Source organism: Pseudomonas sp. 21, assembly GCF_000955805.1.
GTDB lineage: Bacteria > Pseudomonadota > Gammaproteobacteria > Pseudomonadales > Pseudomonadaceae > Pseudomonas.
In genome coordinates, this window is the sequence record NZ_JYOA01000011.1 from 91,527 (window position 1) to 147,154 (window position 55,628).

Below are 55,628 nucleotides of genomic sequence, written 5' to 3' on the forward strand. Positions count from 1 at the left end.
GCATGGCGCGCTCCTACAAGGTGTTCATGCGGAGCAAGCGTTACAGCGTCTGCGCCTTGAAGGTATCGCACTTGCCCGGCGCGCCGCTTTCGAAGCCGATCTTGAACCAGCGCACGCGTTGTGCGGACGAGCCGTGGGTGAAGGAGTCGGGCATTACCGTGCCGCGTGCCTGGCGCTGCAGGTGGTCGTCGCCGATGGCGTTGGCGGCATTCAGCGCCTCTTCCACGTCGCCTGGCTCCAGCCAGTTCAGGCGCTGCTGGGCGTGGTTGGCCCAGACGCCGGCGAAGCAGTCGGCCTGCAATTCCTGGCGCACCGAAAGGCCGTTGGCGCCCTCCATGCGCGCGCCGCGCTGGCGGGCGGCGTTGATCTTGGCGGAGATGCCCAGCAGGTTCTGCACATGGTGGCCGACTTCGTGGGCGATCACGTAGGCCTGGGCGAAGTCCCCGGCGGCGGAGAACTTCTGTTCCATCTCGCGGAAGAATCCGAGGTCGAGGTACACACGGTGGTCGCCCGGGCAGTAGAACGGGCCGACCGCCGAGGAGGCGAAGCCGCACGCGGAATTCACCCCGCCGTTGAACAGGATCAGCTTGGGCTGTTCGTACTGCTGGTTGCTGCGGGCGAAGATCTCGCCCCAGGTGTCCTCGGTGTCGCCGAGGATCGACTGGACGAACTCCACTTGCGGATCGTTGCCGGTGGCCGGCTTGCCTTGCGTCGGCCGGCTGGGCGCCTGCTGCGAAACATCCATCTGGCCGAGCAGCGAGCCGAGGATGGTCATCGGGTCCTGCCCGGAGAGCAGGCCGATCACCACCACGATGGCCACGCCGCCCAGGCTCAGGCCGCGGCCGCCGATGCGCATGCCTCCGCCGCCGCCCGCCCCGCCGGAGTCATCGCGGGCATCCACTACGTTGTCGCTGCGTCGTCCTTTGCGCCATTGCATGGCGGCATCTCCATCTGACAGGTGGATTCAGTGTTGTCGCGGGTGGGGCTGACCGCCAGCCCGGTCGTCAGGCGAAACGGTGCAGCAGTTCGGCGCGGGCGAGCAGTTGTACGTCGCCGCCAACGCGGACCTCATCGTCCTGGCCGACTTGCACGTCCAGCCGACTGGGGCGGCCGACGAAGCGGCCCTGGGCCAATTGGAACAGCTCGCCGCGGCGTGCCTTGCCCAGTTCCACCAGGTAGGCGGCAACGGGGCCGGCGGCGCTGCCGGTGGCAACGTCCTCGATGATCCCGGCGCTGTCCCAGGTGCGGCCCTCGCGATTATCCACATCCAGAACGAAAACGAAGGCGGCGTTGAGTTTGGCCAGCTCGGCTGCCAGATCCGTGCGCTGGCGCACGCGGCCCAGAGCCTCGCTGCGTACCGGCAGCAGCAGGTAGGGAAGGCCGGTGCTGACCACGGCGGCGGGGTAGTCGGCCAGATCGCTGGCGCTCAGCGAAAAGGCTTCGGCGAACCAGCGGCGCGCATCATCGTCGAGCACGCTGCCGAAGTCGGCGGCGCCCTGGTTCATCTCCGCGTGGAAGCCGGTGCCGCGCCGGCGGGTGGCGACTTTCACCGCCTTGGCCGGCAGCTCCAGCGTCCAGTATTCCTCTTCGCCGCGCTGGTGCAGGTGGTGCAGTAGCGCCGCCGCGCCCAGCACCGGGTGACCGGCGAAGGGCAGTTCCTCGTCGACGGTGAAGATGCGCGCCGAGTAGGTGTCCAGCGTGGCGGACGGGAACAGGAAGATCGACTCGAACTGGCGCAGCTCCTGGGTCAGCGCCAGCAGGGTCTGGGCGGGGATGCCGCGGGCGTCGGGAAATACCGCCAGGCCATTGCCGGTGAGCGGTTGGTCGGCGAAGACGTCGAGCTGCCAGTACTGTTGCGCGGACATGGGCCTCCAGATGCCGCCCTTGAGCGGCGCAAAGAAAAACTCGACAGCCAGCCTAGCGAGCTATATGTTCGCCGACAAGAAAGCGCCGGTCACAGCACCGTGCTTTCCAGGCCACCGCAGTGGCCGGCGTCGCTCGGACGGTTCCGGGCGCCTACGTTCATCAGAGGACACCATGACTGAACCCCGTTCAGCTCGTCGCTTTGCGCGCATCGATCGCCTGCCCCCCTACGTTTTCAACATCACTGCCGAGCTGAAGATGGCCGCCCGCCGCCGTGGCGAGGACATCATCGACCTGTCCATGGGCAACCCGGACGGGGCCACGCCGCCGCACATCGTCGAGAAACTCTGCCAGGTCGCCCAGCGCGAAGACACCCACGGCTACTCCACCTCCCGTGGCATTCCGCGCCTGCGCCGCGCCATCTCGCACTGGTACCGCGACCGCTACGCGGTCGAGATCGACCCGGAATCCGAGGCCATCGTGACCATCGGTTCCAAGGAAGGCCTGGCGCACCTGATGCTGGCCACCCTGGACCACGGCGACACCATCCTGGTGCCCAATCCCAGCTACCCGATCCACATCTATGGCGCGGTGATCGCCGGCGCGCAGGTGCGCTCGGTGCCGCTGGTGCCGGGGATCGATTTCTTCAACGAGCTGGAGCGGGCGATTCGCGAGTCGATTCCCAAGCCGAAGATGATGATCCTCGGCTTCCCCTCCAACCCGACCGCGCAGTGCGTGGAGCTGGACTTCTTCGAGCGCGTGGTGGACCTCGCCAAGCGCTATGACGTGCTGGTGGTGCACGACCTGGCCTACGCGGACATCACCTTCGACGGCTGGAAAGCCCCGTCGATCATGCAGGTGCCCGGCGCCAAGGACATCGCGGTGGAGTTCTTCACCCTGTCCAAGAGCTACAACATGGCCGGCTGGCGCATCGGCTTCATGGTCGGCAACCCGGAGCTGGTCTCGGCCCTGGCGCGGATCAAGAGCTATCACGACTACGGCACCTTCACCCCGCTGCAGGTAGCGGCCATCGCCGCGCTGGAAGGCGACCAGCAGTGCGTGCGCGACATCGCCGAGCAGTACCAGAAGCGCCGCGACGTGCTGGTGAAGGGCCTGCACGAGGCGGGCTGGATGGTGGAGAACCCCAAGGCCTCCATGTACATCTGGGCGAAGATTCCCGAGCCCTATGCTCACCTGGGCTCGCTGGAGTTCGCCAAGAAGCTGCTCCAGGACGCCAAGGTCTCGGTGTCGCCGGGCATCGGCTTCGGCGACTACGGCGACGACCACGTGCGCTTCGCCCTGATCGAGAACCGCGACCGCCTGCGCCAGGCTGTGCGCGGGATCAAGGCGATGTTCCGCGCCGACGGCCTGTTGCCGGCCAAGGCCGAATAAAAGCCGCCGGCATGAAAAGGGCGACCCGATGGTCGCCCTTTTCGTGTGGAGTCCCTCACCCCATCCGGCTCGCGGAGCATTGCCGCGCGGGAACCTGGAGAGTGCCCCGCGCGTCGGAAGCCCCATCCCACCTCCACCAGCGTTCAGGGGTGAGGGAGTGCCTCGGTGCAAGGTCAGTGCGCGGGGTAGTCCGCCAGCACTTCACGCTGGCCGGTCTTGCTCAGGCCGACTACCTGGTAGGCATCGTGCCGGTCGCCCATTTCCATGCCCGGCGAGCCCATCGGCATGCCCGGTACGGCGGCGCCGACCAGATCGGCACGCTCGCGCAGCTTGAGGACGTCGGCCGCCGGCACGTGGCCTTCGACGAACTTGCCGTCGATCACGCCGGTGTGGCACGAGCCCATGCTGTAAGGCACGCCAAGTTTGGTCTTCACTGCACTCATGTCCGCCTCGACGTGGTCGTTGACGGTGAAACCGTTGCTTTCCAGGTGCTTGATCCAGTCCTTGCAGCAGCCGCAGTTGGCATCGCGGTGCACGTCGATGGTCAGCGGCTCGGCGGCCTGGGCGGCGCCGGCGACAAGGGCGGTGAGCAGAAGCAGGGTGCGCATGGTTGGAACCTCGAAATACGAACGCGACCGAGCATACTCCCGAGCGTCTTCAGCCCCCACCCGGTGTTTGTTTCCCCATATGACGCGCTTGCCCGAACTTGCCGCGCCGTGCGGGGTCTTTAGCTGATCGGTGGTGCGTCCGCGACTCCCGGTCGCAGGTCAGGACGCTCGGCAATGGCTGCATGGCCAAGGAGAAATCGGATGCTCTTCGCCCGTCTCGTCCTGCTGGTCCAGGCTCTGGTCTGGGGTGGCCTGGGACTGCTCTACTGGATCCGCCCCTATGAGATGGCCAACCTCAGCGGCATGCTGCTGATGGAGCCGTCGTCGGTGAGCGACGCTCGCGTCTTCTATGGCGGCCACCAGTTCGCCCTCGCGCTGTTCCTCGTCTTTGCCCTGCGTCGTCGCCTGCTGGTGCGGCCGGCGCTGATCCTGGTGATCCTGGTGCAGCTGACCCTGACGCTGTCGCGCCTGCTGATTGCCTGGACCGAAGGCGGCATGGAGTGGGACGCGCAACTGGCCGGCGTGGTCTACCGCGGGGTGATCTCGGCGCTGGCGATCTTCGCCCTCTACTGGCTGGAGCGGCAGTCGCGCAATCGCGCGGTGGTGGTGCGCGAACCGGAGGAGCCGGAGGAGCGCAAGGCAGACTTCGAAGGGTTGTGAGCTTCGGATAGGCGGCGCGGCCTGCCGGCGGCAGCGCTGCCGGGTTACCCCCGCTCCGTGCTATCGTATTGATTTCGCGGTAGAAGCAAGGCGGAGCCAGCATGAAGTTCGTACATCAACGTGAGCACCTCAACGAAGGCGACCTGGTCGTCATCGAATGCTCCATGACCTGCAACATCCGCCTGATGACCGATGCCGCCTTCCGCAGCTTCAAGAATGGCGGCCGCCACGTCTACCACGGCGGCGCGTTCGACCGGTTCCCGGCCAAGATCAAGGTGCCCAGCACCGGCAACTGGAACATCACCATCGACACTGTCACCCGCCGCGCCATCAGCGTCACGCGCAAGGCCGACTTCAAGTACAGCATCAAGTTCGTGCGCAAGTCGCCGTCGAACTACAGCTGATCCTCATTGCCCCGCATGGGCGGGGAAATCCTTCAGCAGGCGGGCGATGCCTTCGTCCACGGCCTGCTGGGTGATCTTCGGATCGTGCAGCTGGCGCGCCACCTGCGCCTGATAGAGCACCTGTCCGCTCGCCTCGTCGAGAATCTGCAGCGCCAGGCGCGCCTGTTCCTGGTCGGTGATCTGCGTCTGGGTCATCACGCCCGCGCCGGTCACCACCGGGCGCTGCACGATGCCGGTCTGGCTATCCAGGCCGACGGCATAGATCACCCGTAGCTCCCCTGACTTTTCCTGATAGCGGTAGCCCTTGGCTTCCAGCGCGCGGCGCACGGCGAGATCGAAGCGATCTTCCAGGTCCTCGCGGTGGCCCTGTGCGCGTACCGCCTGGATGAAGAAGGTGCTTTGCCGGCCGTTGGCGGCGGGGGAGACGCTGATGCTGGCGGGGTCGGTGCCGGCGCAGGCGGCCAGCAGCAGGCAGAGCAGGGGAAGGATCAGGCGGGACATGGACGTGCCTCTTGTCATTGTCCCGCAAGCGTAGCCGCCTCGCGGTGGCGCGCCGCCCAACCCTTGGTTGGGCGGCATGCGGTTGAGCGACCGGGCCTCAGCGGCGGGTCAGCAGCACGCCGGCTTCCATGTGGTGCGTGTAGGGGAACTGGTCGAACAGGGCGCAGCGGCTGACCTGGTGGGTCTCGTGCAGCTGGGCGATGTTCTGTGCCAGGGTCTCCGGGTTGCAGGAGATGTACAGGATGTTGTCGAAGCGCCGGGTCAGCTCGCAGGTGTCCGGGTCCATGCCGGCGCGCGGCGGGTCGACGAAGACGCTGCCGAACGCGTAGGACTTCAGGTCGACATCGGCCAGGCGGCGGAACGGGCGCACCTCATTCAGCGCCTGGGTCAGCTCCTCGGCGGAGAGGCGCACCAGGGTGACATTGTCCACGGCGTTGTCGGAAAGGTTGGCCAGGGCGGCGTTCACCGAGGTCTTGCTGATCTCGGTGGCCAGCACCTGGCGCACGCGGGTGGCCAGCGGCAGGGTGAAGTTGCCGTTGCCGCAGTACAGCTCCAGCAGGTCGTCCTCGCGCTGGCCCAGGGCTTCGTACGCCCAGTTGAGCATCTTCTGGCAGACCTCGCCGTTGGGCTGGGTGAAGGCGCCCTCCGGCTGGCGGTAGCGGAAGGTACGGCCGGCAACGGTCAGCTCCTCGCTGACGTAGTCACGGCCCACCACCAGGCGCTTGCCGCGCGAGCGACCGACGATGCTCACGCCCAGCTCGGCGGCCAGCTTCTCGGCGGCGGCCTGCCAGGCCGCGTCGACCGGGCGGTGGTAGCACAGGGTGATCAGCGCATCGCCCGCCAGGGTGGTGAGGAATTCCACCTGGAACAGCTTGTGGCCCAGCGTCGGCTCGGCCCAGGCGGCCTTCAGGCGTGGCATCAGTTCATTGATGCGCTGGCTGGCGATAGGGAATTCCTCGATCAGGATCGGCGTGTGCTTGTCGCCCTGCTCGAACATCGCGTAGTGACGTGCCTCGCCCTCGCGCCACAGACGGAACTCGGCGCGCAGGCGGTAATGCTCACGGGGCGAGTCGAACACCTCCGGCTCTGGCGCGGCGAAGGGCGCCAGCAGCTCGCGCAGGCGCGCGGCCTTGTCGGCCAGTTGGCTGTCGTAGTGGGACGGATCGAAACGCGGACTGCTCATGGGGCGGGTAACTCGTGTGGAGGCGGCGGCGTGAAGGGGCATCGCCGAGGATGCCCCTGCCGCGGGAAAACGATCAGGCGTTGAACCAGCCCAGCTTGATCACGAAAAGAATCGACAGGATGACCAGTGCCGGGTTCAGCTCGCGGAAGCGGCCGGACAGCAGCTTGCAGGCGGTCCAGGTGATGAAGCCGAAGGCGATGCCGTTGGCGATGGAGAAGGTCAGCGGCATGGCCAGGGCGGTCACGACCACGGGGGCGGCGACGGTCAGGTCGTCCCAGTCGATCTCGGCCAGGCCCGAGGCCATCAGCACGGCGACGAAGAACAGCGCGGGCGCGGTGGCGAAGGCCGGCACGTTGCCCGCCAGCGGGGCGAAGAACAGCGCCAGCAGGAACAGCACGGCGACCACGATGGCGGTCAGACCGGTGCGGCCACCGGCGGAAACGCCCGCCGCCGACTCGATGTAGCTGGTGGTGGTAGAGGTGCCCAGCAGCGAGCCGACCATGGCGGCGGAGCTGTCGGCGATCAGCGCGCGGCCCATCTTCGGCATGTGCCCGTCCTTGCCCATCAGGCCGGCGCGCTTGGCTACGCCGATCAGGGTGCCGGAGTTGTCGAACAGGTCGACGAAGAGGAAGGCGAAGATCACGCTGAACAGGCCGATGTCCAGCGCGCCCTTGATATCCAGCTGCAGGAAGGTCGGCGCCAGCGACGGCGGCATCGATACCACGCCGCCGAACTGGGAGACGCCGATGGCGATGGAGATGAAGGTTACCACCAGGATGCCGATCATCACCGCGCCGGTCACGCGGCGGGCCTCCAGGGCGACGATCAGGATGAAGCCGAGGATCGCCAGCAGCGGCGCCGGCTTGGCCAGGTCACCCATGCCTACCAGGGTGGCCTGGTTGGCGACGACGATGCCCGATTCCTTCAGCGCGATCAGTGCGAGGAACAGGCCGATGCCGGCGGCAATGGCCGAGCGTAGCGCCAGCGGGATGCTGTTGATGATCCATTCGCGGATGCGGAAGATCGAGATGACGAAGAACATGCACGCGGAGAGGAACACCGCACCGAGCGCCACCTGCCAGGTGTGGCCCATGTGCAGGACCACGGTGTAGGTGAAGAAGGCGTTCAGGCCCATGCCGGGAGCCAGGGCGATCGGGTAGTTGGCGATCAGGCCCATCACCGCCGAGCCGATGGCGGCGGCCAGGCAGGTCGCCACGAAGATCGCGCCCTTGTCCATGCCCGTCTCGCCGAGGATGCTCGGGTTGACGAAAAGGATGTAGGCCATGGTCAGGAAGGTAGTGATACCCGCCAGGATCTCGGTGCGCACATTGGTGTTGTGCGCCTTGAGTTGGAACAGCTTTTCCAGCATGTTTGGCTCCCCGTGACGCTCTTGCGCCGTTATCGTTCTGGCCGGGAAAAGCAAGGTACATGCCCAGGTGGGCCCTGCGCCTTTTCTTGTGACCGGCAAAAGGCGCGCATGATACCAGCTTGCCCTGAGCCGGAGAATTTCTGACCGGACCGCCAGCATCCGTTCGTCTGCAAGCTTAGTCGCGGGCGCCGACCAAGGGAGTGCAACTTGTGCGCTGACGGTGGTCTGATCCTTCATAACCCTGGCCCGAGCGGGCCGTTCTGTCCGATTCGCAGTCGATGAAACGCTCTATTCCGATCCTCCTCGCCTCATTGTTGGGCGCCTGCGCCGGTGCGCCGCCGTCCGCGCCGCAGCACACCTTCGATGTCCACGCCTTGGCCGAGAAGCCCACGGCCAGCACCCGCACCCTGGCCGACCCGCAGGGCAAGGCAGTGCTGCTGGAGACCCATCCCGTCCTGACCCAGCGCGACGTGCAGCGGGCCGAACTGGCCAGCGTGGCCGACGGCAAGCCGGCGGTGCGCGTGCGCTTCACCCCCGAAGCCAGCCAGCGCCTGGCCAGGCTGACCGAGGAAGAGCAGGGCAAGGCCCTGGCGGTAGTCATCGACGGGCAACTGCGCCTGCTGCCGAAAGTGACGCGGGTGGTGACCGATGGTCAGGTGATGCTCAAGGGCTTTGCCACCCAGGCGGAGGCGGAGACGCTGGTGCGGCGACTCAACGACTTGCGGGATGTGCCGGTGCAGCCGGAGCAGAAATCAGGCGGGCAGCCCTAGCCCGTCCTTTTGCGGGGCGTATCCCTGTGCAGGGCGATTAACCTGGAACAGGTTATCCGCCGGCGGCCCGAGGCGGATAACGCTGGCGCGTCATGCGCCCTGCGAAACTTTATTGGTGTTACCGGCGCGCAGTGGGTTTTTCGTAGGAGCGAGCCTGCTCGCGATCCGCCTATCACGGACGCCCGGCTGGAATCTGTTCGCGAGCAATAACGATGGCGTCCCCCTCGCTCCTACAGGTTCAGCCTGAGTTCTGTGAGCGACAGACATGAAAAAGCCCGGCATCTGCCGGGCTTTTTCGTTTCGCGGTTCGCGGTTCGGGCTTAGGCGCCGTAGACCGGGAACTTGGCGCAGATGGCCTTGACCTTCTCGCGCACGCCGTCCACCACGGACTCGTCGCCCATGTTGGTGAGGATGTCGCAGATCCAGCCGGCCAGCTCGCGACACTCGGCTTCCTTGAAGCCGCGGGTGGTCACGGCCGGGGTGCCGATACGCAGGCCGGAGGTGACGAACGGGGAGCGCGGGTCGTTCGGTACGCTGTTCTTGTTCACGGTGATGAAGGCGCGACCCAGGGCGGCGTCGGCGTCCTTACCGGTGATGTCCTGCTTGATCAGGGACAGCAGGAACAGGTGGTTCTGGGTACCGCCGGAAACCACGTCGAAGCCGCGCTCGATGAACACGCTGGCCATGGTCTGGGCGTTCTTCAGGACCTGCTGCTGGTAGGCCTTGAACTCGGGCTGCAGGGCTTCCTTGAAGCACACGGCCTTGGCGGCGATCACGTGCTCCAGCGGGCCACCCTGGGCACCCGGGAAGACAGCGGAGTTCAGCTTCTTCTCGATCTCTTCGTTCTTGCGAGCGAGGATCAGGCCGCCGCGCGGGCCGCGCAGGGTCTTGTGGGTGGTGGTGGTGACCACGTCGGCGAACGGCACCGGGTTCGGGTAGACGCCCGCGGCGACCAGACCGGCCACGTGGGCCATGTCGACGAACAGGTAGGCGCCGACCTTGTCCGCGATGGCGCGGAAGCGGGCGAAGTCCAGGACCTGGGAGTAGGCGGAGAAGCCGGCGACGATCATCTTCGGCTTGTGCTCGACGGCCAGGCGCTCGACTTCGTCGTAGTCGATCAGGCCGGCGTCGGTGATGCCGTACTGCACGGCGTTGTACAGCTTGCCGGAGGAGGAAACGCTGGCGCCGTGGGTCAGGTGACCGCCGTGGGCCAGGCTCATGCCCAGGATGGTGTCACCGGCCGACAGCAGGGCCAGGTAGACGGCGGCGTTGGCCTGGGAGCCAGCGTGCGGCTGGACGTTGGCGTAGTCGGCGCCGAACAGTTCCTTGGCGCGGTCGATGGCCAGTTGCTCGACGACGTCGACGTACTCGCAACCACCGTAGTAGCGCTTGCCCGGGTAGCCTTCGGCGTACTTGTTGGTCAGCACCGAACCCTGGGCTTCCATCACCGCCGGGCTGGTGTAGTTCTCGGAGGCGATGAGCTCGATGTGCTCTTCCTGGCGCTGGGCTTCCTGCTCCATCGCGGCGAAGAGTTCGGCATCGTAGCGGGCGAGGGTCAAATCACGGCTGAACATGGCGGTCCTCTTAAGGATCGGGTGCTGGGGGAAAGGCGCGCATTCTAACCCAAGGCGCCGGTGCTGGCACATGAAAGGCGGTCATGTGGCTGACAAGCGGGGTTCAAGGCGGCGGATCGGTGGATTTGCGAGCAGCTTGGCGCTTGCGGAGGCGGTGCGGCGTGTGTGGGAGCGGACTCCGTCCGCGATCGATCCCCGGCGGCTCCGAGCTGGCCGGTGGCACATCGCGGACGGAGCCCGCTCCTACGCAAAGCCGAACATCGAGCCGATGGGTCAGCCCAGCAGGAACAACGCGTTGCTGGCGAACAGCGCGGCGAACTGGTCCGCCGGCACCGGGCGGCCGAAGAGGAAGCCCTGCACCTCGTCGCAACCATGCTCGCGCAGGAAGTCCAGCTGTTCGTGGCTCTCCACGCCCTCGGCGATCACCATCAGGTTCAGGCTATGGGCCATGGCGATGATGGCGCGGGCGATCTGCGCGTCCTGCTCGCCATGGGGCAGGCCGTCGACGAAGCTGCGGTCGATCTTCAGTACGTCGATGGGGAACTGCTTCAAGTAGTTGAGCGAGGAATAGCCGGTGCCGAAGTCGTCCACCGCAATCGCCAGGCCCAGGCGCTTCAGGCCCTGAAGTATCTGCATGGCCTGGGACACGTCGCTCATCAGGATGCTTTCGGTCAGCTCCAGCTCCAGGCACGCCGGGGCGATCCCGGTGTCCTCGAGGATGCCGGCGATGCGCTCGCCCAACTGGCCGTCGGCGAACTGCCGGGCCGAGAGGTTCACGGAAATCTTCGGCACCCGCACCTTGTCGCGGTGCCAGGCGCGCAGTTGCAGGCAGGCCTGCTCCAGCAGCCAGTCGCCGACCTGGGCGACCAGACCGAGCTCTTCCAGTACCGGGATGAACTCCGCCGGCGGGATCAGACCGCGCTTGGGATGCTGCCAGCGCAGCAGCGCCTCGGCACCGGTCAGGCGACGGCCATCGCCGGTGAACTGCGGCTGGTAGTGCAGGACGAACTCGTGCAGCTCGATGGCGCGGCGCAGGTCGCTTTCCAGCTCCAGGCGTTCCAGGGCGCGGGCGTTCATCTCGGCCTGGTAGAACTGGAAGTTGTTCTTGCCCATTTCCTTGGCGTGGTACATCGCCGTGTCGGCGTTCTTCATCAACTGGCTGAGCTCGGCGCCGTCCTGCGGCGAGAGCGCCACGCCGATGCTGGCGGTGACGAAGAATTCGCGCCCTTCCAGGGTGAAGGGGCGGGCGAGGCTGGAGAGAATCTGCTCGGCGACCTGGATCGCCTGCCGCAGCGCCTTCTCGCGGTCCTTCTGGCCGGGCAGCAGCAGGGTGAACTCGTCGCCGCCCATGCGCGCCACGGTGTCGTCGTCGCTGACGCAATGGCTCAGGCGCTCGGCCACTTCCTTGAGCATGCGGTCGCCCGCGGCGTGGCCGAGGGAGTCGTTGATCGGCTTGAAGCGGTCGAGGTCGAGGAACATCAGCACGACCCACTGCTGGTGCCGCTCGGCCTGCAGCAGGGCGGTGTGCAGGCGGTCCTGGAACAGCGTGCGGTTGGGCAGGTGGGTCAGGGCGTCGTAGTAGGCCAGGCGGTGGATGCGCCGCTCGCTGGCCTTGCGTTCGCTGATGTCGCTGAAGAAGCAGACGAAGCTGACCAGGTCGCCTTCCTCGTCGTGGACCGCGGTGATGCCGACCCAGCTCGGGTACAGCTCGCCGCTCTTGCGCTTCTGCAGGATCTCGCCTTCCCAGCTGCCGCTCTTGCGCAGGCTTTCGAGCACGTGCTTGAGCTGGTTGGCTTCCTGGCGGTCGGCGGTGAGCAGGCGCGGCAGCTGGTCCAGCACTTCCTCGGCGGAATAGCCGGTGAGGCGGCTGAAGGAGTCGTTGATCTGCACGATGTAGCCGGCCGGATCGGTGACCATGATCGCCGCCGTGGAGTGCTCGAATACCGTCGCCGCCATGCGCATCTCACGCTCGGCGCGACGCTGCTGGCTCACGTCGCGGGCGACGCCGAGCAGGCCTTCGAAGCGGCCGTGGTCGTCCCACATCAGGGCGATGCGCAGCTCCACGGGAATCTTGTGGCCGTCGGCGTGCAGGCAGTCGAGGCTGAACAGCTGCGGCTCGGCGCTCTCGCGCAGTTCGGCCAGGCGCTTGGGCTCGCCGATGGCGCCCTGCACGCGGTTCAGCAGTTCATCCAGGCGCTCCAGCTGAGCCGGGTTGGCGGCCACCTGCTGGAAACCGTTGGCCAGCACCCACTCGGGGCTGTAGCCGAGCACCTGGTGGATCGACGGGCTGATGTAGTTGAGCTTGACCTGGGCGTCGGTGGAGAGGATCACGTCGCTGATGCTCTCGGCGAGCATGCGGTAGCGACGGCCGCTCTCGCGCAGGGAGTTGTGTGCCTCGACGGTGTCGGTGATGTCCTTGGCCACGCCGATCAGCCGCGCCACGCGGCCGGAAGCGTCGCGGGTGAAGGCCTGCTCGCGGATATCGAACCAGTGCCAGCTGCCGTCGCGGTGGCGCCAGCGCAACTGGCTGTCCAGCAAAAGGCCGTCGCCCACCACCTGCTGCAGGTTGCGCACGCGCCAGTAGTACTCGACGTCGTCCGGGTGCAGCACCTTCTCCCAGAAGCGCTCGCCCATCTCGCGCAGTTCGTCGCCGCTGTAGCCGAGCTGGTGGCCGAGGTTGTGGTTGCTGAAGATCACCCGGCGCGCGGCGATGTCGTGGATGTAGAGGGTGTCGGGCACCGCGCGCACCGCGTCGGACCAGAACTTCTCGCGCTCGATCAGCGACAGTTCGACCTGCTTGCGGCTGGTGATGTCCGACAGGCTCAGGGTGACGGCGTGGAAGTCCTGGATCATCTCCGGCACGCGCAATTGCAGCCACAGGTGGCGCTGTTCGCCCTGGCGGGTATGGATGCAGGCTTCCAGCTCGACCATGCCCTGGCCGTGCAGCACGGCTTCGAGCACCTTGCTGCGCACGCCGTCCGGGCGCATGCCGGCGCCGCCGATGAGAATCTGCCAGGCCTGCTCGGTGGTGCCCACGCCCATCAGGCGCTTGGCGACATTGTTGATCTCGGTGATGCGCACCTGGCGCAGCAGCCAGGGCAGACGCTCGGGCTGTGAGGTGATCCACTCGCGCAGGTCGCTCTGCCGGCGCAGGTTGAGGTCCACCAGGGCCTGGCGCAGGGCAGAGAGGTCGAGCACGCAGAGGGCGACGCCGACACCGTCGAAGATGTCCTGGTAGCGCCGGCGGGTCTCTTCGAGGATGTGCAGCGCCTGCTGTTCCTCGGTGACGTCGCGCAGCACCCAGACCTGCCCGCCCTGGGGCAGGTTGCCGCGCAGCACCCAGGTCTGCTCCGGCGACAGCGGGCTGTCGTCCAGGGAATGCTGGCTGACGGCGAACAGCCGGGCCTGGCCGGTATCGTTGACGCGTACCAGCTCGGAGCCGTTGTCCGCCGCGGCATCGCCGCCCTGCAGCAGGCCACCCAGGCCGGGCAGCAGCTCCAGCAGGTGATGTTCGCCGGCCTTGTCGGCGGTGATGCCGAATAGCTGCTCGGCCTGTGGGTTGAGGTAGGCGAGGCGACCGTCGGTGCGGGTCACCAGCACCCGCTCGTCGATGGCGCCCAGGGCTTGCGCGGCCTGACGCAGGTTCTGCTGCGACTCCACGGTCAGCGCGCGCAGGTTCTGCTGTTCGCGTTGCAGGCGCAGCAGGGCGGCGCCGGCGATGCCCGCCAGAACCAGCAGCAGCGCCAGCTCGCCGCCCAGGCGCGGCAACAGGGTGGCGCGGATCTGCCGGTCGTCGAATTGCGGGTGCAACTGCCAGTCGGTGTTCTGGATGTCCAGGCCGTCCAGGCTCCGTGCCTGTTCCAGTGGCGAGGCGGCGGACAGCGGGCCGGGACGATAGCCGCTGGAGCGGCCGAGGACCTTCTGCTGGACGTCGTCGACCAGGATCCAGTCCGGTGACTCGGGGCGGATCTGCGCCGCCCAGCCACGCCGGGCGACCTTTTCGTCGAGGCGGATGACGCTGTCGCCTTCGCCCGGCTCGGTGGCCTTCAGCCAGACATAGAAGTGGCCGCCGTTCTCCTCGCTGAAGGCATAGTGATAGGCCTGTTGCGTGCTGCGCTGGCGCAAGGCCTCGATGAAGGCGACGTCCTTGATGCCGCTGGCGGAGTCGCGCACGGGCGCGCCGCTGGCGTCCAGCCGGACCAGGCTGTGGAAGGACGGGTAGATGTGCTTCAGGCCGGCGATCAGCGGTGCGTGGACATCGCCGTGCTCGCGGTCCTGTTCCTGCTGCAGCAGGGCCTGTGCCGCCACGGCCTTGAGTTCCAGGGTCAGGGAGATCCGCTGGGCCATCTGTTCGCCGTGCAGCACCACCCGCTCACGCTCGAAGCGCTCCTGGCTGCGGAACTCCTGGTGCAGCTGCCAGACCAGCAGGCCGAGCATGAACAGCACCAGCAGCACCAGCGCGGTCCGGGTCGCCACGCGGCCAGGCCTGGCCAGGGCGTCCGGAGGAGTACGGGGGAAAATAGACAAGGACTTAGGGACCTGGGGCGATACGGCTGAATTCGGCGCAGGCTAGGATGCCCGGAAAGGCGGCGAAGTGCCAGTATGGCCGACGAGCGTCGTTTGCCCTTCCCGGTTCATTCCGGTAGCTTTGCCGCACGCGCGCGTGATGTGCAGCGAAAAGTTCGACGCATAAAGTACATCCCCGCAGAGTCCCGCGCGAAGGGCCGTCCATCGGCCGTTCACGCCCGCCGGCAGCCCGCTCGCGAGAGTTCGAGCGCTGCCGCTCCGGCCAGTGAGCCGGCGTCCCGGAACCTGCCATCGTGCGTTCCGGCCATCCCGATCACAATTCATCCCAGAAGTCAGGTATCCATGGCTCAATACGTCTACACCATGCACCGGGTCGGCAAGGTCGTGCCGCCCAAGCGTGAAATCCTCAAGAACATTTCCCTGTCGTTCTTCCCCGGCGCCAAGATCGGCGTGCTCGGCCTGAACGGCGCGGGTAAATCCACCCTGCTGCGCATCATGGCCGGCGTCGACACCGAGATCGAAGGTGAAGCCCGTCCGATGCCGGGCATCAACGTCGGCTACCTGCCGCAGGAGCCCAAGCTCGACCCGCAGGCCACCGTTCGCGAGATCGTCGAAGAGGCCGTTGGCCAGATCAAGGCCGCCCAGGCTCGCCTGGACGAGGTCTATGCCGCCTACGCCGAGCCTGACGCCGACTTCGACGCACTGGCCGCCGAGCAGGCCAAGCTGGAGGCCATCCTCCAGGCTTCCGACGGTCACAACCTGGAGCGTCAGCTGGAAGTCGCCGCCGACGCCCTGCGCCTGCCGGCCTGGGATGCGAAGATCGAGCACCTCTCCGGTGGCGAGAAACGCCGCGTGGCGCTGTGCCGCCTGCTGCTGTCCGCCCCGGACATGCTGCTGCTGGACGAACCGACCAACCACCTGGACGCCGACTCCGTCGCTTGGCTGGAACACTTCCTCCACGACTTCCCGGGCACCGTGGTAGCGATCACCCACGACCGTTACTTCCTCGACAACGTCGCCGGCTGGATTCTCGAGCTGGACCGTGGCCAGGGCATCCCGTTCGAAGGCAACTACTCCGGCTGGCTGGAATCCAAGGCCAACCGCCTGGCCCAGGAAGCCAAGCAGGAAGCCTCCCACGCCAAGGCCATGAAGGCCGAACTGGAGTGGGTACGCCAGGGCGCCAAGGCTCGTCAGTCCAAATCCAAGGCTCGCCTGCAGCGTTTCGAAGAACTGCAATCGCAGGAATTCCAGAAGCGCAGCGAGACCAACGAGATCTACATCCCGGCCGGTCCGCGCCTGGGCGACAAGGTCATCGAGCTGCACAACGTCACCAAGGGCTACGGCGAGCGCGTACTGATCGACAACCTGTCGCTGGCCATTCCCAAGGGCGCCATCGTTGGCGTGATCGGCGGCAACGGCGCGGGTAAATCGACCCTGTTCCGCATGCTGACCGGCAAGGAACAACCGGACTCGGGCACCATCGAGATCGGCGAAACCGTGCAGATCGCCAGCGTCGACCAGAGCCGTGAAGTGCTCGAAGGCAACAAGACCGTCTGGGAGCAGGTCTCCGACGGCTTCGAGCAGATCAAGATCGGCAACTACGAAGTTCCGTCGCGCAGCTACGTCGGCCGCTTCAACTTCAAGGGTGGCGACCAGCAGAAGTTCGTCAAGGACCTCTCCGGTGGTGAGCGTGGCCGTCTGCACCTGGCCCTGACCCTGAAGCAGGGCGGCAACGTCCTGCTGCTCGACGAACCGTCCAACGACCTCGACGTGGAAACCCTGCGTGCGCTGGAAGAAGCGCTGCTGGACTTCCCCGGCGCCGCCATCGTGATTTCCCACGATCGCTGGTTCCTGGACCGCATCGCGACCCACATCCTCTCCTACGAGGACGACGGCAAGGTGACCTTCTTCGAAGGCAACTACACCGAGTTCGAAGCCGACCGCAAGAAGCGTCTGGGCGACGCGGCCTCCCAGCCGCACCGCGTGCGCTACAAGAAGCTGGCGTAAGCCGCTTCCGATTGAAAACGGGGCCTTCGGGCCCCGTTTTCATTTCTGTGTCTTATTCAGCGGCTGCGCTTGAGGTCGTCCAGGGTGCGGCGCTGATCTTCCAGCTGGCGCTGCAGTGTGTCGATTTGCCGCGCCTGCTCTTGCAGCGTGCGTTGCTGCTCTTCCAATTGCCGGGTCATGCGCTGCAGGTCGTCGGTGCTGAAGTTCGACTTGTGGATCACTTCGCTGCTGAAGGTGTCGGCCACGACCAGCGCGCCGGACTCGGTGAAATCGCCCATTTTCATGGCGCCGAAGGCGGGCAGGGCGAGGGTGCAGGTGAGGGCGGCGAGAAGCGCGAGCGGGCGTGCGAGCATCGTGGGCGTCCTGGTTGGATAAATTGTTGAGTGCAACTACCTATTGATTTTGTATACAAGAATCTGCTTTTCTGCCGGTCCGGCAGGCGTGGAATTTATATTTTTGCACCATAAAGATTCATAAAAGCGTCACGCTGCACTATCTCGGGGCGGCGTGGATTGTTAGAGTCTGCCGGCAAAAAGCATCACATAATCAGAAAAGTACCGGTGTAGACATGACGCAATCCGTTGACTCGTTCCTCGAGCGCCTGAAGCGGCGCGACCCCGATCAGCCCGAATTCCACCAGGCGGTGGAAGAGGTGCTGCGCTCCCTCTGGCCCTTCCTCGAAGCCAATCCGCACTACCTGCAGGCCGGCATCGTCGAACGCATCGTCGAGCCCGAACGCGCGATCCTGTTCCGCGTACCCTGGGTGGATGATGCCGGACGAGTGCGGGTCAACCGCGGTTTCCGCATCCAGATGAGCAGCGCCATCGGCCCTTACAAGGGCGGCCTGCGCTTCCACCCCTCGGTGAACCTGGGCGTGCTGAAGTTCCTGGCTTTCGAGCAGGTCTTCAAGAACTCCCTGACCTCGCTGCCCATGGGCGGCGGCAAGGGCGGCTCGGACTTCGATCCCAAGGGCAAGAGCGACGCCGAAGTCATGCGCTTCTGCCAGTCGTTCATGAGCGAGCTGTTCCGCCACGTCGGCGCTGACCTCGACGTGCCGGCCGGCGACATCGGCGTGGGCGCCCGCGAGATTGGCTACCTGTTCGGCCAGTACAAGCGCCTGTCCAACGAGTTCACCTCGGTGCTGACCGGCAAGGGCATGTCCTACGGCGGCAGCCTGATCCGCCCGGAAGCCACCGGCTACGGCTGCGTGTACTTTGCCCAGGAGATGCTCAAGGCCCGCGAAAGCGGCTTTGACGGCCAGCGCGTGGCCATCTCCGGCTCCGGCAACGTGGCCCAGTACGCCGCGCAGAAGGTCATGGAGCTGGGCGGCAAGGTGATCTCGCTGTCCGATTCCGAAGGTACCCTGTTCTTCGAAGCGGGCCTGACCCTGGAGCAGTGGGAAGCCGTCATGGAGCTGAAGAACGTCCGTCGCGGCCGTCTCAGCGAAATGACCGGCCCCGGCCTGCGCTTCATCGCTGGTGAGCGTCCGTGGGCGCTGGCCTGCGATATCGCGCTGCCCTGCGCCACCCAGAACGAACTGGACGCCAACGACGCGCGCACCCTGCTGGCCAACGGCTGCGTCTGCGTGGCCGAAGGCGCGAACATGCCGTCGACCCTGGAGGCCGTGGATATCTTCCTCGAGGCCGGCATCCTCTACGCACCGGGCAAGGCTTCCAATGCCGGCGGCGTCGCCACCAGCGGCCTGGAGATGAGCCAGAACGCCATGCGCCTGCTGTGGACCGCCGGCGAAGTGGACCAGCGCCTGCACGGCATCATGCAGAACATCCACCATGCCTGCGTCGCCTACGGCGAGGAGAATGGCCGGATCAACTACGTGAAGGGCGCCAACATCGCCGGCTTCGTCAAGGTCGCCGACGCGATGCTGGCCCAGGGCGTCGTCTGATCGCTCCGCCAACATGAAGAACGGGCCCGATGGGCCCGTTTTTCATTTCAGCCGTTGTATCGGCTGCCCTTGTAGGAGCGAGCTTGCTCGCGAACCTCTCGAAGCTGGCGCGTACCTCTCACTGCTGTCGCGGAGCTGTTCGCGAGCAAGCTCGCTCCTACAGGCTCGGCGTCGATCCGCTCAATCCACCGGTTTGGGCGTAGTCGCCGTGCTTGGCGGCAGCAGCGGGTATTCCACCTTCGGCTGTTTGCCGGTGGCGGTCTTGAGGAAGGCGACGATATCGCTGACTTCCTCGGCGTTGAGCTGCTTGCCCAGCTGCGCGGTGCCCATGATCGCCACCGCTTCCTCGAGGTCCCAGACCTGTCCGCTGTGGAAGTACGGCGCGGTCAGCGCGATGTTGCGCAGGGGCGCGGCGCGGAACACGTACTGATCGTTCTGTGTCTTGGTCACCTCGAAGCGGCCCTTGTCGCCCGTGGGCAGGATCTTGCCGTCCGGTTTCTTCACCAGCCCGAACGGGAAATACGCCTGGCCACCCAGGTTCACGCCGTTGTGGCAGCTGATGCAGCCCGAGCTCATGAAGGTCTGCAGGCCCTTTTTCTCCTTGGCGTCGAGGGCATTGTCGTCACCCTTGAGGTAGAGGTCGAAGCGCGAGTCCGGGGTGATCAGGGTCGACTCGAAGGCCTGCAGCGCACGGGCCATGTTGTCGAAGCTGACCGCCTGCTTGTCGGCGGGGAAAGCCTTTTCGAAGGCGGCCACATACTCCGGCATGCTGCGCAGCGTCGCCTCGACGTTCTTCGGCGTGTTGTGCATCTCCACCGGGTTCTGCACCGGGCCCTTGGCCTGTTCCTCCAGGTCCTTGGCGCGGCCATCCCAGAACTGCGCGATGTTGAACACGGCATTGAATACGGTGGGCGAGTTGCGCGCGCCTTTCTGCCAGGCATGGCCGCTGGAGGCGGGCACGTTGTCGGCGCCGCCGGTACCGATGTTGTGGCAGGTGTTGCAGCTGATCACGTGGCTGGCGGACAGGCGTGGCTCGAAGAACAGCTGCCGGCCGAGTTCGATCTGGTTGGGGTCGAGCTTGTCGCTGGCCTGCTCGGGGATGGGCTTGAAGATGTTGTTGGCGTTGTCGCGCAGGACGTCGGCGTTCGCTTGCGCCGCCGCCGTGCTCACGGCCAGCAGCAGGCTGCCCAGGGCCAGTTTGATGGGCTGCATGTGGAGTCTCCTTGTCTCAGGCTTTGGTTTCTTCTGAGTTCAAGGAGAGGCGATGGGACGAAGGGCCGGCTTGACCGAAATCAAGCGCGCGGCCGCGGGCAGGTGCGGATGGTTGCCGCAGCGGTCAGTTGCCGCGCAGGGCGTGGGACAGCGCGCGGTCCTTCTGCTGTTCCCAGTCACGGTCCCGATCGCTGTTGCGCTGTTCTTCGTACTGCTGGCGTTCCTGGCTCACGCGCATGGCCTGGCATTGCTGGAAGCCGTCGTTCCAGCCCAGGGCGTACTTTGCCTCACCCAGGTAGCGCGGCACGTCCTTGCGGAATTCGCCGGTGATGGCGCCGGCCGCCTGGCGACCGCTGCCGCAACCGTCGTCGTAGCCATCGGCATAGGCCGGCGGATAGCCCTGGGCGATGAGGGTTTCGTGGGTGGTTTCACAGCCGGCGAGCAGCGCGGCGCAGAGCAGGACGAGGGCGGCGCGTGGCGCCATGGAGACTCCCGTGTGCCGGGGAGGCGGGCACACGCGCCGGGTAGGGTTATGGGACGGCACTCTATCCGGCGTATGGTGAGAAAAGCGTCAAGCAGGCGTGATACGGATGTGCTGGCCGGTTGTTGCCCATGGCGCGCAGTCGATGCGCACCGGCAGGAAGGCTTCGACCACTGTGCGGTTGCTCAGCAGATGATCGCTCGATACTGGCGTGGTGAAGCTGCCGCCGCCGGCCAGCGCCATGGGGAGCAGCAACTGGTCGGCGAGGTGCTCCTCGACGCTGGTACCGCTGCGGCGCCAGTCATCGGCCTGGCGCAGCGCCTGGCTGGCAACGCGTTCGGCGCTGACCCCGGACTGCCCGAAGGCGCAGAACACCAGGGTCAACTGCTCGCACTCCACCTGCAGCAGCAAGGCGTTACCCGGCCCCTGGTCTTCCGGCAGGCGGACGACCTGGGCAGATGCGGCGTGCCAATCCTGATGCCGCTTCACCTTCTCCAATTCGCGATCCCCTACATGACCGGGAATGGCCGCCAGCAGGGCGCGAGCCGAACGCGAAAGCACGGCACCGGCTTCCGGCAGATGCAGCGGCTGCAACTCGCCGGGTGCCACTCGTACCCGCAGTTCGCCACCGCCGGCCGGCATGAAGCCATGGGGCAGCAGCTCGAAGTCCACCTTCGCACCCATACGCCGCAGCAGCGGCAACCAGCTGCGCTCGATGAAATCCGCCGGCGGCGCCAGCGGGTTGTGCGTGCCGCCGCTGATCGCCAGGCTGCTCGGTCCATCGGCGTACAGCAGCGCCGGCAGCAACGTCTGCAGCACCAGCACGGCGCTGCCCGCGCTGCCGATGGCGAAGCGGTAGTCGCCGCCGCGAATCGCGCCGGGGCGGAAGGTCAGGCTGCGCGAGCCCAGCTCGTCGCCTTCCACCGCCGCGCCGCAGATTTCCACTGCAGCGCGCACGGCCGTCAGGTGCTGGCGCAGCAGCCCCGGCCGCGACCGCCGGCCACGGATATTGACGATGCGCAGCGCCTTGCCGGTGATCATCGACAGGCTCAGCGCACTGCGCAGAATCTGCCCGCCGCCTTCGGCGCCGTCGAGTTCGATCAGGTCCCTTTTCATCTTTCGTGTTTCCTCACTTGCTCGCGCAGGAAGCGATCCAGGCGCTCCGTGTCGTGGCAACCGCCGCGGGGTGCGCCAAGGTTTTCCGCGCGTTGCAGCTCTTGCTCGATCAGCCGGTGCAGGGCCGGGCGTGCCGGGCCGTATTCGGCCTCGACCGCCTGGCGCTTGAGCACCAGCAGTTCCTCGACTTCGGCGCGCTGCGCGGCATCGTCGAGCGTTGCTTGCATCAGTGTCTCGAAGACCATCGGCGGCATGCCCAGGCCCTGGTCGATCCAGCGCACTGCCAGCAGCGGGCGCAACACGTAGAGGTACTTCTTGTAGCGAACCTCCTCGCCCTGCAGGTAGCCACGGAAGTTCTTCTTCGCCATCGACAGGTAGTGCGCCCGTGCGGCAGCGGGCGAGTAGAAGTCCCGTGCGAGTTGGCGCAGGCCTTGGGTTGCCGTGGATTCGCTGCGATACACCAGCGGCGAGTCCAGCCACTCCAGCAGCGTCGGGTTGGATTTGCGCAGCAGGCGCAGCGCCTTGCGCAATTCCCAACCGCTGAGGTCCAACTCGTCGGTCAGCGGGCGCTCCAGCACGTCGCGCGGTTCGTCCACGCGCAGGTACCAGTCCGGTTGCTGCACATAGACGAAGCGTACGTCGTAGTCGCTGTCCGGAGAGGCGAAGCCCCAGGCGCGGCTGCCCGATTCGCAGGCGTAGAGCACGGTGACGTTGCGCTCCTGCTCCAGCCTTGTCAGTTCCTCCAGTACTCGCTCGCGCATGGCGTCGGGGAGTGGGTGGCGCTCTTCCTTGTTCATGAATTCGATTCCTTGGTCTTGCTCAATCCGTCGCGCTGGCGGCCAGCGCGGACAATGTTCGTCGTCGCGGGTTGTACAGGGTGAGGCACCAGATGCCCCACCATTCCTTGCCGTCGTCGAAGTAGCTGCTCCAGTGGCTGCGATGGGGTTCGGCATCGCCGTCGCCAACCCAGTCGAGGACCTGCAAGCCTTCGTCAGGGTGCAGCCGCAGTGCCTGCAGCCATTCGCGGAAGTCCGCCACCTGCAGCCGGGTGCCGTAGGGCGGATTGCGGAAGGCGCGGCACAGTGGGCCGTCGTCGAGGCCCAGCTCGCGTATCGCCTCGACGGTGAGCGCCTGCGGACGGGCCTGGTCCAGCTCCGGCGTCAGGTCCGGCCAGGGCTGCTTGGCATAGCGCGAGTCCTTTGCGATCAGCTGCAGGCGCCACAGGCGTGCGCGCTCGTTGATCGTCTCGAACAGCATCTGCAACGCCTGGCGATGTTCCACCTCGCCAGGCGTGGCGGTCGGGTCGAGCGTCAGCACGCGGAAGTCGAAGACGCAGCCCGCCTCTTCCAGGCGGGCGCGCAGCTCCTCCGTGCGCCGGTTTTCCATGGGTTGCAGCATGTCTTCACCTCATCCTTTCACGCAGACCACCTGGCGCAGGGTGTGCAGCACTTCCACCAGCTCGCGCTGGGCGTCCATCACGGCGTCGATGTCCTTGTAGGCCATGGGGATCTCATCGATCACGTCCTTGTCCTTGCGGCACTCGACATGGGCGGTGGCGCGCACCTGGTCCTCGACGCTGAACAGCTTCTTGGCCTTGGTGCGGCTCATGGTCCGCCCGGCGCCGTGGCTGCACGAGCAGAACGCCTCCTCGTTGCCCAGGCCGCGGACGATGAAGCTCTTGGCGCCCATCGACCCCGGAATGATGCCGAGCTGGCCCTTCTGCGCGGACACCGCGCCTTTACGCGTTACCAGTACCTCTTCGCCAAAGTGGCGTTCCTTCTGCACGTAGTTGTGGTGACAGTTCACCGCCTCCAGGCTGGCTTCGAACGGCTTGCGGATCACCTGCCGCGCTGCCGCGATCACCGCGCGCATCATCAGCTCGCGGTTCTGCCGGGCGAAGTCCTGGGCCCAGCCCACGGCTTCCACGTAATCGTCGAAGTGCTGGCTGCCTTCTTCGAAGTAGGCCAGGTCACGGTCCGGCAGGTTGGCGATGTGCTGGCGCATATCGGCCTGGGCCAGTTCGATGAACAGGTTGCCGATGGCGTTACCCACACCGCGCGATCCGCTGTGCAGCATGAACCAGACGCGGTTGGCCTCGTCGAGGCAGACCTCGATGAAATGGTTGCCGGTCCCCAGGGTTCCCAGGTGCTTGCGGTTGTTGGTCTTCTCCAGTTTCGGGTATTTGTCGGTGATCACCTTGAAACGGCCGGCCAGTGCGCGCCACGCGTCGTCGGCGTGCCCGGGCACGTCTTCCCAGGCGCCCTGGTCGCGGCGACCGAAGGTCTTGCCATGGGGCACGGCCTTCTCGATGGCGGTACGCAGGCCGTGCAGGTTATCCGGCAGGTCCGAGGCCACCAGCGAGGTGCGCGCGGCGATCATGCCGCAGCCGATATCCACACCCACGGCGGCCGGGATGATGGCGCCCTGGGTGGGAATCACGCTGCCGATGGTCGACCCCTTGCCCAGGTGCACGTCCGGCATCACGGCCAGGTGCTTGAAGATGAAGGGCATCTTCGCGGTGTTCATCAGTTGCTGCCTGGCGTCGTCTTCCACCGGCACGCCCTGGGTCCAGAGCTTGATCGGTTTGCCGTTGGCGACTTCCAGCAGCTGGAAGGTCTTGGTGTTCATGTTTCGATTCCCTTCTGTTGCGTGGCGAGTTGGCCGGCAGCGGGCTGTGCCCGGCCATCGCGAATTCGTTTGTTCAATCGACAGGCGCGGCAGCGTATCGCCGTGGAGTACACCTGTCCCTGACAGTCTTCGTACCACCATTTTTGCTGGATGGCGGTCCAGGTCTGCTCGGCGCCGCAGTCGTGGCAGGTGAACTGCTGGTCCTCGTACCAGCCGCGGCGCACGAACAGCGGGTCGCCGTAGCTGTTGTAGGGCGCCAGGCTCGAGCGGTTGACCGGGACGCTGCCGGGCGGAGCGGCCTGGCTCGAAGGCTGCCTGACTGGCATGGCCTTCTTCGCCTTGCGTTGCTCGCGCGCCTGGCGAATTTCCCGGCGGCGTTGCTTGTTGCTCTTCATGGTGCCGACTCCTGCGCGAGGCAGGCCCTGGTCAGGCCTGCTTCAGCGTTACCAGTCCATTCAATACCTGATCCAGGCCGCCGAATACCGAGATGCGGTCGATTCGTTCGGCTACCCGCTCCAGGGTTTCCAACTCCTTCAGGCGCAGGGCGGTGGGGTTGTCCTCCATCACCTTGGCCGTGTTCAGCAGCGAGCGGGTCGCCGAGGTTTCTTCGCGACGACGGATCACGTTGGCTTGCGCAGCCTTCTCCGCTTCCACTACCTGGGCCAGCAGGGTCTTCATCTCGCCCGGCAGGATGATGTCGCGCACACCCAGGCCGCTGACCTCGATACCGGTGCCCGGCAGCCGCTCCTTCAGGTAGGCGCTGACCGAGTCGTCGATGAGCTGCTTGTTCTCCAGCAGCTCATCCAGCGAGCGGGTGCCCACCGCCGCGCGCAGGCCGAACTGCAGCTCGCGGTAGAGGTGCTCCAGCGGCTTGGACAGGCTGGAAAAAGCCGTCAGCACGTCGCTGTAACGCCAGTTGGCGGCCAGGTTCAGGCGCAGGCTCACCTTGTCGCGGGTGAGGATTTCCTGGCCGCTGACTTCCAGCGCCTGGATCCGCGTATCGATCAGCTCCACGCTCACCTGGCGGTTGTAGCGCCAGAAGCCGAACTGGCCGGCCGGCAGCAACTCGACCACCGCGCCGTCGACCTTCAGCACGCCAACCTGGTAGGCCGGCACCAGGGTCACCAGCAGCGCTTCGACACCGATCACGCTGCGGCCGCGCAGGTTGCCCTGCATCTGCTGCAAAAGCGCCGGAGCCACGCGGTACTCCTGGCTCAGGTCGATGCGCTCTAGGCGCTGGTCGGTCTGGCCTTTCCAGTACAGCCGGCGGCTGCCCGGTGCGAGGATTTCCGCCAGCACGCCGTCCTCGAAGCGCAGGCCGGCCTCGTTCTCGGCCAGGTCCATGCGGGTGAAGTAGCGTTCGACCAGTGCCGGCTCCGACTGACGCAGGTAGCCGGCCAGGCGGTGCTCGAACAGCGGGGTGTTCAGGCTGAAGGTTTCCACGCTCAGGCGGTTGTACAGGTCCAGGTGGCGGTGGATGCCCGGCTCGAGGATCGCCAGGAAATCGCCCTCGGAGTACAGCAGGCCGCGTTCGTTCTTCTTCACGGTAAAGCGCTTCAGCAGTTTCATTGCTCTCTTCCTTCTTTCTCTTGTCCTTGGGTGCCGGTGTTCGCCGGCCCGTCGGGTGGCGAGGCGGGGGCCTGCGAGAGCCAGGTGCTGCGGACATCCTGTCCATGGCGCCGAATCCATCGGCCAGCACTTGCCTTGTCGCGGGCCCGGTCCTTGTACCGGGCGGGCCGGCGGTGGCTTCGGGTCCCTGGCGTATCCGGCCTTCCTGGCCTCTCTGCGCCTGTCCCGTCGCCCACCGGCGGGGTGTTGCGTTCATGAGTAGCTGCCTTGACAGGGCAGTGTTCGAGCGGGAGTCGAACCCGCGACAGGCCATTCCTTCGATGGCTGCTCTACCGGACTGAGCTATCGAACGGCGCGGGCAGGATTCGAACCTGCGACGGTTCCCCTCGGGGGAGTGCTCTACCGGGCTGAGCTACCGCGCCATCGACCGTGACTGCTGCAGCGGCATGCACGAAGCCGACACCAGGGGTGGGCTCGGGCACCGGCGGGAGTGGAAGTCCCTGCCCGTGGGCTGCATCAGCGATGCGGTCAAGTGAGATATAGCGAGGGGCGTGCCAGGTTTGCTTCCGGTTTGTCCTCGATTCTTGTAACTGATTGATAAATAACAATTTAATTTTATTTGCAGTGCGACTTGTCGATGTTCTGGATTGGCCGCTAACGGTTTTTATGGATATCCTGGGATCGTTATTTATCTTGATGGATAAGGAATGAACGCCAAGAAAACGGTCGCCATCGGCTTCCTCGGTTCGACCCTGGATCGCGTCGGCAAGGGCGCGGCGCGCTGGCAGAAGTGGCGGCCCACGGTTGGCCTGTGCCAGCAGCAGGACCTGCTGATTGACCGCCTGGAACTAATCCACGGGCTGGACGCGCGGGATCTCGGGCTGGCCGAGCGCATTGCCGCCGACGTGCGGCTCGTCTCCCCGGAGACCGAGGTGCGCCTGCAGCCCATGGCGCTGCGCAACCCGTGGGACTTCGAGGAGGTCTACGGCGCGCTGCACGATTTCGTCGGTGGCTACAGCTTTGATACCGAACACGAGGACTACCTGGTGCACATCACCACCGGGACCCACGTCGCGCAGATCTGCTGGTTCCTCCTGACCGAAGCGCGCTACCTGCCGGCGCGGCTGGTGCAGGCCTCGCCGTCGCGGCGCAAGGACGAGGCTCGGCAGCCGGAAGGGACGGTGGCCGTCATCGACCTCGACCTGTCGCGGTACGACCGCATCGCCACGCGCTTCCGCCGAGAGCAGGAAGAGAGCCTGGCCTTCCTCAAGTCCGGCATCGCCACGCGCAACGCCGAATTCAACCGCTCCATCGAACAGATCGAGCGGGTTGCCGGGCGTTCCCGTGCGCCGATGCTGCTGATCGGCCCGACCGGTGCGGGCAAGTCCTTCCTCGCCCGTCGCGTCTACGAACTCAAGCGTGCGCGGCACCAGTTCCAGGGCCGTTTCGTCGAGGTGAACTGCGCGACCTTGCGCGGTGACGGCGCCATGTCCGCGCTGTTCGGCCATATCAAGGGCGCCTTCACCGGCGCACAGAACGCCCGCGAAGGCCTGTTGCGCGCGGCGGACGGCGGCATGCTGTTCCTCGACGAGATTGGCGAACTGGGCCTGGACGAGCAGGCCATGCTGCTCAAGGCCATCGAGGAGAAGCGTTTCTTCCCGCTGGGCTCGGACCGAGAAGTGGGCAGCGACTTCCAGCTGATCGCCGGCACCCACCGCGACCTGCGCGAGCGTGTGGCCGAGGGGCTGTTCCGCGAGGACCTGTTCGCCCGCATCAACCTCTGGACCTTCGACCTGCCGGGGCTGGCCGGGCGCCGCGAGGACATCGAGCCGAACATCGATTTCGAGCTGGAGCGCCACGCCCGCGAGCAGGGCCGCCTGGTGCGCTTCAACCGCGAGGCGCGCACGCGCTACCTGGCTTTCGCCAACTCGGCGCAGGCCTTGTGGAGCGGCAACTTCCGCGAGCTGTCGGCGTCCATCACGCGCATGGCGACCCTGGCTGACAGCGGGCGGATCGATGAGGTACTGGTGGAGGAGGAGATCGGCCGGCTGCGCCGCTCCTGGGGCGCGACCCAGGCCCAGAGCCTGCTGGATCGTCTGCTGGGGGAGGGCGCCGAGGCGCTGGACCTGTTCGACCGCCTGCAACTGGAAGCGGTGATCGACGTCTGCCGGCAGGCACGCAGCCTGTCCGACGCCGGCCGCCAGTTGTTCGCTGTCTCGCGTCAGGAGAAGCAGAATCCCAACGACGCCGACCGCCTGCGCAAGTACCTGGCGCGCTTCGGCCTGGATTGGCCCGGCATCACCGACGGGGTGCGCTAGAATCGGCGTTTTGCGGTCGCGGCAAGGAGCCGATCATGGAAGAACCGATGAGTGTCGAGCAGCTGTGTCGACGCATCGAGGCGGGCGAAGCGTTCAAGTACGTGTACTTCTGGGGGCATCGCCCGAAGCACTCCGTGGAAGTCGACAAGAGCTGCTTCAGCCAGTGGTTCGAGGTGGACTTCGAGATCGACGGAGTGACCTACGCCAGCGCCGAGCACTACATGATGGCCGGCAAGGCCCGGCTGTTCGGTGACGAGGCGGCGCTGGCACGGATTCTCGCCGCGCGCACGCCGGCCGAGGCGAAGTCCATCGGCCGCGAGATCCGCGGCTTCGACGATGCAGCCTGGAATGCCGAGCGGCTGGCCATCGTCACCCGCGCCAACCATGCCAAGTTCGGGCAGAACCCGGCCCTGCGCGAGTTCCTGCTGGGCACCGGCGATCGCGTGCTGGTCGAGGCCAGCCCGGTGGATGCCATCTGGGGCATCGGCCTGGCGGTCGATCATCCTGACGCGGGCAACCCGGCGCGCTGGCGCGGGCTGAACCAGCTGGGTGTCGCCCTCATGAGTACGCGCGATGCGCTGCGCCGGGAGGACCAGGATGCCTGAGTTGACGACTGCCCAGCAGCAACTGCTGCGCGAGCACCGCCTGGCCTGGTTCGCCGGACGCCTCATCCATGACGCGCAGCCGCCGATCAGCGATGCTCAACTGGCCGAGGTCGAGCAACGCCTGGGCAGCCCGCTGCCGCCCGAACTGGTCGCCCTGTGGCGCTGCTCCTTCGGTGGTCGGCTGGATTATGAGCTGTGCGTGGACTACGACGGCCACCTGCATCCCTATTCCTTCAATGAGCTGTTCTACCCGGACAGTGACGGCTACCGCGACCTGTGGGGCTGGTTGGAGCACGAGCAGGAGTGCGCCGAGGACGTTGCCGGCGAGAATGGCGAGGAATGGAATGGCCGCGTGGGCTTCCTGCCCATCGGTGGTTTCGAGTACCTGGAGCGGGTGTATGTCTGCGTCGAGCCGGAAGAGTTCGGCGCCATCTACGCCTGGAGTCGCGCATTGCCGCCAGCCTGGCCGCTGCGTCTGCATGAGGACGCACTGACCCGGGTGGCCGACGACCTGTATGGCCTGTTTGCGCTGCTGGGCTTCGACGAGGACCCGTTCGCCGAGGGCGCGGATGCCGGGCAGGAGTTGCTCGAAGCACTGGATGAGCTGGCCGCCTCGGGTGCGGAAGGCGAAGCGCTGGCGCAGCTGCTGCAGAGTTCGCTGCGGCCGCTGGTACGCGACTGGCGTGCGGCACTGGAGCAGGGACGTATTGCCGGTGAGCCTGAGTTGCAACGCCTGGCCCTGACGCACGCGGTGCGCAGCGGCGATGTCGGGTTGCTGGAGCAACTGCGCGACCAGGGTTGCGACCTTGGCCGGCTGTTGACCGGCGGTGGGAATGCGCCGGTGCATGCGCGGGTGATGCAGCGCGAGGCGGTGATCCAGTGGTTTGCCGAACAAGGCGTCGCGGAATATCAGCTTGGCGGAGACGCAGCATGACGCTGGCGACGGGCCTTCCGGAGTCGCTGGTCGAGTTCCTGCGGCAGCCGGTGAATACGCCGGAGGATCGGGTGGAGGCGCAGGACTTCGTCCGCCGGCCCGATGTCCGCGAGCTGTACCGCGACACCCTGGGCACGCCCCGCGCGGACAAGATGCTCGCCGAGTGCGCGACGCTGTTTCCCGAGCTCGACCTCAATCGCGCGTCGCTGCTGGCGCTGTTCTGCGGCAGTTGGGTGGAAGGCGGCGCCAGCCCGCGTATTGCCTTCACCGCGGTGCTCGAGGTTCTGGGGCGTGCGCTCGCGGTGCTGCGCCCATACTGCGCTGACGAAGCGCTGGAGGACGACGAGGAAGCTCAGGCCGCTGCCCGGCAGGCCCGCGAGCGACTCGATAGCCTGACGCCCGCGCAGTCGTTGCTGGTCGATAGTGTGCATCCGGCGGTCGATCTGCTGGTGCTGCCGCTGATGACCATGCTGATGCGTTCGCGGGAAAATCACCGCGACTTCCTGGCCCATGGCGAGCTCCTGCACTCTATCGACGCCATGGTGAAATCCAACACCACGCTGCCTTTCGAGAATCTGCATTTCCTCGACCATGCGGCGGCGCTGACCTACGAAGACGAGCTGGTGGTGGTCCTGCCCGCGACGCGCAGTGGTCTGGTGGTGAGTGCGCAGGGCATCAACTGTAATTTCCATGCGTTCTCCCTGCTTCAGCCGCTGCTGGCCGCCCACGGCGAGCGGCTCGGGTTACAGGTAGCAGCACCGGTTTTGGCAGCCGAAGTACCCAGGGAAGACAGTGCGCAGTACCTGTGGCTGCAGGCCTTCGCCTTCGAGAAGGGCGAGATGGTCAACAGCCTGGCATGGGCATGGGGCGAGGCGCCGCTGCGCAGCAATAGCCGCAAGCACGGCCGCTGCGTGCTGATTGCGCTGGATACCGCAGAGGGAGTGTCGCGCTCCTGGTCGGGCTTCGCCGACCGGCTGCATGACGCGCATCAGCCGTCGGTGGAGCTGGTGCGTTTCCTCAGCGCGGAAGAAGTGGCGGCCTATCTGCAGTGACGCCGGCAAAGGCGCACCGTGGCATTGGCCGCAGCGCGCCTTCCCCGGTCAGTAGTGGTACCAGCGCAGCTCCAGCATCACTTCGTTGCGCGGGCTGGCTTCATGGCTGAACTCGCGCTGGGCTGACAGGCGCAGGCCGAGGTTGCGGCCCAGTTCCACCTGCTGGCCGAAGCTCAGGGTGCGACGCACTTCGCCGTTGTGGAAGTAGTCGCCCTTGCCTTCCAGGCTGAGGTTGCCCAGCGGGTTGCTCCACAGTACGCCGGTATCGAAGCCCATGGCCGGGGCGATGGTGGCGGCGAAGTCCTGGTTGTTCTCGATGCGCGCGGTGCCGAGGGCGTAGGCCTGCAGGTCGTCGGTCAGCTTCCAGCTGCCGCCGGCGCCGCCATTGAGGTGGCCGACCAGGGTGTCGTGGTCGTTGTCGCTGTGCTTGCCGATCACCCGTTCCCAGCCGCCGGCGACCTGCCAGGACAGCGGCTTCAGCAGCTCGTTGCGTGGCGTCATCGAGCGGATGGTGACCAGGTCCAGTTGCTGCAGCTGCCAGCGGTTGCCTTCGTACTGGCGCAGCTTGAGCTGGCCGATCTCGATCTGCGCGCCGAGGGGGAAGCCGTAGGCGTTGTCGTCGAGGTCGTGGTAGGCCATGCGCAGGCCGTACTGGGCGAAGGCTTCGCCGTCGCGGCTGCCGGCGCCAATCTGCCAGGTGCGCGATTCGTGGCCGTTCTCCGGCTGGCCGGGGCGTTCCACCTCCAGTGCCGGCGGCGGGTTGCGGTTGATCGCCTTGAGCAGGTTGTAGCTGCGCGAGGCGGTGGACTGGTCGCGCTCCTGGCCGGTGGCGCGGTAGCGCACCAGGCGGAAGGCGGTGTCCTGCACCAGCGCCTGGCGGTCGGCGGGCAGGGCGGCGAACGCGGGGCTCTGCAGCTGGCTGTCGTCGTCGGCGATGTGGCGGGCCAGCACTTTCTCGTCGTGGCTCAGCGGTTCGCCGCGGGCCAGCAGTTCGCGCTCGCGGGAGGGGCGATAGTCCACGCGGTCGATCAGCCCGGCGTCCTTCACCGCGCGCACCGTGTCGGTGGGGATGGCGGTGATCGGGAAGTGGTCGGTGAGCTCGGTGCCGGGGCGGGCGATCTCCAGCAGTTCGAGCAGGCGGAAGGAGCAGTTCTCGTCGAAGAAGTAGTACTTGAAGCGGATCTGCTTCAGCTCCCAGACGTGCTCGACCATGCGCGCGGTTTCTTCCGGCGTGAGGTTCAGGCGGTATTCCCAGAGGTCGCGGTTCTCCAGTCGGCTGTATTCGGAGAGCTTCTCGCGGTAGGGCACCAGGGCGAACAGGCCGGGGTAGCCGCCCATCAGGCCCTTCCAGGCGTAGAGGATGCTGTTGTCCATGCCCTCGATGTAGGCGCCGAAGTTGAGCGCGTAGCTGAGCAGGGCGGTGTTGTCGGAGTCGACGTCGGCCTGGTCGATGCGCAGCAGGGTGTGGCCGAACATCGAGGACGGGCTGTTCAGGTAGGCGGCCGGGAACACCAGCACGGCGCTGTGCGGGTTGATGTCCTGGTACCAGGTGGTGAACTCCTTGCACTCCACCGTCGGCAGGTCATCGAGCTGCAACTGCTGGCGCAGCCAGCGGGTGCGCGCCGGGTAGACGCACTGGGCGTGTTTGTCGCCGAGGCTCGCCGGGGCGTAGAGGGCCTTCACGGTGGCGGCCAGTTCGGATTCCGGATGGCGGTCTCCGTCCTTGGCGAGGAAGAACTTCGGGTCGTCGACGAAGCTGCGCCAGCCACCGAGCTTGGCGTGTTCGTAGTGCCCCAGGGCCAGCCAGTAGGGCTCGTCGGCCAGGCTCTGCAAGCGTTGTGGGGCGATCGCCGGCGAAGCCAGCAGTGGGGTGCAGGCGCACAGCGCCATCCAGGGCAACAGGCGTTTGAGCATCGAGTGGACTTGCTGGAGGGGAAGGATGAGCCCGCCGGGAGGCGGCGGGCTCGCGTTGGCCATCAGGCCTGTTCGGCGTACTTGGCCAGGGTGCTGTCCTGCTTCAGGACGGCCTGGGTGTTGGCATAGACGTCCTCGGCGGTAACGTCGGACTTGTTGAAGATCTGCGCGAAGTGCTCGTGGGTGACCTGGGCGAAGTGCGCACGGTCCTCGGGCTTCACGCCCAGCACCACGGCGTAGGTGGTCAGCGCTTCGCCGTCACCCTTGGCCATGTCTTCGGAGAGCTCGTCCATCATGCTGCTGAGCACGATCATCGGCTTGCCGCCGTAGGTCAGCGCGCCGTTGGTGTGGCAGCCGTTGGTGCCGGTGGTCATGCCGAAGGTGTTGTTGCCGCTGGTGCCGTTGGTGGTGGCTGCCAGAACGTGGGTGGCGGTGCCGCGCTGGCCCTTGAACAGCATGTTGCCCCAGCCGCAGCCGTCGCTGCCGGGTGCGTCGGCGAGGGCGCTCAGGGAGGCGGTGGCGAGGAGGGTACCGAGCAGAATCCTTTTCATCGTTTTTCTCTCTTTTTGAGGTCGGGGACCGTTGAACAGTCGCTGACAGCAAAACAGCGCCTGGTCAGAGCTTTTCTCCAATGCCTTGCGGGTGTCAAGGCAACCGCTGCCGCAGCCAGTATGGCCGAACCCGGCCGGGAGCGGCTGGATGACCGGCAGTTGATCGGCATCAGCGGCGGAAGTCTTGGAACCGACCACACTTCAATCAGTTCCCCTTGCGAGGAAGTAGTCATGGTCGATTTCGATCCACGGCCAGCGTTGGACCAGTTGGCGGCCGAGTATTCCAAACGCGCCGAAGCTATTCGCCGCGACCTCGGTCGCAGCCATTCGCCGGACTTCGCCGAGCAGGCCCAGCAGCGGCAGAACGACGACGTGTTGCGCGCCCTGCTCGCCGAAGCGGACGCGGGCATGCGCCTGGTGGGCCTGGCGCGCCTGCGCCTGGCTGATGGCACCTACGGCGAGTGCGCGCGTTGCGGCGAGGCCATCGAGGAGCGCCGCCTGCGCGCGCTGCCGGCCGCCGAGCACTGCCTGCGTTGCGCCGATGCGGTGGACTGAAACTGTCACCAATACTGCCTTGCCAGTGGCGCGCGGGCGGCGCGAGAATGCGGACGAATCTCCGCGGCCTCGCGCCGCCCGAAGCAAGGACCTCCAATGCCCGATTCCGTTGCTGCCGGCCTGCGCCTGGCGCCCGATGAACTGACCCGCCCCTTCACCCCCGAACAGTTTCCCTTCAAGACCACCGAAGAACTGGAGCCTTTCCTGGGCGTGCTCGGACAGGAGCGCGCGGTCGAGGCGCTGCAGTTCGGCGTGGCAATGCCGCGTCCGGGTTACAACGTGTTCGTCATGGGCGAGCCGGGCACCGGCCGCTTCTCTTTCGTGCAGCGCTATCTGAAGGCCGAGGGCAAGCGCCTGCCGACGCCGGCCGACTGGGTCTACGTCAACAATTTCGACGATTCGCGCGAGCCGCGCGTGATCGAGCTGCCGCCGGGCAGCGCCGCCGAATTCGGCACCGATATCGACCACCTGATCGACAACCTGCTGTCCACCTTCCCCTCGGTGTTCGAGAACCCGGCCTACCAGCAGAAGAAGAGCGCCATCGACCGCGCCTTCAACCAGCGCTACGACAAGGCCCTGGACACCGTCGAGCGCCTGGCGCTGGATAAGGAAGTCGCCCTGTACCGCGACAGCTCCAACATCGCCTTCACCCCGATGAAGGACGGCAAGGCCCTGGATGAGGCCGAGTTCGCCCAGTTGCCGGAGGAGGAGCGCGAGCGCTTCCATGCCGACATCGCCGACCTGGAGGAGCACCTCAACGAGGAGCTTTCCAGCCTGCCGCAGTGGAAGCGCGAGTCGAGCAACCAACTGCGCCAGCTCAACGAGGAAACCATCACCCTGGCGCTGCAGCCGCTGCTGGCGCCGCTGGTGGAAAAGTACAACAACAACTCCGGGGTCAGCGCCTACCTGCAGGCCATGCAGCTCAACCTGCTGAAGACCGTGGTCGACCAGCTGGTGGATGCCGAGCGCACCGACCCGCAGCGCAAGCAGGGCCTGGAGGAGCAGTACGCGCCGAACCAGGCAATCGGCCACCACGCCACCAGCGGCGCGCCGGTGGTGTTCGAGTCGCACCCGACCTATGACAACCTGTTCGGCCGTATCGAGTATGCCTCCGACCAGGGCGCGCTCTACACCAGCTACCGCCAGCTGCGCCCCGGTGCGCTGCACCGCGCCAACGGCGGCTTCCTGGTGCTGGAGGCGGAAAAGCTGCTGAGCGAGCCGTTCGTCTGGGACGCCCTCAAGCGCGCGCTGCAGTCGCGCCAGCTGAAGATGGAATCGCCCTTGGCCGAGCTCGGCCGGCTGACCGCCATGAGCCTGACGCCCCAGGTGATCCCGTTGAACATCAAGGTGATCATCATCGGCTCGCGGCAGATCTACTACACGCTGCAGGACCTCGACCCGGACTTCCAGGAGATGTTCCGCGTGCTGGTGGACTTCGACGAGGACATCCCGCTCGCCGAGGACAGCCTCGAGCAGTTCGCCCAGTTGCTCAAGACCCGCACCTCGGAAGAGGGCCTGGCGCCGCTCACCCGTGAAGCCGTGGCGCGGCTGGCGACCTACAGCGCCCGCCTGGCCGAACACCAGGGCCGTCTTTCGGCGCGCATCGGCGACCTGTTCCAGCTGGTCAGCGAAGCGGACTTCATCCGCCAGCTGGCCGGCCAGGAAGTGACCGACCTGGGCCACATCGAGCGCGCCCTGAAGGCCAAGGAAACCCGCACCGGCCGCGTGTCGGCGCGGATTCTCGACGACATCCTCGCCGGCATCATCCTGATCGACAGCGAAGGCGCCGCGGTGGGCAAGTGCAACGGTCTGACCGTGCTGGAAGTCGGCGACTCCGCCTTCGGCATGCCGGCGCGCATCTCCGCCACCGTCTATCCGGGCGGCAGCGGCATCGTCGACATCGAGCGCGAGGTCAACCTCGGCCAGCCGATCCACTCCAAGGGCGTGATGATCCTCACCGGCTACCTCGGCAGCCGCTACGCCCAGGAATTCCCCCTGGAGATTTCCGCGAGCATCGCCCTGGAGCAGTCCTACGGCTACGTGGACGGCGACAGCGCCTCGCTGGGCGAGGTCTGCACGCTGATCTCCGCCCTGTCGCGCACGCCGCTGCGCCAATGCTTCGCCATCACCGGGTCGATCAACCAGTTCGGCGAAGTGCAGGCGGTCGGCGGGGTCAACGAGAAGATCGAAGGCTTCTTCCGCCTCTGCGAGGCCCGTGGCCTGACGGGCGAGCAGGGGGTCATCATCCCGCGCGCCAACGTCGCCACCCTGATGCTCGACGAGCGCGTGCTGCAGGCGGTGCGCAACGGCCAGTTCCACATCTACGCCGTGCGCCAGGCCGACGAGGCGCTGAGCCTGCTGGTCGGCGAGCCGGCCGGTGCGCCGGATGCCAAGGGACACTTCCCCAAGGGCAGCGTCAACGCCCGTGTCGTCGAGCGCCTGAAGGAAATCTCCGAGCTGGGCATGGACGAGGAAGAGAAGGAAAAAATCGCCAAGGAGCCCGCAGCCGCCAAGCCCGCCAGCAAGCCGAAGGCGGAAAAGATGCCGGCGGACAAGGCTCCTGTGGAGAAAGAGCGCGCCCGCAGGAAGAAAGACGCCGACTGAACACGGTCAGGGCAAGGCGCCGGCCGGGGCATTCCACCGGCGCCATTTTCACGCCGTTGCCCGCAAGATAGCCGGATAAATCCGCACTTTCGCGTGTCGGAACCTGGGTGTAGTCTCAATCTCAGGACAACCGCGAGGGTGCCGCCATGCCGCGTAACCTCTGCCTTATCCGCCCCTGTCTGGGGCTGACCACGCGCATCGAGTGCGAGATCAGGCCGCTGGCCGGAGAGAATGGACTCTGGACCTTGCTGTGCGCTGCCGGCATGTCCGGCGCGCAGCCCACCGCCATCAAGGCGCAGGGCCCGTTCTGCGGGCCTTTCGTGGCCGAAGGCGTACTTGAGGCGATTTCCGACTGCCTGGCCCAGCAGGGCTACATCGTGGCAGACGATCCCCCCATCTGGCAGTTGCACCTGCAGGGCGAACTGCGCCGCCTGAACGGCGAGCGCTCGCGCCATGTCGGCAATTTCCAGTTCCGCCCCGAAGGTTGACGGCTGGTTGCGCAGGCCCTGCACAATCCGCTGAAGCCCGTGGGGCGCCTGGTTGCTACGGTTTCATACCGTGGCTGCCCGCCTATTTATCCACAGACATATTTATCCATAGAAAGCCGGGGTAACTCGCAAAAGCCATCCGCTATACTGCCGCGGCCCATTTTTCCCTGGATTTCACCTGCGAGCACCATGGAACGATTCGTCGAAAACTCCCTGTACGCCGCGCGCTGGCTGCTGGCGCCGATCTACATCGGCCTGTCGCTGGCCCTGCTGGCGCTGACCATCAAATTCTTCCAGGAAATCTTCCACATCCTGCCCAGCATCTTCAGCATCGCCGAGGCGGACCTGATCCTGGTGCTGCTGTCGCTGATCGACATGGCGCTGGTCGGCGGCCTGCTGGTGATGGTGATGTTCTCCGGCTACGAGAACTTCGTGTCGCAGCTGGACATCGATGAAGGCAAGGAAAAGCTCAGCTGGCTCGGCAAGATGGACGCCAGTTCGCTGAAGAACAAGGTGGCCGCCTCCATCGTGGCGATCTCCTCGATCCACCTGCTGCGCATCTTCATGGACGCCAAGAACATCGAAGACAACAAGCTGATGTGGTACGTGATCATGCACCTCACCTTTGTCCTCTCGGCCTTCGCCATGGGCTACCTGGACAAGGCCACGCGCCACGACCACTGAGGCTTTACGGCTTCATCCTCGCCGCCCGGCCGTTGCAAAACGGACGGGCGGTTGCGTTTTCGGCTTGCGGTAGGCGCCAGCTGGTCAAGACTTTTGGCGTGGATCAATCCGCAGGAGGTGCAGCACATGAATCTGCAGGAACTGACCAGCCGTTCCGTCGCCGGCGACATCGACGAGATCAACCTGGTGTCGCTCGAAGGCGATATCTACGTGCTGGAGGCACGCATGGGCGCGCGCTTCTATCCGGTCCAGGACGAGGCCGGGCACGTCATCAGCGTGCGTTCGGTCGCCCATGCGCGGGAGGTGCTCAAGGCGCTGCCCAATGTCCCGTTCCATCTGGTGCACGCGGTGGTGCATGACGAGATGTGCGGCATGGACGACGAGCGCGACATCGGCGCCGGCGTGACCATCCCGTTGCACTGAGGCTGTTGCGTGGCGTGCTGCGCGAGGCTCGCGCGGTGGGGGAGGCGGTGCATCTGTGCTAGGCTGGCGGCCCTTTTTTGAACCCCCAGCGGAGCGCCGCCATGAGCGAACTCAACCTTTCCACCGACGAAGCCCGCGTCAGCTACGGCATCGGCCGTCAGCTGGGTGACCAGCTGCGCGAGAACCCGGTTCCGGGCATGACCCTCGACGCCATCGTGGCCGGCCTGTCCGACGCCTACGCCGGCGCCGAAAGCCGCGTTCCGGGCGAAGCCCTGTCCGCCAGCTTCCAGGTGATCCGCGAGCGCATGCAGGCCGAAGCCCAGGCGAAAGCCGAAGCCGCCGCCGCCGTCGGCCGCGAGTACCTGGTGGAGAACGCCAAGCGCGAAGGCGTGACTGTCCTGCCGTCCGGCCTGCAGTACGAAGTGCTGACCACCGGAGAAGGCGCCAAGCCGTCCCGCGAAGACACCGTGCGTACCCACTACCACGGCACCCTGGTCGACGGCACTGTCTTCGACAGCTCCTACGAGCGCGGCCAGCCGGCCGAATTCCCGGTGGGCGGTGTGATCGCCGGCTGGGTCGAGGCCCTGCAACTGATGAACGCCGGCAGCAAATGGCGCCTGCACGTGCCGAGCGAGCTGGCCTATGGCGGCCAGGCCGTCGGCAGCATCCCGCCGCACAGCGTGCTGGTGTTCGACGTCGAGCTGCTGGAAATCCTCTGATTCCCGACCGTTCGCTGCGCAGTGCCATCCCTGGCGGCTGCGCAGGAAAAGGGGCGCTCCGGCGCCCCTTTGTGCATCCGCCTCCCGGGCGGCGGAGCACCGACGGCGCGTCCTGCGCCGCCGCAATCCTTGCACTGCACCCGCTTTTTGCAGGAGCGAGCTTGCTCGCGAACCTCTCGGCACCGCTGCAAGGGTCGTTCGCGAGCCAGCTCGCTCCTACAGCCGTGGTTGCGGTCGACTAGCGCAGCGCGCGGGCGTAACAGAACAGGAACAGGTTGCGCACCAGCTCCTTGAGCACCAGCGGTTCGCTGGTATTGAGTTCGGACAGCTCCAGGCCGCCTTGTTCGCGCAACTCGTCCAGGGCCTCTTCTTCCAGCACCGCGCAGACTTCCCCGGTGTCCCGATGCAGGATGCGCAGGTAGGGGTGCGGGCGATCCAGCCAGGCGTCGATCATGTAGGTCATGGCGTGTTCCTCCGTGCAGACCGTTTAATGAGAATAATTCTTATTATCTCAATAGCAAGCCTGAATTGGAAAAAATTTCGCGCGGGCGACGATCTGTTGTTCCCGATCAACGGACAGGCAACAAAAAGCCCGCCGCGGCGAACCGGGGCGGGCTTTGGCGAAACGGCGGATCAGTGCGTGCGGGCGACGGCGAACTCGGCCAGCTCGATCAGCGCGGCGCGGTATTCGTTGTCCGGCAGCGCCTTCAGGCAGTCGACGGCGCGGGCGGCGTACTCGCGGGCCAGGTTGGCGGTGTAGTCCAGCGCGCCGGCGGCTTCCACGGCGGCACGGATGCCTTCCAGGTCCTGGCTGCCGCCCTGCTGAATGGCTTTGCGCACCAGCGCAGCCTGTTCCGGGGTACCGTCGCGCATGGTGGCGATCAGCGGCAGGGTGGGCTTGCCTTCGGCGAGGTCGTCGCCGACGTTCTTGCCCAGGCTGGCGGCGTCGCCGCGGTAGTCGAGCAGGTCGTCCACCAACTGGAAGGCGATGCCCAGGGCGTCACCGAACAGGCGCAGCGCCTCGGATTGCTCCGGCTGGGCGTTGGCCAGCGCGGCAGCGCTGTGGGTGGAGGCTTCGAAGAGCATCGCGGTCTTGCCGCGGATGACTTCCATGTAGGTTTCTTCGGTGGTGCTGGCGTCGCGGACCTTGGACAGTTGCAGCACTTCGCCTTCGGCGATCACGCGGGTGGCCTGGGAAATAATGCGCATGACCGGCATGGAGCCCAGTTCGACCATCATTTCGAAGGAGCGCGCATAGAGGAAGTCGCCCACCAGCACGCTCGGCGCGTTGCCCCACTGGGCATTGGCGGTGGCGCGGCCGCGGCGCAGGCCGGAGGCGTCGACCACGTCGTCGTGCAGCAGGGTGGAGGTGTGCAGGAATTCGATGGTGGCGGCCAGCAGCTTCAGGTCATCGCCCGAATAGCCCAGGGCTTTGCCCGAGAGGAGCACCAGCAGCGGGCGCAGGCGCTTGCCGCCGGCGGAGATGATGTAGTCGCCGATCTTTTCCACCAGGGGAACGCGGGAAGTGAGTTGGCGACGGATGATGCCGTCGACGGCGGTGAAGTCGTCCGCCACCACGCGATAGAAAGCCTGGGGTTGCATTAAAGACAGCGCTCCTCGTAGATTGCGCGGCATGCTAGGTGCCGCGGGGAAGACCTGTCAAGGCGAGGCCCCATGGGGCTTGATCCGCGCCGAGTGTTTGCGTAGAATCGCGGCCCCGAACTTCCCTGGCATATCCTGCCTTACGCAATTGCACGGGCGTCCTTTCCGGCCCCATGCAGCCATGCCGACCGATTCCTCTTTCTATAAAGCGTCGGGTGAGCAGGTCTAACGGAGACATCCAGATGTACGCAGTAATTGTTACTGGTGGCAAGCAATACAAAGTCACCGAAGGCGAATTCCTCAAGGTCGAAAAACTCGACGTTGCCACCGGCGAAGCGATCAACCTGGATCGCATCCTGCTGGTCGCCAACGGCGATGACGTCAAGATCGGCCTGCCGGTGGTAGAAGGCGCGAAAGTGACCGCAGAAGTGGTTTCCCACGGTCGTCACGACAAAGTGCGCATCATCAAGTTCCGCCGCCGCAAGCACCACATGAAGCGTCAGGGCCACCGCCAGTGGTTCACTGAAATCAAAATCACCGGCATCCAGGCCTAATTCCTTTTTAGGGCTGCTTCCTGTTTTAGGAGAATTGACTCATGGCACACAAAAAAGCTGGCGGTAGTACCCGCAACGGCCGCGACTCAGAAAGCAAACGCCTTGGCGTGAAGCTGTTCGGTAGCCAGGCTGTGAAAGCAGGCAACATCATCGTGCGTCAGCGCGGTACCCAGTTCCACGCTGGCTACGGCGTTGGCATGGGCAAGGATCACACCCTGTTCGCTAAAGTCGACGGCGTGATCAAGTTCGAAGTGAAAGGCGCCTTTGGCCGTCGCTATGTAAGCGTCGTCGCTGCCTAAGCGAGCTCTCACTGAAAAAGCCCTGTCTCGCGACGGGGCTTTTTTGTTTCTGGCGTTTCCAGGCGAGGTGCTGTCGGTTCGGGCGTTTGCGCGGACTTGGCTGTATCCTATGCTCCTTTTCTTATTTTCAACCCGCCGGCTCGGCGGGAGGCGTTCGCAATGAAATTCGTCGACGAAGTATCCATCCACGTGAAAGCCGGTGACGGCGGCAACGGCCTCATGAGCTTCCGCCGCGAGAAGTTCATCGAGAAAGGCGGTCCCAACGGCGGTGACGGTGGCGACGGCGGCTCGGTGTATCTCGAGGCCGACGAGAACCTGAACACCCTGGTGGACTACCGCTACACCCGTCGTTTCGACGCCCAGCGTGGCGAGAACGGCGGCAGCAAGGACTGCACTGGCGCCAAGGGTGACGATCTCGTCCTGCCCGTGCCGGTCGGTACCACCATCATCGATGCCAACACCCAGGAAATCATCGGTGACCTGACCACTGCTGGTCAGCGCATCATGGTGGCCCAGGGCGGCTGGCACGGTCTGGGTAATACCCGCTTCAAGTCCAGTACCAACCGTGCTCCGCGCCAGACCACTCCGGGCAAGCCGGGTGATGCGCGTGACCTCAAGCTGGAGCTGAAGGTGCTGGCGGACGTCGGTCTGCTCGGCCTGCCGAACGCGGGCAAAAGCACCTTCATCCGTGCGGTATCCGCTGCCAAGCCGAAGGTCGCCGACTATCCCTTCACCACCCTGGTGCCGAACCTGGGCGTGGTCAGCGTCGGTCGCTTCAAGAGCTTCGTGGTCGCCGATATTCCCGGCCTGATCGAGGGTGCTGCCGAAGGCGCCGGCCTGGGTATCCGCTTCCTCAAGCACCTGGCGCGTACCCGCCTGCTGCTGCACATCGTCGACATGGCGCCGCTGGACGAAAGCGATCCGGCCGATGCCGCGGAAACCATCGTCCACGAGCTGGAGAAATTCAGCCCGGCGCTGACCGAGCGTGATCGCTGGCTGGTGCTGAACAAGATGGACCAGGTCCTCGAGCCCGAGGAGCAGGAGCGTCGCAAGCAGGCTGTGGTCGAGCGCCTGGGCTGGGAAGGTCCGGTCTACGTGATCTCCGCCCTGGAGCGCGAAGGCACCGAGAAGCTGAGCCAGGACATCATGAAGTACCTCGACGAGCGCACCCTGCGCATCGAGGAAGAGCCGGCCTATGGCGAAGCCCTGGCGGCCCTGGATCAGCGCATCGAAGACGAGGCCCGCGCCCGTCTGCAGGCCCTGGACGACGCCCGTGCACTGCGTCGCTCTGGCCTGAAGAATGTCGACGATGTGGATGACGATGATTTCGAGGATGACGAAGACGACGGCGACGGGCCGGAAATCTTCTACGTGCCTTGATCGGGGCGGCGCCCGCCGGTCCGGATGAAACGTGTGAAGCCTGACTTCTAAGGTTGAGGGTATGCGTGAGAAGGTCACTGGCGCCAAGCGCTGGGTAGTCAAGATTGGCAGTGCGTTGCTGACCGCCGATGGTCGCGGTCTGGATCGTGATGCCATGGCGGTATGGGTCGAGCAGATGGTCGCGCTGCATTGCGCGGGCGTCGAGCTGGTGCTGGTGTCCTCGGGCGCCGTTGCGGCGGGCATGAGTCGCCTGGGTTGGGTTTCCCGACCTAGTGACATGCACGAGCTGCAGGCTGCCGCCGCGGTGGGGCAGATGGGCCTGGTGCAGGCCTGGGAGTCCAGTTTCGGCGTGCATGGCCTGCAGACCGCGCAGGTGTTGCTGACCCATGACGACCTGTCCGACCGCAAGCGCTACCTGAACGGGCGCAACACCTTGCGCACGCTGGTCGATCTCGGCGTGATCCCGGTGATCAACGAGAACGACACCGTGGTCACCGACGAGATCCGCTTCGGCGACAACGATACCCTGGCGGCGCTGGTGGCCAACCTGGTCGAGGCTGACCTGCTGGTGATCCTCACTGATCGCGACGGCATGTTCGACGCCGATCCGCGCAACAATCCCGATGCTGAGCTGATCTTCGAGGCTCGCGCTGACGATCCTGCCCTGGATGCGGTGGCGGGCGGCACTGGTGGTGCTCTGGGTCGTGGCGGCATGCAGACCAAGCTGCGCGCGGCTCGTCTCGCTGCGCGCTCCGGTGCGCACACCGTCATCGTGGGTGGTCGTATCGAGCGCGTGCTGGACCGCCTGCGTGTGGGTGAGCGTCTCGGTACGTTGCTGACTCCCGAGCAGAGCCGCAAGGCTGCGCGCAAGCAGTGGCTGGCTGGTCATCTGCAGATGCGTGGCACCCTGGTGCTCGATGATGGCGCGGTGAAGGCGCTGTCGCAGGATCACAAGAGCCTGCTGCCGGTCGGTGTGAAAGCCGTGCAGGGCAGCTTCCGTCGCGGTGAGATGGTGGTCTGCGTGGATCAGCAGGGTCGCGAGATCGCTCGTGGCCTGGCGAACTACAGTGCTCTCGAGGCGCAGAAGATCATCGGTCAGCCGACCGATGCCATCGAGGGTCTGCTGGGCTATGTCGATGGTCCGGAGTTGGTGCATCGCGACAACCTGGTGCTCGTCTGAGGAGACTCTTCATGCGCAAGGGATTGATAGCGGCGTTGATGCTGCTGCCGGCGCTGGCGCGGGCCGACGTGGTTGGTGAGGTGTCCACTGTCTTCAAGTGGGTCGGGCCGAACGACAAGATCGTTGTCGAGGCCTTCGATGACCCGAAGGTGCAGGGCGTCAGCTGTTACCTGTCCCGCGCCAAGACTGGTGGTGTGAAGGGCGGGCTCGGGCTGGCGGAGGATCGCGCCGAGGCATCGATCTCCTGTCGTCAGGTTGGGCCGATCCGTTTCGCCGGTGAGCTCAAGGATGGCGAGGTGGTCTTCCAGCAGCGCACGTCGCTGGTGTTCAAGACCATGCAGGTGGTGCGCTTCTTCGACAAGAAGCGCAATGCGCTGGTCTATCTGGTCTACAGCGACCGGGTGATCGAAGGCAGTCCGCAGAATGCGGTGACGGCGATTCCGATCATGCCGTGGCCTGAGAAGTAAAAAAGAAAAGGGCGGGTGACCGCCCTTTCTTTTTGCCTGCAGAAAACCGCCCTGTGGATAAGTGTCAGGCAGGCAAATCGCAGGCAATAAAAAACCGGCCCTGGGGCCGGTTTTTCAAGAACGGAACGCTTACGCGGTGGCCAGGGCCTTCACGTGGGCGTTCAGGCGGCTCTTGTGGCGAGCGGCCTTGTTCTTGTGGATGATGCCTTTGTCAGCCATACGGTCGATGACCGGTACAGCAGCAACCAGAGCGGCCTGGGCCTTCGGCAGGTCCTTGGCGTCGACTGCTTTGACTACGTTCTTGATGTAGGTACGAACCATGGAACGCAGGCTGGCGTTGTGGCTGCGACGCTTCTCAGCCTGTTTGGCGCGTTTTTTGGCGGAAGGTGTGTTGGCCACCGTCGAGCTCCTCGAAAAAAACTTGGGATGTTGCGAATAAATTAAGGCCGCGAATAATGCCGTTGCATCAGGGCCTTGTCAAGGGTATGCACGGCCTCCGACGAGTGGTGCGACGGGCGCACGCTGTCCGGCGGATGGGGTGATTTATTCGCCCCGCGGCCCTACACTGCTGCGCTTCGCCTGGCGGTCGAGCAATCGCTCTAGGCCAGGGCTGCACCCTGCAGGGGCGGCCATTCTACCAGTTCTGGACGCTATGAACCTACTCAAGTCGCTGGCCGCGGTCAGCTCGATGACCATGATCTCGCGGGTGCTCGGCTTCGTGCGCGACACGATAGTCGCTCGCATGTTCGGCGCCGGCATGGCGACCGACGCCTTCTTCGTCGCCTTCAAGCTGCCCAACCTGCTGCGCCGGATCTTTGCCGAGGGCGCGTTCTCCCAGGCTTTCGTGCCGATCCTGGCCGAGTACAAGACCCAGCAGGGCGAGGAGGCGACCCGTACCTTCATTGCCTATGTGTCCGGCCTGCTGACGTTGATCCTGGCGCTGGTCACCGCGCTGGGTATGCTCGCCGCGCCCTGGGTGATCTGGGTAACGGCGCCCGGCTTCGTCGATTCGCCGGAGAAGTTCGAACTCACCAGCTCGCTGCTGCGGGTGACCTTCCCTTATATCCTGCTGATCTCACTGGCCTCGCTGGCGGGGGCGATCCTCAATACCTGGAATCGCTTCTCGGTGCCGGCCTTCGTGCCGACCCTGCTGAACATCAGCATGATTCTCTTCGCGCTGTTCCTGACGCCGTACTTCGACCCGCCGATCATGGCGCTGGGCTGGGCGGTGCTGGCCGGCGGCCTGGCGCAGCTGCTCTACCAACTGCCGCACCTGAAGAAGATCGGCATGCTGGTGCTGCCGCGCATCAACCTGCGCGATTCCGGCGTCTGGCGCGTGCTCAAGCAGATGGGCCCGGCGATCCTCGGCGTCTCGGTCAGCCAGATTTCGCTGATCATCAACACCATCTTCGCTTCCTTCCTGGTTGCCGGTTCGGTGTCGTGGATGTATTACGCCGACCGCCTGATGGAGCTGCCGTCCGGCGTGCTCGGCGTGGCGCTGGGCACCATCCTGCTGCCGTCGCTGGCCAAGACCTACGCCAGCGACGACCGCCACGAGTATTCGCGGCTGATGGACTGGGGGCTGCGCCTGTGCTTCCTGCTGGTGCTGCCGTGTTCGCTGGCGCTGGCGGTGATCGCCGAGCCGCTGACGGTCGCACTGTTCCAGTACGGCAAGTTCAGCGCCCACGACGCCCTGATGACCCAGCATGCGCTGGTTGCCTACGCGGTCGGCCTGCTCGGCATCATCCTGGTGAAGGTGCTGGCGCCGGGCTTCTACGCGCGGCAGAACATCAAGACGCCGGTGAAGATCGCGCTGTTTACCCTGGTGTCCACCCAGTTGATGAACCTGGTGTTCATTGGTCCGCTCAAGCATGCGGGGTTGGCACTGGCGATCAGCCTGGCGGCCTGCCTGAACGCCGGCCTGCTGTTCTGGCAACTGCGCAAGCAGCAGTTGTTCGAGCCGCAGGCAGGCTGGGGCAAGTTCATTGCCAAATTAGTCGTATCTGTACTGGTGATGTGCGCGGTGCTGATCGGCATGATGCACTTCATGCCGGCCTGGGATCAGGGCAGCATGCCGATTCGCCTGGTGCGCCTGGGTGCGCTGGTGGTGGCCGGCGTGGTCGCCTATTTCGGTATGCTGGCGCTCCTGGGCTTCCGCCTGCGGGACTTTTCCCGCCGCGCGGTGCTGTAACCTTCGCCGGGCAAAGCATTGCATCCGTTTGCGGCGACGGCATTTTGCCTGTCGCATGGCAACGGGTGCAGGTATAATCGACCACTTTCTGAGCAATACGCGCGCTATGCAGCTGCTTCGAGGCCTTCACAACCTGCGGCCCCTGTCCGGGGGCTGTGTCGCCACCATCGGTAATTTCGACGGCGTCCATCTCGGCCACCAGGCGATCCTGGGGCGTCTGCGTGAGCGTTCGCTGGAGCTGGGCGTGCCCAGCTGCGTGGTGATCTTCGAGCCGCAGCCGCGCGAATACTTCGCTCCCGATGCCGCCCCGGTGCGCCTGACGCGCCTTCGCGAGAAGCTCGAACTGCTGCGCCAGTACGGCGTCGATTTCGTGCTCTGCCTGGCCTTCAACCGCCGCCTGCGCGAGCTGTCGGCCGCCGAGTTCGTCCGCCAGGTGCTGGTGGAAGGCCTGCGGGTTCGCCATCTGGAAGTGGGCGACGATTTCCGCTTCGGCTGCGACCGCTCCGGCGACTTCGCCTTCCTGGTCAATGCCAGTGCGGAGCAGGGCTTTACTGTCGAAGCCGCGACCACGGTGGAAGTCGACGGCATGCGCGTGAGCAGCTCGCGTATCCGCAAGGACCTGGCCGACGGCGACCTGCACATGGTCGAGCGCCTGTTGGGTCGTCCCTACCGCCTGAGCGGCCGCGTGCTGCACGGGCAGAAGCTGGGTCGCACGCTGGGTTCGCCCACCGCGAACATCCAGCTCAAGCGCCGCAAGGCGCCGCTCAACGGCGTTTATCTGGTCAGCACGATGGTGGCTGGTCAGCGCCGGAACGGGGTGGCCAACATCGGCACCCGGCCGTCTGTGAATGGCGATGGCCGGCCCCACCTGGAAGTGCATCTGCTGGATTTCGCTGGCGATCTCTACGGCCAGCACCTGGATATCACGTTCCACCAGAAGCTGCGTGATGAGCAGCGTTTCGCCTCGCTCGAGGCACTCAAGGCGGCCATCCTCGCCGACATCGCCGCCGCCCGGGCCTACTGGCTGGGCCAACCGCTTGATTGAAGATCCTGAACAGGCCCTGAGATGACCGATTACAAAGCCACTCTGAACCTTCCCGAAACCGACTTCCCGATGAAAGCCGGCCTGCCGCAGCGCGAGCCGCAGACCCTGAAGCTCTGGAACGACATTGGCCTGTACCAGAAGCTGCGGAAGATTGGCGAAGGTCGCCCGAAATTCATCCTGCACGATGGCCCGCCCTACGCCAACGGCAGCATCCATATCGGTCACGCGGTCAACAAGATCCTCAAGGACATCATCGTCCGCTCCAAGACCCTGGCCGGCTACGACGCGCCCTATGTGCCGGGCTGGGACTGCCACGGCCTGCCGATCGAGCACAAGGTCGAGACCACCCACGGCAAGAACCTGCCGGCGGACAAGACCCGCGAGCTGTGCCGCGAGTACGCTGCCGAGCAGATCGAAGGGCAGAAGGCCGACTTTATCCGCCTGGGTGTGCTGGGTGACTGGGACAATCCCTACAAGACCATGAACTTCTCCAACGAGGCCGGCGAAATCCGCGCACTCGCCGAGATGGTCAAGCAGGGCTTCGTGTTCAAGGGCCTGAAGCCGGTGAACTGGTGCTTCGACTGCGGCTCGGCCCTGGCTGAAGCCGAGGTTGAATACGCCGACAAGAAGTCCGACGCCATCGACGTCGCCTTCCCGGTGGAAGACGAAGGCAAACTGGCCGCCGCCTTCGGCTTGGCCAGCCTGTCCAAGCCGGCCGCCATCGTCATCTGGACCACCACCCCCTGGACCATCCCGGCCAACCAGGCGCTGAACGTCCACCCCGAATTCACCTACGCGCTGGTCGACACCGGCGAGCGCCTGCTGGTGCTGGCCGAAGAACTGGTCGAATCCTGCCTGCAGCGTTATGGCCTGGATGGCCAGGTCATCGCGACCGCACAAGGCGAAGCGCTGGACCTGATCCGCTTCCGCCATCCGTTCTACGAGCGCCTATCGCCGGTCTACCTGGCCGAGTACGTCGAGCTGGGCGCCGGCACCGGCGTGGTTCACTCCGCCCCGGCCTACGGCGAGGACGACTTCCGTACCTGCAAGCAGTACGGCATGGTCAACGACGACATCCTCAGCCCGGTGCAGAGCAACGGCGTCTACGTGGCCGACCTGCCGTTCTTCGGCGGTCAGTTCATCTGGAAGGCCAACCCGAATATCGTCGCCAAGCTCGACGAAGTCGGCGCGCTGCTCAAGCACGCGGCCATCAACCACAGCTACATGCACTGCTGGCGCCACAAGACCCCGCTGATCTACCGCGCCACCGCCCAGTGGTTCGTCGGCATGGACAAGCAGCCGCAGACCGGCGCCACCCTGCGCGAGCGCGCGCTGGAAGCCATCACCCAGACCGAATTCGTCCCCAACTGGGGCCAGGCGCGCCTGCACGGCATGATCGCCGGCCGTCCGGACTGGTGCATCTCGCGTCAGCGCAACTGGGGTGTACCGATCCCGTTCTTCCTGCACAAGGCTACTGGCGAGCTGCACCCGCGCACCGTCGAGCTGATGGAAGAAGTGGCCCTGCGCGTCGAGCAAGAAGGCATCGAAGCCTGGTTCAAGCTCGACGCCGCCGAACTGCTGGGCGATGAAGCCGCACAGTACGACAAGATCAACGACACCCTGGACGTCTGGTTCGACTCCGGCACCACCCACTGGCACGTGCTGCGCGGCTCCCACGCCGAACTGGGCCACGCCAGCGGACCGGCCGCCGACCTCTACCTGGAAGGCTCCGACCAGCACCGCGGCTGGTTCCACTCCTCGCTGCTGACCGGCTGCGCCATCGACGGCCACGCGCCATACCGCCAGTTGCTGACCCATGGTTTCACCGTGGACGAGTCCGGCCGCAAGATGTCCAAGTCCCTGGGCAACACCGTGGTGCCGCAGACCGTGATCGACAGCATGGGCGCCGACATCCTGCGCCTGTGGGTCGCGTCCACCGACTACTCCGGTGAGATCGCCGTTTCCCAGCAGATCCTCCAGCGCAGCGCCGACGCCTACCGTCGTATCCGCAATACCACGCGCTTCCTGCTGTCCAACCTGTCCGGCTTCGACCCGGCCAAGGACCTGCTGCCCAACGACCAGCTGCTGGCCCTGGACCGCTGGGCCATCGACCGCGCCCTGCAGTTGCAGCGCGAGCTGGAAGAGGCCTACCGCGACTACCGCTTCTGGAACGTCTACTCCAAGGTGCACAACTTCTGCGTGCAGGAGCTGGGCGGCTTCTACCTGGACATCATCAAGGACCGCCAGTACACCACCCAGGAAAACAGCGTCGCCCGCCGTTCCTGCCAGACCGCGCTGTTCCACATCGCCGAGGCCCTGGTGCGCTGGATCGCCCCGATCATGGCGTTCACCGCCGAGGAAATCTGGAGCTTCATGCCGGGTGAGCGCGCCGAATCGGTGATGCTCAGCACCTGGTATGACGGCCTCTCCGAGCTGCCGGCCGACGCCGAGCTGGATCGTGCCTACTGGGACGAAGTCATGGCTGCCAAGGCCGCCGTGAACAAGGAACTGGAGAACCTGCGCAGCGCCAAGACCATCGGCGGCAACCTGCAGGCCGAGATCACCCTCTACGCCGAAGACTCCCTGGCCAAGCGCCTGGAGAAACTGGGCAACGAACTGCGCTTCGTGCTGATCACCTCCGCCGCCACCGTCGCTCCGCTGGCCGATGCGCCGGCCGATGCGGTCGAAAGCGAACTGCCGGGCCTGAAGCTGCAGGTAGTGAAGTCCTCCCATGCCAAGTGCGGCCGTTGCTGGCACTTCCGCGCCGACGTCGGCAGCAATGCCGCGCACCCGGAACTGTGTGGCCGTTGTGTCGAGAACATCGAAGGCGCGGGCGAGGTGCGTCACTATGCCTAACGCCGATCGTTTCGGCCGCCTGCCCTGGCTGTGGATCACCGTGGTCGTGTTCGTCCTGGACCAGGTCACCAAGGCCTTCTTCCAGGCCGAACTGACCATGTACCAGCAGATCGTGGTCATTCCCGACCTGTTCAGCTGGACCCTGGCCTACAACACCGGTGCCGCGTTCAGCTTCCTGGCCGACAGCTCGGGCTGGCAGCGCTGGCTGTTCGCCCTGATCGCCATTGTGGTCAGCGTCGTGCTGGTGGTCTGGCTCAAGCGCCTCAAGCGCGGTGAGACCTGGCTGGCCATCGCCCTGGCCCTGGTGCTGGGCGGCGCGCTGGGCAACCTGTACGACCGCATGGTCCTGGGGCACGTGGTGGACTTCATCCTCGTGCACTGGCAGGACCGCTGGCGCTTCCCGGCCTTCAACCTGGCCGACAGCGCCATCACCGTCGGCGCCATCATGCTGGCGCTGGACATGTTCAAATCGAAAAATTCCGGAGAGACCGCCAATGGTTGATGTCCGTATTGGTGGTGATTCCCAAGTCACCCTGCATTTCGCCCTGAAGCTCGAAGACGGCAACGTCGTCGACAGCACCTTCGACAAGCAGCCGGCCACCTTCAAGGTCGGTGACGGCAACCTGCTGCCGGGCTTCGAGCAGGCGCTGTTCGGCCTCAAGGCCGGCGACAAGCGCACCCTGACCATCGAGCCGGAAAATGGCTTCGGCCAGCCGAACCCGGCCAATGTGCAAGTGATGCCGCGCGACCAGTTCCAGGACATGGAGCTGGCCGAAGGCCTGCTGGTGATCTTCAACGATGCCGCCAAGACCGAGCTGCCGGGCGTCGTCAAAGAGTTCGACGAGCAACACGTCACCATCGACTTCAACCATCCGCTGGCCGGTAAAACGCTCGCGTTCGAAGTCGATATCATCGACGTACAACCAGCCTGACCGACTGCGCGGCCCGTCATTGGCGGGCCGTTGCGCTTGAGGCGAAGTATTCCTACCGGCCCCTCGTGGGCCGGCTTGCGTAGCACCCGAGGCCACCATGCAAATCAAACTCGCCAATCCCCGCGGCTTCTGCGCCGGCGTCGACCGGGCGATCGAGATCGTCAACCGCGCCCTCGACGTCTTCGGCCCGCCGATCTACGTGCGCCATGAAGTGGTGCACAACAAGTTCGTGGTGGAAAACCTGCGCAACCGCGGCGCCGTGTTCGTCGAGGAACTCGACCAGGTGCCGGACGACACCATCGTCATCTTCAGCGCCCATGGCGTTTCCCAGGCCGTGCGCAAGGAAGCCGAGAACCGCGGCCTGAAAGTCTTCGATGCTACCTGCCCGCTGGTGACCAAGGTGCACCTGGAAGTCGTGCGCTACAGCCGCGACGGCCACGAATGCATCCTGATCGGCCACGAAGGCCATCCGGAAGTGGAGGGCACCATGGGGCAGTACGACGCCTCCAACGGCGGCGCCATCTACCTGGTGGAAGACGAGGACGATGTGGCCGCGCTGGAAGTGCGCAATCCTGAAGCGCTGCACTTCGTGACCCAGACCACCCTGTCGATGGACGACACCTCGAAAGTGATCGACGCCCTGCGCGCAAAGTTCCCCGCGATCATGGGGCCGCGCAAGAACGACATCTGCTACGCCACCCAGAACCGCCAGGATGCGGTGAAGGAACTGGCCGACCAGTGCGACCTGGTACTGGTAGTCGGCAGCCCCAATAGCTCCAACTCCAACCGCCTGCGCGAGCTGGCCGAGCGCATGGGCACCCCCGGCTATCTGATCGACGGCGCCGAGGACATGCAGAAGGAGTGGTTCGATGGCGTGCAGCGCATCGGCATCACCGCTGGCGCTTCGGCTCCGGAAGTGCTGGTGCGCGGCGTGATCCAGCAACTGCGTGACTGGGGAGCGGAGCCCGAGGTGGAGCTGGATGGGCGCGAGGAGAACATCACTTTCTCGATGCCCAAGGAGTTGCGGGTGAAGGCGATTTGACCGCGCCTGCTACGCCGATAATAAAAAACCCGCCAAGGCGGGTTTTTTATTATCGGTATCTGACCTAGAGGCCTCGGCAACTGCCCCAGGCGCCGGCCAGGTCTCCGGAGCCTCCGCGCACACCGTTGGAGGTGAGGGTAATAGTGCCGCGACCTGCCAATACGCCGCCATTCACGGGCGTTGCGGTCAGGCCGTAGCTGGTGCCGGTGTTGTCGATGGCGACAGCGATGGTGAAGACCGCGCCGCCGTCAACGGGGCTCTGCGCATAAGCTCCCAGCGTTGCGTTGCTGTAAGTGTTCTGTTGGGCGCGGAATCTTTCCAGCAGCCCGGCGGCGCCGGTCAGGGTGCCCTTGGCGTCTTCACATGCCGTTCGGCGCACGTAGGCCGTGTAGGAAGGAAGGGCGATGGCGGCGAGTATCCCCACCACCACGACGGCGATCATCAGTTCCAGCAGGGTGAAGCCCTGCTGGGATTTGCTGGCCTTGATGCTCAAAGGTTGTCCTCGTCAATCCAGTAGTACTCGTTGAGGTTCAGCTGCGGCGGCTTGCTCACCTGGGTGCCGTTGATCACGAAGCTGGTGCCGCCGATGCTGACCAGGGTCGGGTCGGGCAGCAGGCCGGTGGTCTTGACCACGTTATAGCGGGCCGAAGGCGAGGTGGAGTTGCCCGTGGTGCTGACCGGAGTCGCATCCGCCAGGTGCACCACGTAGGAACGGTTCACGCCGACGCTGGCCTGGCAGGAGTTGGCGGCTGCCGTGGGCTCGTAGGTGTTGAAGTAGAGGTAGCCGTTCACCGTCAGGGAGCGGGTGAGGACCTTTTCCCCGCCAGCGCTGTTCATCTTGATCATCCAGCCGCCGGAGGTAGCGCTGAAGGCGGTGGTGGCATCGGCTTTCTCGGTGGCGGTGCCGGCCTGGATCAGGTTGGCGGTAGCGTCGTAGAGGCTGCTCTCGGTCAGGGTGCTCTCGCTGGTGGAAGGTTTGGTCAGCACCGGGGTGCGGAAGGAGTAGAAACGATCTTCCGTGAGCTTGTTGAGCGGGTGGCCGCGGTAGCCGGAGCCGATGTTGACTGTCAGTACCAGGGTCCCGTTGACGTTGACGATGGCCACGTCCGGTTCGTTGTAGAACCGGCGGATCTTGGCTTTGCGCTGGGCATCGGTGGTGTCGACAGTGTCGGCCGGAACCACGTTGGCGAACACGCCGTCGTTGCTGCTGCCGGCGGCAGTCACCAGGCCGGAGCCGCTGCTGCCATTGTTGATGTAGAAGCGCCAGACCTGGCCGCCCATGTCGCCGACGAAGAACTGGTCGGCCAGTTGGTTCGCATCGTTGGCCAGGGTGCCGTCGGTGTTCTGCTGCAGGTCGATGACGCGTACGGCGGACGGCATGCTGTAGTTCATCTTGCTCAGACGCAGGGTGCCGGTGGTCTTGCTGGCAGACCAGATGCGCTCACCGGTGCGAGCGTTGACGATATAGATGGCGTTGCCCATGACGTCGGCGGTCTGGGTGCTGACGTTGTCCTGGTTCGGGTCGTAGCCGCCCGCGAAGATCAGTACGTCGGTGATGGTGCCGTTGACGTTGATACGGGTCTTGATTGGCGCAGACCAGGTCTGGCCCAGTTGCTCGAAGCCCGTGGTGGTGCCGCCCTTGATCAGCCACAGCAGTTTCGGGTTGGAGCGGTCGGTAAGATCCAGCGCGTAGATATCACGGCCGCCGCGGCCCATGGTGCCGTAGGCGTAGACGAACTCGCCGGGGTTGAGCCCGGTGAGGAGGGCCGGCGTGGCGGCACTGGGGTCGAGGCCGCCGTAGAGCACGCCGTTCTTGTTGGCGTCGTTCACCCACAGGGTCACGGTGTTATCCATGCCATAGGAGCGCGGCTTGGCACTGGTCGACTTCAGGTTGGCGGCCAGCTGCGGGACATGCGCCAGCAGGGGCTCGGGCATGAAGGCCATCTGTTCCTGGCCGTTGCTGGTGTTGAACAGGTGCAGGTAGCCCTCGTTGGTCGACATGACCACGCTCTGGTCTTCGCTGCTGCAGGTCTTGTAGGTGCTGTCGGTATAGGTGTTGCACGCGTAGGTGACCAGGCGCGGCGAGGAGTGCAGCGGGTCGCCCACGCCCTTGCGCTGTGCGCCGGCAGCGGTGAGGCCGCGGATGTAGTTGATCGCCGCGGTACGAGCTGCAGTGTCGTTGGCGTCACTGATGCCCAGCTTGGCGTTGGTGATGGTGGTGTTCGCCGTGTTGAGCAGGTAGTTGTTCTGGTTCAGGTTCACCGCCGCACTGGGCGAGGAGCCGATGAAGGTATAGAGCGAGCGGGTCGCCGCGTCCGGCAGGTTGGATGCCGCACCACCATTGGCGGTGTTGTTGCCATCGGCGCTGGAGCTCCAGAAGCTGCGGGCGGAGCTCTTGAAGAAGCCGGTGAGCGGGTCCACGGCGGCGGTGTTGTCCGCATCGACGATCTGTGCAGTGGCGGTGTCCAGGCGATAGCGCTTCAGGTTGCCTGGCCAGGTGTCGGTCTCCTGCGGTTTGAATACCGAGAAGTAGAGCTCGTCCTTGTTGTCCTGGCGGTTGAAGGTGTTCACCGGGGCACTGGCGCTGACGAAGGTGCTGTCGGTGGCGAGGACCTGCTGGATGATGTCGTTGAACGCCTTGGACAGGTCGCCAGCGGTGGTGGCGGTATAGGTCGAGCCGCCGCCGCGCGAAGCCAGGTCGGCGAGGAATCTCTTGATATTGGCGCTATCGGTTGCACTGCTGGCATCCAGGGCGAAGCCCACGGTGTGGGTGGTCACCTGGTTGTCGCCATCGATGCTGGAGGCCTGGTCGTTGGCAGCGATCCAGCTGGCGAGGGTGCGTGCGCACTTCTCGCCGTCGTCGCTGGCGTCGCTGGTACAGGCACCGGCCAGCGCGGCGATGCCGTTCTTGGCGGCCGTGGTGTTCTGGTTGGCCTGGCCGTCGGTCAGCAACACCATGTGGGTGGTCTGGCAGGCGCTGTTGATGGGGCTGGCATAGCCGTCCGCACCGTTACGCAGGTACTGCACGGCGTCATACAGGGTCGGTACGATGGGCGTATTGCCATTGGCCGTCATGGTTTGCGCCAGGCTGTTGAGCTGGTTGCGCACGGTGAACGGACTGGTGGTCATGCCGCCGTTGGCCAGCTTGATGCGCAGGCGCAGGGACTGCGCCGGGTTGCTCTCATAGGCCTGGGCGTTGAGGCTGGAGTTCGCGCTCTGGGTCATGAATACCGTGAGCGCATTACCGGGTGCCCAACCGCTGCGGTTGAACACCGTCTGCAGGGAAGAGGCGAGGCCGCCACAGGCGACGCTGGTGCCGGCGGTCCAGCCACCATTGGTGTTGTTGATGGTGCAACTGACCCCGGAGGTGCTGCTACGCGAACCGATGTTGCCGCTGCTCGCCTGCATGGCCGGAGAGCTGTCGGTGTTCTCGAAGCTGATCGAGGTGCTGACGTTCGGGCCGGCG

The 55,628-nt window shown here is 65.6% G+C and carries 50 protein-coding genes, 1 tRNA gene and 1 pseudogene (1 of these 52 only partly in view); 27 read left to right on the forward strand and 25 right to left on the reverse strand.

Annotated elements, in window-relative coordinates; genetic code table 11:
• Positions 1-40: 40 nt before the first annotated feature.
• Together UB43_RS25955 and UB43_RS25960 are read right to left on the reverse strand one after the other, a co-directional pair.
• Positions 41-937 (reverse strand): neutral zinc metallopeptidase, encoded by an 897-nt coding sequence (locus UB43_RS25955; protein ID WP_045217162.1) that lies wholly within the window; start codon positions 935-937, stop codon positions 41-43.
• Between the two features lie 67 nt (positions 938-1,004).
• Positions 1,005-1,865: a PhzF family phenazine biosynthesis protein gene (locus tag UB43_RS25960; RefSeq protein WP_045217164.1), complete on the reverse strand. Its 861-nt coding sequence runs from the start codon at positions 1,863-1,865 to the stop codon at positions 1,005-1,007.
• 172 nt (positions 1,866-2,037) lie between these two features.
• Between UB43_RS25960 and alaC the strand changes: the two genes are divergently transcribed.
• Positions 2,038-3,255, forward strand: a complete 1,218-nt coding sequence (alaC, locus tag UB43_RS25965) for an alanine transaminase (RefSeq protein WP_045217166.1) — start codon at positions 2,038-2,040, stop codon at positions 3,253-3,255.
• Positions 3,256-3,428: 173 nt separating this feature from the next.
• Here alaC and UB43_RS25970 read toward each other — a convergent pair.
• Positions 3,429-3,880, reverse strand: a pseudogene (locus UB43_RS25970) (DUF411 domain-containing protein).
• Between the two features lie 184 nt (positions 3,881-4,064).
• On the opposite strand from UB43_RS25970, the gene UB43_RS25975 reads away from it, so the two are divergent.
• Complete coding sequence (locus tag UB43_RS25975; protein ID WP_045217169.1) at positions 4,065-4,523, forward strand: DUF4345 family protein; 459 nt, start codon at positions 4,065-4,067, stop codon at positions 4,521-4,523.
• Between the two features lie 101 nt (positions 4,524-4,624).
• Positions 4,625-4,927, forward strand: a complete 303-nt coding sequence (locus UB43_RS25980; protein ID WP_017521653.1) for a DUF1883 domain-containing protein — start codon at positions 4,625-4,627, stop codon at positions 4,925-4,927.
• A 3-nt stretch (positions 4,928-4,930) separates the two neighbouring features.
• Here UB43_RS25980 and UB43_RS25985 read toward each other — a convergent pair whose 3' ends face one another.
• The 3 genes from UB43_RS25985 to UB43_RS25995 form a co-directional block, all read right to left on the reverse strand.
• Positions 4,931-5,428, reverse strand: coding sequence for a DUF4136 domain-containing protein (locus UB43_RS25985; RefSeq protein ID WP_045217172.1), 498 nt, complete (start codon positions 5,426-5,428; stop codon positions 4,931-4,933).
• A 97-nt stretch (positions 5,429-5,525) separates the two neighbouring features.
• Positions 5,526-6,611, reverse strand: coding sequence for a tRNA (uridine(54)-C5)-methyltransferase TrmA (gene trmA, locus UB43_RS25990; protein WP_045217175.1), 1,086 nt, complete (start codon positions 6,609-6,611; stop codon positions 5,526-5,528).
• Between the two features lie 73 nt (positions 6,612-6,684).
• Positions 6,685-7,980 carry an NCS2 family permease gene (locus UB43_RS25995; RefSeq protein ID WP_045217177.1) on the reverse strand — a complete coding sequence of 432 codons (1,296 nt, stop codon included), beginning with the start codon at positions 7,978-7,980 and terminating at the stop codon, positions 6,685-6,687.
• 278 nt (positions 7,981-8,258) lie between these two features.
• Here UB43_RS25995 and UB43_RS26000 point away from each other — a divergent pair, with 278 nt between their 5' ends.
• Positions 8,259-8,750, forward strand: coding sequence for a hypothetical protein (locus UB43_RS26000; protein WP_045217180.1), 492 nt, complete (start codon positions 8,259-8,261; stop codon positions 8,748-8,750).
• 320 nt (positions 8,751-9,070) lie between these two features.
• Here UB43_RS26000 and glyA read toward each other — a convergent pair whose 3' ends face one another.
• Positions 9,071-10,324 (reverse strand): serine hydroxymethyltransferase, encoded by a 1,254-nt coding sequence (gene glyA, locus UB43_RS26005; RefSeq protein WP_024763060.1) that lies wholly within the window; start codon positions 10,322-10,324, stop codon positions 9,071-9,073.
• Positions 10,325-10,597: 273 nt separating this feature from the next.
• Complete coding sequence (locus UB43_RS26010; protein WP_256205360.1) at positions 10,598-14,761, reverse strand: GGDEF and EAL domain-containing protein; 4,164 nt, start codon at positions 14,759-14,761, stop codon at positions 10,598-10,600.
• A 432-nt stretch (positions 14,762-15,193) separates the two neighbouring features.
• Here UB43_RS26010 and ettA point away from each other — a divergent pair, with 432 nt between their 5' ends.
• Positions 15,194-16,858, forward strand: coding sequence for an energy-dependent translational throttle protein EttA (gene ettA / locus UB43_RS26015; RefSeq protein ID WP_045217183.1), 1,665 nt, complete (start codon positions 15,194-15,196; stop codon positions 16,856-16,858).
• Between the two features lie 56 nt (positions 16,859-16,914).
• On the opposite strand, the gene UB43_RS26020 is transcribed toward ettA, so the two are convergent.
• The gene (locus tag UB43_RS26020) at positions 16,915-17,211 is read right to left on the reverse strand and encodes a hypothetical protein (protein ID WP_256205357.1); all 297 of its coding nucleotides are present in this window, start codon (positions 17,209-17,211) and stop codon (positions 16,915-16,917) included.
• Between the two features lie 215 nt (positions 17,212-17,426).
• Between UB43_RS26020 and gdhA the strand changes: the two genes are divergently transcribed.
• Positions 17,427-18,761, forward strand: coding sequence for an NADP-specific glutamate dehydrogenase (gene gdhA, locus UB43_RS26025; RefSeq protein ID WP_045217184.1), 1,335 nt, complete (start codon positions 17,427-17,429; stop codon positions 18,759-18,761).
• Positions 18,762-18,941: 180 nt separating this feature from the next.
• Here gdhA and UB43_RS26030 read toward each other — a convergent pair whose 3' ends face one another.
• The 9 genes from UB43_RS26030 to UB43_RS26075 form a co-directional block, all read right to left on the reverse strand.
• The gene (locus tag UB43_RS26030; RefSeq protein ID WP_045217187.1) at positions 18,942-19,973 is read right to left on the reverse strand and encodes a cytochrome-c peroxidase; all 1,032 of its coding nucleotides are present in this window, start codon (positions 19,971-19,973) and stop codon (positions 18,942-18,944) included.
• A gap of 124 nt (positions 19,974-20,097) precedes the next feature.
• Positions 20,098-20,457 carry a hypothetical protein gene (locus UB43_RS26035; RefSeq protein WP_045217190.1) on the reverse strand — a complete coding sequence of 120 codons (360 nt, stop codon included), beginning with the start codon at positions 20,455-20,457 and terminating at the stop codon, positions 20,098-20,100.
• Positions 20,458-20,544: 87 nt separating this feature from the next.
• Positions 20,545-21,570: an RNA 3'-terminal phosphate cyclase gene (rtcA, locus tag UB43_RS26040; protein WP_045217193.1), complete on the reverse strand. Its 1,026-nt coding sequence runs from the start codon at positions 21,568-21,570 to the stop codon at positions 20,545-20,547.
• Entirely contained in the window at positions 21,567-22,367 is an 801-nt protein-coding gene (locus UB43_RS26045; protein WP_045217196.1) for a nucleotidyltransferase domain-containing protein, read from the reverse strand. The genes rtcA and UB43_RS26045 overlap by 4 nt, the downstream gene beginning before the upstream one ends.
• 22 nt (positions 22,368-22,389) lie before the next feature.
• Positions 22,390-22,968 (reverse strand): hypothetical protein, encoded by a 579-nt coding sequence (locus tag UB43_RS26050; protein ID WP_045217198.1) that lies wholly within the window; start codon positions 22,966-22,968, stop codon positions 22,390-22,392.
• A 9-nt stretch (positions 22,969-22,977) separates the two neighbouring features.
• Positions 22,978-24,198 carry an RtcB family protein gene (locus tag UB43_RS26055; RefSeq protein WP_045217201.1) on the reverse strand — a complete coding sequence of 407 codons (1,221 nt, stop codon included), beginning with the start codon at positions 24,196-24,198 and terminating at the stop codon, positions 22,978-22,980.
• The gene (locus tag UB43_RS26060) at positions 24,195-24,593 is read right to left on the reverse strand and encodes a zinc-ribbon domain containing protein (protein WP_045217204.1); all 399 of its coding nucleotides are present in this window, start codon (positions 24,591-24,593) and stop codon (positions 24,195-24,197) included. The genes UB43_RS26055 and UB43_RS26060 overlap by 4 nt, the downstream gene beginning before the upstream one ends.
• A gap of 31 nt (positions 24,594-24,624) precedes the next feature.
• The gene (locus UB43_RS26065) at positions 24,625-25,767 is read right to left on the reverse strand and encodes a slipin family protein (RefSeq protein WP_045217206.1); all 1,143 of its coding nucleotides are present in this window, start codon (positions 25,765-25,767) and stop codon (positions 24,625-24,627) included.
• Positions 25,768-26,117: 350 nt separating this feature from the next.
• A tRNA-Ser gene (locus UB43_RS26075) sits at positions 26,118-26,189 on the reverse strand.
• 285 nt (positions 26,190-26,474) lie between these two features.
• Between UB43_RS26075 and rtcR the strand changes: the two genes are divergently transcribed.
• Genes rtcR through UB43_RS26095 form a run of 4 tightly spaced genes read left to right on the forward strand, consistent with a single transcriptional unit; the run spans position 26,475 to position 30,676 of the window.
• Positions 26,475-28,085, forward strand: a complete 1,611-nt coding sequence (gene rtcR / locus UB43_RS26080) for an RNA repair transcriptional activator RtcR (protein WP_045217209.1) — start codon at positions 26,475-26,477, stop codon at positions 28,083-28,085.
• Positions 28,086-28,120: 35 nt separating this feature from the next.
• A complete protein-coding gene (locus UB43_RS26085) occupies positions 28,121-28,690 on the forward strand; it encodes an NADAR family protein (RefSeq protein ID WP_045217212.1) in 570 nt (189 codons plus the stop codon).
• Positions 28,683-29,624, forward strand: coding sequence for an SMI1/KNR4 family protein (locus UB43_RS26090; protein ID WP_177329819.1), 942 nt, complete (start codon positions 28,683-28,685; stop codon positions 29,622-29,624). Before UB43_RS26085 ends, UB43_RS26090 begins: the two co-directional genes overlap by 8 nt.
• On the forward strand, positions 29,621-30,676 hold the full coding sequence (locus UB43_RS26095; protein WP_045217214.1) for a hypothetical protein: 1,056 nt from the start codon (positions 29,621-29,623) through the stop codon (positions 30,674-30,676). The genes UB43_RS26090 and UB43_RS26095 overlap by 4 nt, the downstream gene beginning before the upstream one ends.
• A 48-nt stretch (positions 30,677-30,724) precedes the next feature.
• On the opposite strand, the gene UB43_RS26100 is transcribed toward UB43_RS26095, so the two are convergent.
• Positions 30,725-32,590, reverse strand: a complete 1,866-nt coding sequence (locus UB43_RS26100; protein WP_045217216.1) for a DUF4105 domain-containing protein — start codon at positions 32,588-32,590, stop codon at positions 30,725-30,727.
• A 62-nt stretch (positions 32,591-32,652) separates the two neighbouring features.
• A complete protein-coding gene (locus tag UB43_RS26105) occupies positions 32,653-33,141 on the reverse strand; it encodes a DUF3015 domain-containing protein (RefSeq protein WP_038803701.1) in 489 nt (162 codons plus the stop codon).
• Between the two features lie 231 nt (positions 33,142-33,372).
• Between UB43_RS26105 and UB43_RS26110 the strand changes: the two genes are divergently transcribed.
• The 6 genes from UB43_RS26110 (at position 33,373) to UB43_RS26135 (ending at position 38,614) form a co-directional block, all read left to right on the forward strand.
• Entirely contained in the window at positions 33,373-33,696 is a 324-nt protein-coding gene (locus UB43_RS26110; protein ID WP_045217219.1) for a TraR/DksA family transcriptional regulator, read from the forward strand.
• A gap of 96 nt (positions 33,697-33,792) precedes the next feature.
• The gene (locus UB43_RS26115) at positions 33,793-36,300 is read left to right on the forward strand and encodes a Lon protease family protein (RefSeq protein WP_045217221.1); all 2,508 of its coding nucleotides are present in this window, start codon (positions 33,793-33,795) and stop codon (positions 36,298-36,300) included.
• A 146-nt stretch (positions 36,301-36,446) separates the two neighbouring features.
• A complete protein-coding gene (locus UB43_RS26120) occupies positions 36,447-36,788 on the forward strand; it encodes a hypothetical protein (protein WP_024763074.1) in 342 nt (113 codons plus the stop codon).
• 189 nt (positions 36,789-36,977) lie between these two features.
• On the forward strand, positions 36,978-37,472 hold the full coding sequence (locus UB43_RS26125; RefSeq protein ID WP_017521628.1) for a TIGR00645 family protein: 495 nt from the start codon (positions 36,978-36,980) through the stop codon (positions 37,470-37,472).
• Between the two features lie 126 nt (positions 37,473-37,598).
• The gene (locus UB43_RS26130) at positions 37,599-37,895 is read left to right on the forward strand and encodes a DUF6482 family protein (RefSeq protein WP_045217224.1); all 297 of its coding nucleotides are present in this window, start codon (positions 37,599-37,601) and stop codon (positions 37,893-37,895) included.
• 101 nt (positions 37,896-37,996) lie between these two features.
• Positions 37,997-38,614 carry an FKBP-type peptidyl-prolyl cis-trans isomerase gene (locus UB43_RS26135; protein WP_045217227.1) on the forward strand — a complete coding sequence of 206 codons (618 nt, stop codon included), beginning with the start codon at positions 37,997-37,999 and terminating at the stop codon, positions 38,612-38,614.
• Positions 38,615-38,852: 238 nt separating this feature from the next.
• Here UB43_RS26135 and UB43_RS26140 read toward each other — a convergent pair whose 3' ends face one another.
• Positions 38,853-39,077: a hypothetical protein gene (locus UB43_RS26140; protein ID WP_045217230.1), complete on the reverse strand. Its 225-nt coding sequence runs from the start codon at positions 39,075-39,077 to the stop codon at positions 38,853-38,855.
• 170 nt (positions 39,078-39,247) lie between these two features.
• Positions 39,248-40,216 carry a polyprenyl synthetase family protein gene (locus UB43_RS26145; RefSeq protein WP_045217233.1) on the reverse strand — a complete coding sequence of 323 codons (969 nt, stop codon included), beginning with the start codon at positions 40,214-40,216 and terminating at the stop codon, positions 39,248-39,250.
• Positions 40,217-40,458: 242 nt separating this feature from the next.
• Here UB43_RS26145 and rplU point away from each other — a divergent pair, with 242 nt between their 5' ends.
• The 5 genes from rplU to UB43_RS26170 all read left to right on the forward strand — a co-directional run bounded on the left by rplU (position 40,459) and on the right by UB43_RS26170 (position 44,096).
• Positions 40,459-40,770 carry a 50S ribosomal protein L21 gene (rplU, locus tag UB43_RS26150; RefSeq protein ID WP_015475683.1) on the forward strand — a complete coding sequence of 104 codons (312 nt, stop codon included), beginning with the start codon at positions 40,459-40,461 and terminating at the stop codon, positions 40,768-40,770.
• A 41-nt stretch (positions 40,771-40,811) separates the two neighbouring features.
• Positions 40,812-41,069, forward strand: a complete 258-nt coding sequence (rpmA, locus tag UB43_RS26155; RefSeq protein WP_017521622.1) for a 50S ribosomal protein L27 — start codon at positions 40,812-40,814, stop codon at positions 41,067-41,069.
• 159 nt (positions 41,070-41,228) lie between these two features.
• On the forward strand, positions 41,229-42,449 hold the full coding sequence (cgtA, locus tag UB43_RS26160; RefSeq protein WP_045217237.1) for an Obg family GTPase CgtA: 1,221 nt from the start codon (positions 41,229-41,231) through the stop codon (positions 42,447-42,449).
• A 61-nt stretch (positions 42,450-42,510) separates the two neighbouring features.
• Positions 42,511-43,629: a glutamate 5-kinase gene (gene proB / locus UB43_RS26165; protein WP_045217240.1), complete on the forward strand. Its 1,119-nt coding sequence runs from the start codon at positions 42,511-42,513 to the stop codon at positions 43,627-43,629.
• An 11-nt stretch (positions 43,630-43,640) separates the two neighbouring features.
• A complete protein-coding gene (locus UB43_RS26170; RefSeq protein WP_045217242.1) occupies positions 43,641-44,096 on the forward strand; it encodes a CreA family protein in 456 nt (151 codons plus the stop codon).
• Between the two features lie 129 nt (positions 44,097-44,225).
• On the opposite strand, the gene rpsT is transcribed toward UB43_RS26170, so the two are convergent.
• Positions 44,226-44,495: a 30S ribosomal protein S20 gene (rpsT, locus tag UB43_RS26175; RefSeq protein ID WP_009617555.1), complete on the reverse strand. Its 270-nt coding sequence runs from the start codon at positions 44,493-44,495 to the stop codon at positions 44,226-44,228.
• Positions 44,496-44,748: 253 nt separating this feature from the next.
• Between rpsT and murJ the strand changes: the two genes are divergently transcribed.
• From murJ to ispH, 6 genes are all read left to right on the forward strand, one after another.
• Complete coding sequence (murJ, locus tag UB43_RS26180; RefSeq protein ID WP_045217244.1) at positions 44,749-46,287, forward strand: murein biosynthesis integral membrane protein MurJ; 1,539 nt, start codon at positions 44,749-44,751, stop codon at positions 46,285-46,287.
• 106 nt (positions 46,288-46,393) lie between these two features.
• Positions 46,394-47,332: a bifunctional riboflavin kinase/FAD synthetase gene (gene ribF, locus UB43_RS26185; protein ID WP_045217245.1), complete on the forward strand. Its 939-nt coding sequence runs from the start codon at positions 46,394-46,396 to the stop codon at positions 47,330-47,332.
• A gap of 21 nt (positions 47,333-47,353) precedes the next feature.
• Positions 47,354-50,188 carry an isoleucine--tRNA ligase gene (gene ileS / locus UB43_RS26190; protein WP_045217246.1) on the forward strand — a complete coding sequence of 945 codons (2,835 nt, stop codon included), beginning with the start codon at positions 47,354-47,356 and terminating at the stop codon, positions 50,186-50,188.
• Positions 50,181-50,690, forward strand: coding sequence for a signal peptidase II (lspA, locus tag UB43_RS26195; protein ID WP_045217249.1), 510 nt, complete (start codon positions 50,181-50,183; stop codon positions 50,688-50,690). The genes ileS and lspA overlap by 8 nt, the downstream gene beginning before the upstream one ends.
• Positions 50,683-51,120, forward strand: coding sequence for an FKBP-type peptidyl-prolyl cis-trans isomerase (gene fkpB / locus UB43_RS26200; protein WP_045217252.1), 438 nt, complete (start codon positions 50,683-50,685; stop codon positions 51,118-51,120). The genes lspA and fkpB overlap by 8 nt, the downstream gene beginning before the upstream one ends.
• Before the next feature lie 97 nt (positions 51,121-51,217).
• A complete protein-coding gene (ispH, locus tag UB43_RS26205) occupies positions 51,218-52,162 on the forward strand; it encodes a 4-hydroxy-3-methylbut-2-enyl diphosphate reductase (RefSeq protein ID WP_045217254.1) in 945 nt (314 codons plus the stop codon).
• Positions 52,163-52,226: 64 nt separating this feature from the next.
• Here the strand turns inward: ispH and UB43_RS26210 are convergent, their stop codons facing one another.
• Together UB43_RS26210 and UB43_RS26215 are read right to left on the reverse strand one after the other, a co-directional pair.
• Positions 52,227-52,655, reverse strand: a complete 429-nt coding sequence (locus UB43_RS26210; protein ID WP_305728782.1) for a type IV pilin protein — start codon at positions 52,653-52,655, stop codon at positions 52,227-52,229.
• Positions 52,652-55,628, reverse strand: the 3' portion of a protein-coding gene (locus UB43_RS26215) for a PilC/PilY family type IV pilus protein (protein WP_052969607.1). 1,739 nt of this gene lie beyond the right edge of the window; 2,977 of the gene's 4,716 nt are visible here — the last part of the coding sequence; the start codon falls outside the window, past its right edge — the gene reads right to left on this strand; it ends in the stop codon at positions 52,652-52,654. Before UB43_RS26215 ends, UB43_RS26210 begins: the two co-directional genes overlap by 4 nt.

What these genes read in the sequence shown, in the direction of transcription:
- UB43_RS26030 (WP_045217187.1), bottom strand. Translation starts at nt 19,973, where the DNA reads ATGCAGCCCATCAAACTGGCCCTGGGCAGCCTGCTGCTGGCCGTGAGC.
- UB43_RS26035 (WP_045217190.1), bottom strand. Translation starts at nt 20,457, where the DNA reads ATGGCGCCACGCGCCGCCCTCGTCCTGCTCTGCGCCGCGCTGCTCGCC.
- UB43_RS26085 (WP_045217212.1), top strand. Translation starts at nt 28,121, where the DNA reads ATGGAAGAACCGATGAGTGTCGAGCAGCTGTGTCGACGCATCGAGGCG.
- UB43_RS26145 (WP_045217233.1), bottom strand. Translation starts at nt 40,216, where the DNA reads ATGCAACCCCAGGCTTTCTATCGCGTGGTGGCGGACGACTTCACCGCC.
- gdhA (WP_045217184.1), top strand. Translation starts at nt 17,427, where the DNA reads ATGACGCAATCCGTTGACTCGTTCCTCGAGCGCCTGAAGCGGCGCGAC.
- proB (WP_045217240.1), top strand. Translation starts at nt 42,511, where the DNA reads ATGCGTGAGAAGGTCACTGGCGCCAAGCGCTGGGTAGTCAAGATTGGC.
- rtcR (WP_045217209.1), top strand. Translation starts at nt 26,475, where the DNA reads ATGAACGCCAAGAAAACGGTCGCCATCGGCTTCCTCGGTTCGACCCTG.
- ispH (WP_045217254.1), top strand. Translation starts at nt 51,218, where the DNA reads ATGCAAATCAAACTCGCCAATCCCCGCGGCTTCTGCGCCGGCGTCGAC.
- lspA (WP_045217249.1), top strand. Translation starts at nt 50,181, where the DNA reads ATGCCTAACGCCGATCGTTTCGGCCGCCTGCCCTGGCTGTGGATCACC.
- UB43_RS25995 (WP_045217177.1), bottom strand. Translation starts at nt 7,980, where the DNA reads ATGCTGGAAAAGCTGTTCCAACTCAAGGCGCACAACACCAATGTGCGC.
- UB43_RS26050 (WP_045217198.1), bottom strand. Translation starts at nt 22,968, where the DNA reads ATGCTGCAACCCATGGAAAACCGGCGCACGGAGGAGCTGCGCGCCCGC.
- UB43_RS26000 (WP_045217180.1), top strand. Translation starts at nt 8,259, where the DNA reads ATGAAACGCTCTATTCCGATCCTCCTCGCCTCATTGTTGGGCGCCTGC.
- rtcA (WP_045217193.1), bottom strand. Translation starts at nt 21,570, where the DNA reads ATGAAAAGGGACCTGATCGAACTCGACGGCGCCGAAGGCGGCGGGCAG.
- UB43_RS25985 (WP_045217172.1), bottom strand. Translation starts at nt 5,428, where the DNA reads ATGTCCCGCCTGATCCTTCCCCTGCTCTGCCTGCTGCTGGCCGCCTGC.
- UB43_RS26125 (WP_017521628.1), top strand. Translation starts at nt 36,978, where the DNA reads ATGGAACGATTCGTCGAAAACTCCCTGTACGCCGCGCGCTGGCTGCTG.
- alaC (WP_045217166.1), top strand. Translation starts at nt 2,038, where the DNA reads ATGACTGAACCCCGTTCAGCTCGTCGCTTTGCGCGCATCGATCGCCTG.
- fkpB (WP_045217252.1), top strand. Translation starts at nt 50,683, where the DNA reads ATGGTTGATGTCCGTATTGGTGGTGATTCCCAAGTCACCCTGCATTTC.
- UB43_RS26090 (WP_177329819.1), top strand. Translation starts at nt 28,683, where the DNA reads ATGCCTGAGTTGACGACTGCCCAGCAGCAACTGCTGCGCGAGCACCGC.
- UB43_RS26020 (WP_256205357.1), bottom strand. Translation starts at nt 17,211, where the DNA reads ATGCTCGCACGCCCGCTCGCGCTTCTCGCCGCCCTCACCTGCACCCTC.
- UB43_RS26105 (WP_038803701.1), bottom strand. Translation starts at nt 33,141, where the DNA reads ATGAAAAGGATTCTGCTCGGTACCCTCCTCGCCACCGCCTCCCTGAGC.
- murJ (WP_045217244.1), top strand. Translation starts at nt 44,749, where the DNA reads ATGAACCTACTCAAGTCGCTGGCCGCGGTCAGCTCGATGACCATGATC.
- UB43_RS26130 (WP_045217224.1), top strand. Translation starts at nt 37,599, where the DNA reads ATGAATCTGCAGGAACTGACCAGCCGTTCCGTCGCCGGCGACATCGAC.
- UB43_RS26060 (WP_045217204.1), bottom strand. Translation starts at nt 24,593, where the DNA reads ATGAAGAGCAACAAGCAACGCCGCCGGGAAATTCGCCAGGCGCGCGAG.
- UB43_RS26135 (WP_045217227.1), top strand. Translation starts at nt 37,997, where the DNA reads ATGAGCGAACTCAACCTTTCCACCGACGAAGCCCGCGTCAGCTACGGC.
- UB43_RS26110 (WP_045217219.1), top strand. Translation starts at nt 33,373, where the DNA reads ATGGTCGATTTCGATCCACGGCCAGCGTTGGACCAGTTGGCGGCCGAG.
- UB43_RS26140 (WP_045217230.1), bottom strand. Translation starts at nt 39,077, where the DNA reads ATGACCTACATGATCGACGCCTGGCTGGATCGCCCGCACCCCTACCTG.
- ileS (WP_045217246.1), top strand. Translation starts at nt 47,354, where the DNA reads ATGACCGATTACAAAGCCACTCTGAACCTTCCCGAAACCGACTTCCCG.
- UB43_RS26055 (WP_045217201.1), bottom strand. Translation starts at nt 24,198, where the DNA reads ATGAACACCAAGACCTTCCAGCTGCTGGAAGTCGCCAACGGCAAACCG.
- UB43_RS26100 (WP_045217216.1), bottom strand. Translation starts at nt 32,590, where the DNA reads ATGCTCAAACGCCTGTTGCCCTGGATGGCGCTGTGCGCCTGCACCCCA.
- UB43_RS25960 (WP_045217164.1), bottom strand. Translation starts at nt 1,865, where the DNA reads ATGTCCGCGCAACAGTACTGGCAGCTCGACGTCTTCGCCGACCAACCG.
- UB43_RS26095 (WP_045217214.1), top strand. Translation starts at nt 29,621, where the DNA reads ATGACGCTGGCGACGGGCCTTCCGGAGTCGCTGGTCGAGTTCCTGCGG.
- trmA (WP_045217175.1), bottom strand. Translation starts at nt 6,611, where the DNA reads ATGAGCAGTCCGCGTTTCGATCCGTCCCACTACGACAGCCAACTGGCC.
- UB43_RS26170 (WP_045217242.1), top strand. Translation starts at nt 43,641, where the DNA reads ATGCGCAAGGGATTGATAGCGGCGTTGATGCTGCTGCCGGCGCTGGCG.
- rpmA (WP_017521622.1), top strand. Translation starts at nt 40,812, where the DNA reads ATGGCACACAAAAAAGCTGGCGGTAGTACCCGCAACGGCCGCGACTCA.
- UB43_RS26010 (WP_256205360.1), bottom strand. Translation starts at nt 14,761, where the DNA reads ATGCTCGGCCTGCTGGTCTGGCAGCTGCACCAGGAGTTCCGCAGCCAG.
- UB43_RS25975 (WP_045217169.1), top strand. Translation starts at nt 4,065, where the DNA reads ATGCTCTTCGCCCGTCTCGTCCTGCTGGTCCAGGCTCTGGTCTGGGGT.
- UB43_RS26065 (WP_045217206.1), bottom strand. Translation starts at nt 25,767, where the DNA reads ATGAAACTGCTGAAGCGCTTTACCGTGAAGAAGAACGAACGCGGCCTG.
- UB43_RS25955 (WP_045217162.1), bottom strand. Translation starts at nt 937, where the DNA reads ATGCAATGGCGCAAAGGACGACGCAGCGACAACGTAGTGGATGCCCGC.
- ribF (WP_045217245.1), top strand. Translation starts at nt 46,394, where the DNA reads ATGCAGCTGCTTCGAGGCCTTCACAACCTGCGGCCCCTGTCCGGGGGC.
- UB43_RS26115 (WP_045217221.1), top strand. Translation starts at nt 33,793, where the DNA reads ATGCCCGATTCCGTTGCTGCCGGCCTGCGCCTGGCGCCCGATGAACTG.
- UB43_RS26045 (WP_045217196.1), bottom strand. Translation starts at nt 22,367, where the DNA reads ATGAACAAGGAAGAGCGCCACCCACTCCCCGACGCCATGCGCGAGCGA.
- cgtA (WP_045217237.1), top strand. Translation starts at nt 41,229, where the DNA reads ATGAAATTCGTCGACGAAGTATCCATCCACGTGAAAGCCGGTGACGGC.
- glyA (WP_024763060.1), bottom strand. Translation starts at nt 10,324, where the DNA reads ATGTTCAGCCGTGATTTGACCCTCGCCCGCTACGATGCCGAACTCTTC.
- UB43_RS25980 (WP_017521653.1), top strand. Translation starts at nt 4,625, where the DNA reads ATGAAGTTCGTACATCAACGTGAGCACCTCAACGAAGGCGACCTGGTC.
- UB43_RS26120 (WP_024763074.1), top strand. Translation starts at nt 36,447, where the DNA reads ATGCCGCGTAACCTCTGCCTTATCCGCCCCTGTCTGGGGCTGACCACG.
- rplU (WP_015475683.1), top strand. Translation starts at nt 40,459, where the DNA reads ATGTACGCAGTAATTGTTACTGGTGGCAAGCAATACAAAGTCACCGAA.
- ettA (WP_045217183.1), top strand. Translation starts at nt 15,194, where the DNA reads ATGGCTCAATACGTCTACACCATGCACCGGGTCGGCAAGGTCGTGCCG.